The organism is Micromonospora sp. WMMD1120, assembly GCF_029626235.1.
In the GTDB taxonomy this organism is placed as follows: Bacteria; Actinomycetota; Actinomycetes; order Mycobacteriales; family Micromonosporaceae; genus Micromonospora.
Genome location: NZ_JARUBO010000005.1, coordinates 6217328 through 6274998 on the forward strand (window position 1 = coordinate 6217328; position 57671 = coordinate 6274998).

The window sequence follows — 57671 nt, forward strand, 5'->3', positions numbered from 1 at the left end:
GGCGGACGCCCGCGCGGACGCTGGTGTGGTCGGTCATCTAGAGGAAGCTCCTCCGCTTGCGGGTGAAGAACAGGAAGGCGTACACGCAGATGAAGACGACGCCACCGAGGGCGAACGAGATGGCCGACCCGTAGTTGAAGTTGGCGAGCGAGAACGCCTGCTGGTACGCGTACATGTTGGGGGTGAAGTCCGCCCCGATCGTGCCGGCGGCGAGGTAGCGCAGGATCTGCGGCTCGTTGAAGAACTGCAGGGTGCCGATGAGCGAGAAGACGAGGATCAGGATCAGCGCGGGGGCGATCAGCGGGATCTTGATCCGGGTCGCGACCTGCCAGCGTCCGGCGCCGTCCATCCGGGCGGCCTCGTAGAGGGTCGGGTCGATCCCCTGCAGGGCGGCGTACAGGATGATCATGTAATAGCCGGCCCACTGCCAGGTGACCACGTTCAGCAGACCGTAGAAGATCAGGTTACCGCCCAGGAAGTCGGGCGCTGTGGCGCCGAACAATCCGAAGATGTCGGTGAGCGGACCGAAGCCCTTGCTGTAGAGGAAGCCCCACATCACGGCCCCGATGACGGTGGGGATCGCGTACGGCAGGAAGATCATCAGGCGGGAGAAGCGGGCGAACAGCGTCGTCACCGCGTCCAGGATGAGGGCCATCGCGAGCGCGACGATGATCTGCAACGGGATGGAGACGAGCGAGAAGCGGATCACGAACCACGTCCCGGACAGGAAGCTCGGGTCGGTGAACGCCTTCACGTAGTTGTCGAAGAGGACGAAGCTGGTGCCGCCGATCAGCTTCTTCTGGAACAGGCTGAGATACAGCGCGTACCCCAGCGGCGCGATGAGAAATGCCAGGAAGACGATCCCGAATGGCCCGACGAAGAGCCACCCCATCAGGTGTTCGCGGAGGTGCACCTTGCCACGGATCGGGCGTCCCTCAGGTCGGGTACGCGGCTCGCTCTTCTCGGTCAGGACTGTCATTGTGGTCTCCGGGACGTGGACGCCGAGGGTCGAGGGGTGGGCCGGCCGTCGCCGGCACGGCCCACCCGTCCGGTCACTGAACGGTGAAGCCTTGCTCCTTGGCGTACTTCGCCACGTCCTCCTGGAGCCGGTCGGCTGCCTGGGACCCGGTGATGGAGCCCTTGATGACCTCACTGACCTGCTTGGTCATCGCGTCGAGGTAGTACTGGCCGAAGGGGGCGTACTGCACGCCCTTGTAGGCGTCCGCGGCCGGAACGTAGACCTCCTTGTTCGCCTGCTGGCCGTCGAAGAACGGCACCTTCAGGTCGATGAACGCGGGGTCCTTCAGCGCGGTCAGGTTCAGCGGGAAGATGATCTGGTTGGTCCAGCCGTCGGTGAGCGACTCCTTGTCGGCGTAGAGCCCGTAGGCGACCTTCGCCGCCAACTCCGGCTTCTTCGCCTGCTTGGTCACCGAGAAGGCCGACCCACCCCAGTTGACCTGCACCGGGTTGGCCGGGTCCCACTGCGGCAGCGGCGCCACCGCGAACTTGCCGGTGTCCTGGCCCTTGCCGACGCCCGCGCCGGTGAGGTAGCCGGGCGCCCACGCCGCCGAGATGTACGTCGCGTAGTTGCCGTTGATCACGCCGGAGATGTACTCCGGGGTGAACTGGTCCTGCGTGCCGACCAGACCCTTCTTGGCGAGGCCGCCCCAGTAGTCCAGCACGTCCTTGGACGCCTGGTCGTTGAGCTTCACGCCGATCGCCTTCGGCTGCGCCGGATCGAAGCTGAAGGGGGTGGCGCCCTTCTGGATCTGCAACGCCATCAGCACCGCCGGGACGTTCGCGCCGAGGTCACCGAAGAGCGGGCCGCCGGCGTCCTTCACCTTCTGCGCGGTCTGCTCGTACTCGGCCCAGGTCTTCGGCGGGGCGATCTGGTATTTGTCGAAGATGTCCTTCCGGTAGATCATGCCCATCGGGCCGCCGTCGACCGGGACGCCGTAGACGCCGTCGCCGACCGACACGTCCTTCCAGGCGCCCTCGCTGTAGTTGGCCTTGACCGCGTCGTAGCCGTACTTCTTGATGTCGACCAGCGCGCCCTGGATCTGGAAGGTCGGGATCCGGTCCGCCTCGATCATGATCACATCAGGCGCGCCGGTGCCCGCCGAGATCGCCGTCTGGAACTTGTCGTACTCGTCACCGCCCTGCCCGACGTTGGTCCAGCAGACCTGCACCTCGTTGTTCTGCTTGTTGAAGTTGTCGACGACGAGCTGGGTGTTGGGGTACCACCCCCACATCGTGACGACCGGCAGGTCCTTCTTGGTGATGGTGTTCGTGCAGTTGCTCGCGTCGCTACCGCCGCCGTCCGACGACGAACAGGCGGCGAGGCCGGCTCCGGCCGCGAGCATGGCCACTGTGGCGAGTATGCGTCTTCTCTTCATTGAGAGGGGTCCCTTCGGGGTCGCGGTGCACAGGAATCCATCCGCTGGCGGCGCCACCGGGGGCAGGTGTGCCTGCTCCCGGTGGCGTCGCCTGGTGGAGCGAGGTGGCTAACGCTTGAACAGTCGTGGCGCCAGATCGATGAGGTTCTTCTGCCACACGTCCCAGCCGTGCGGCCCGGGGGTGACCCCGTCGAACTCGTAGCGGATGCCGAGGTTGTCCAGGGTGGCCAGCGAGGTCATGAAGCTCGGGTACACGAAGTCGGTCTGGTCACCGACGTACAGGCGCAGCATCTTGGTGCCGTTGTTGATCGCTGCCACGTCCACGCCGGTGCCGCTGCCGAACCCGGCCGAGAAGGCCGCGACGTAGGCGAACCGGCCGGGGTACGCGCGCAGCACACCGAACGCCTGCCCGCCGCCCATCGACAGGCCGGCGAGCGCCTGCTGGGACGGGTCGCTGGAGATGTGGTAGCGGGACCGGGCCGTCGGCACGATGTTCTCCAACAGCTCCCGGTTGAAGTCCGACGAGTTGCCGTTGCCCATCACCACGACCATGGGCGTGAGGTCGCCGTCGAGGAACTGGTTGTCGAGGATCTGCTTGGCACGCCCCATCTCCACCCAGTCGGTGTGGTTCTGGCCGCCACCGTGCTGGAGGTAGAGAACGGGGTACGGCTGCGCCCGGTCCGGGTCGTACCCGGGCGGGGTCCAGACCAGCGCGGTGCGGTCCTGCCCCGCGACGGTGCTGGAATAGGTCATGCTCTCGACCTTCCCGCCCTGGCCGGCGGGAACGTCGGTGAGCAGCCGGGCCTCCGGGCCGGGGATGAGGAAGGTGCTCCACATCGGCTCGGTGGTCACCCGGGTCGGGTTCGAGACGTCCTTCACCGGCACCCGGTCGACGATCAGCCGGTAGTAGTAGAACCACGGCTTCAGCGGCCCGATCGTCGCCCGCCACCGGTCGCCGTCGCGGGTCAGCGGCACCCGCAGCCAGCTGCCGCCGGGGGCGATGTTCGCCCACACCGTGACGTGCTGGGCGGCGGTGAAGTCGGTGGTGGTCTCGAAGGTGACGAACCCGTCCTCGGTGACGAAGGGCGTGGGGGTGGTGCCGGCCGGCGGTGGCGTGAACTCGCCGGTGAGCTGCCCGTGGCCCGGGGTGGGCCCGTGGTCCGACCCGGGCCGGAACAGCCGGGGCAGGAAGTCGACGAGGTTCTCCTGCCAGGTGGTCCAGTTGCCGCCGCCGTCCGGGTTGACCCCGTCGAACGCGAACCGGACGCCGGCGGAATCCAACGCCTTCGTCAGCCGGTAGGTGGGGTTGTGCCCGGCGTCGGTGACGTTGCCGGTGTAGACCCGCAGCAGCTTGACGTCGCGGTTGATCGCCTTGGCGTCCTTGCGGTCGACGCTCGGCGTCGAGTCGCCCGAGAACCAGCCGACGTAGCCGAACCGACCCGGCTTGGCGAACGCCACCCGGACGGCCCGTGCCGCGCCGTCGGAGACACCGGCGATGGCCTGGTGCGCGGGGTCGCGATGGACCCGGTAGGTGTCGGCGACAGCACGGCGGAGGTCTGTCAACTCCCGGTCGTCGGCGCTGTCGGCGATCACCACCACCATCGGCTGGATGGCGCCGGCCGCCGAGAGGTTGTCGAGGATCTGCTTCGTGCGGCCCAGGTCGAGCCAGTCGCTGACCGCGGCGTCCGCACCCGACTCCAGGAAGAGGGTCGGGTAGCGCTTCGGCCCCCTGGCCGAGTATCCCGGTGGCGTCCAGACCAGTGCCGAGCGCTGCTCCGCACGGACCCGGTAGGTCAGGCTCGCGACGGCGCCGCCGGTGCCGGCCGGCGCGTCGCCCAGCCACCGTGCCGCGTCACCCGCGACCAGGAAGCTGCTCCAGAGCGGGTGGGACGCCACGCTCGTGCTGTTCGTCGGGTCCTTGATGGTCTTGGTGTCGTCGGCGGTGAGCTGGTAGTGGTAGAGCCCCGGCCGCAACGCGCCGAGCACACCCGACCACGCGTCACCGCGACGGGTCAGCCCGAACTCCGCCCAGCTCGCCGACGGGCCGAAGTTGCCCTCGACGACGACCTGCGACACCGTGCCCAACTGTTCCTGGACGTAGCTGGCCGGCACTGTGAACGTGGCGTAGCGGTCGTCGGAGACGGCCAGCCACGGTGTGTCCGCCGTGGCCGGTTGCGGTGCGACCAGGACCGCCGCGACCGCGATGACTCCGGCGGTGACCGCCGCCGAGAGTCGGCGTACGCCCAGACGGCGTAAGCGCCCGTGATACTGTTCGGTTGTCACGCTCCACTCCTCTCTGCGCCGGCTGCGGATGCGACCCGCTGGCCGGCTCGGTTCATCGGTGGGTCTCGCCGTTCGTGTTGCGTGCACCTCCTTCAGGCTTCGGCCACCCGGGCACCCGACCTGACCGCGCTGCCGGGCGCCCTCAGGCGGTGACGCCCGTTGCGGCCGTCACTGTCGTGCCGCGCTCGTCGGTGGCGCGGTCGAGTCGCGGATCACGATTTTGGTCGGGAGCACCAGCTGGCTCGGCTCGTCCCACTCGCCGGTCACCAGCGACTTCAACATCCGCGCGGCCTCGTAGCCGAGCTGGAACATCGACTGATCCACTGTGGTCAGGGCGGGCTCGGTCAGGGCCGACTCCGGGATGTTGTCGAACCCCACGACGGACAGGTCGGCCGGGACGGAGAGCCCCAGCTCCCTGGCGACCTCCAGGACCTTGAGGGCCATCCCGTCGCTGGCCGCGAAGATCGCCGACGGCCGGTCGGCGCGTTCCAGCAGCTCCCGCGCCAACGGGACCGCCGACTCGGGGTTGAAGTCACCTCTGCCGATCAGCGTCGGGTCGACCGGGATGCCGGCGTTGCCCAACGCCGCCCGGTAACCCTCCTCCCGGGACCAGGCCGAGGCCAGACTGTCCCGGCCGGCGATGAACCCGATGCGTCGATGACCCAGGTCGAGCAGGTGCTCGACAGCCGTGGTGGCGCCGGCGAGGTTGTCGGCCATGACCGAGGGCGCCGACGAGTCCCGCACCGGGTCGATGGCCACGACCGGCGCCCGGCTGCGCATCTCGGCCCACGGGGTGACGACGATGCACCCGTCGGTGAGGGTGCCCGACAGGCGGGCGAGGTGCCGCTGCTCCCAACCCTCCGAATAGGAGCCGTAGAGGTCACTGTTGGCGTAGATGATCAGGTCGAAGCCGGAGCGGCTCAGCGCCTTCATCACACCCTTGAGCACCTCCGCCGTGTACGACTGGAAGCTGTGCGCGACGAGGCCCAGCACGTTGGTGCGGCTGCGGCGGAGGCTGGTCGCCACCAGGCTCGACTCGTAGCCGAGCTGCTCGATGGCGGAGCGGACCTGAGCGATGGTGCGGGCGCTGACGCCGTAGTGCCCGTTGACCACCCGCGAGACGGTGGCGGTGGAAACCCCGGCGGCCCGGGCGACATCACTCATGGTTACCGGCGCATTGACGTCAATCATGCCGCTCTCTCTGGACTGCAATCGTTATCGGTTACGTTTCCAGGATGTTGCCAACGTAACCGACGACGATTACGAACACAAGGCCTCTTCGCCCTTGCGGCACCCCGGAAATGCGTGGTCCCACTGCCACTACCAGTTACTGCGACGGGACGCCGTTTCCGGCGCACACCCGATCGGCCGACAACCGGAGGGAACGCCCCGGCGACGGCTTATCACCGGGTCGGTTAACGTTCACAGTTCCCGCACTTCGACCGCGCCGGTAAAAACCTTCGCCGGCGCCGGCTGGCCCCCGTCGACAGTGATGACGAAGGTGCCGGCATGGGTGCGGTCGGTGACCGAGAGGCCCACGTACACCTCGATCTGCCCGGCCTCCACCGCGTAGCGCATGCTCCGGTCGTAGAAGCCGAGCTGACCCGTGGGCAGGTCGAAACGCACCGCCACCCGCTGGCCGGCGGCGGCCGCGACGCGGGCGAAGGCCTTCAGCTCCAGCACCGGTCGGGTGACGGTCGCCTGTGGATCGCGGATGTAGAGCTGGACGACCTCCTCCCCCGCGCGTTCTCCACGGTTGCTGACGGTGACCTCGACCCGGACGCTGTCGCCGGCCCGGACCTCGGGAGCCGCCACAGTGGCCTCGTCGACGGTGAACGGCGAGTAGCCCAGGCCGTGGCCGAACACGTACCGCGGGCTGACCGGCGAGTCGACGTAGTCACCGTGCCAGTGCGACCGGCCGCCGGACACCTTGTGGCCGTAGAAGACCGGGATCTGGCCCACGCCACGGGGGTAGGAGATCGGCAGCTTCCCGCTCGGGTTCACCTCGCCGAGGAGGACCTCGGCGATCGCCCGCGCACCGGTCTCCCCCGGCAACCAGGCCATCAGCACGGCGGCGCACCTCTCGTGCAGGAAGTCGCTGCCGACCGGCCGACCGGCGACCAGCACCGCCACCACCGGCGTGCCGGTGCCGACGACCGCCCGGACCAGCTCCTCCTGCGCGCCGGGGAGGTCCAGGCTGGACCGGTCGCGGGACTCGCCGGTGGTCGCGTCGGGGGTGAGCCCCGAACGGTCCCCCACCACCAGCACCGCGACGTCGGCCGCCGCGGCCGCCGCGACGGCCGCGGCGAACCCGTCGGTCGACGGATCGACGACGTCGCAGCCGCGCTCGTAGCGCAGCCGGTCACCCAGCCGGGTGGCGAGTTCGTCGCGTACGGTGGCGATCCCGTCGGTGCTCTGGTCGATTTCCAGATCGTCCGGGATCGTCATCATCTCGCCGAGCAGGCCCCGGCGCTCGCGCGCCGCGACCAGCGCCTCGATGTGGGCCGCGAACGAGTAGTCACCGAGCAGGTTGCGGGCGTCGTCGGCGTTCGGCCCGATGAGGGCGACCCGTGCGGCGTCCGCCACCAGCGGCAGCACGCCGTCGTTCTTGAGCAGGACGAGGCTGCGCCGGGCGATCTCGAGCGCCACGCCCCGGTGCCGCTCGGTGTTCGCCGTCGAGACGGCCGCGTCCTCGTCGACGTACGGGTTCTCGAAGAGCCCGAGCTCGAACTTGTGCCGCAGCACCCGCGCGACCGCGTCGTCGAGCAGCGCCTCGTCGACCTCACCGGCGTCCAGGGCACGGCTGAGCGCGTCCGCGTACGCGTCCGTCGCGGGCAGCTCGACGTCGACGCCCGCGGCGAGCGCCAGCCTCGCCGCCTGCTGCTGGTCCGGCGCGAAGTGGTGGTAGGCGTGCAGGTCGTTGACGGCGAAGTAGTCGGACACCACGCTGCCCGTGAAGCCCCACCGCGTGCGCAGGAGGTCGACGAGAAGCTCCTGGTTGGCGTGGCACGGGACGCCGTCCAGCTCGTGGTAGCCGGCCATCACCGACTGCAGTCCGCCCTCGCGGATCGCCGCCTCGAACGGATACAGGTACACCTCGCGCAGCAGCCGTGGTGGCAGCTGGGCCGGCGCCCAGTTCAGACCGCCCTCGGACGCGCCGTAGCCGACAAAGTGCTTCGCCGTCGCGAGCACGCCGTCGGCGCGGTCGACGCCCTGCAAACCCCGGACGAAGGCCACCCCCATCCGGCTCACCAGGTACGGATCCTCGCCGTAGGTCTCCTCGGTCCGGCCCCAACGCGGATCACGGACCACGTCCAGCACGGGCGAGAGCCCCTGATGGCTGCCCATGGCACGCATCTGGCCGCGCACGGCGTCCGCGAGCTGCCGGTTGAGGTCGGGCGCCCAGGTGCTCGCGACGCCGATCGCCTGCGGGAAGGCGGTCGCCTCGCGCGCCATCACCCCCGAGCAGACCTCCTCGTGCACGATCGCCGGGATGCCCAGCCGGGTCTCGGTCACCAGGAACCGCTGGATCGCGTTGGTCACCCGCGCCACCTGCGCCGCCCTGAGGCTGGTCGCCCCGGCGACCCGGGTCACGTGCCCCAGGCCCTGTCCGAGGATCGGCCGGGCCCGCTGCACCGCGAACCGACCGTTCTCCAGGAGGCTGAACGCCCAGGTGCTGCCCAGTTGCGCGAGCTTCTCCGCGCGGGTCATCCGGGCCAGCAGATCCGCCACCCGGGCGTTGACCGGCAGGGCCGCGTCGGCGTAGGTCCCCTCGGTCCGAGCCTCGACAGTGGTCACCCAGTCACCTCACATCCAGATCGGTCAGGGCGTCTCCGGCGGCTGTCGGGCCACGCCGTCGAGCGGCGTGGAGGCGACGCCGCGGAGGCGCGCCCCGGCGGGCAGGACACCCGGTTTCACCAGGGCCGGCGTGCGGCAAGGCCGTCGGCGGGAACATTGATCACGGGCATCGAGTCCCCTACCGTAAACGTAATCGGTAACGTTTACATAGATCGACAACGTAGGGGATGATCACCACGTTGTCCAGAGCTCGTACCGAGCCACCGCCCCTCGGTTCCGGCACCGCGACGGAGATCTCGCCGCCGGGACCTCGCACGAAGGGACCCCCACCCTGAACACGCACCGCACCACAGCGACGCAGCCCCACGCCGGCTGCGCGAGCCCACTCCCCCACCACCCCGGGCTGTCCGCCCGCCCGCAGCACCCGGCCGGGGCCGGTTCGGCCACGAACGGAGGCCGGTCGTGAACACCGCCCGCCTGCACCTGGACCCCCGGCGACGGGTGGCACCGGTGTCCCGCCGACTCTTCGGCTCGTTCGTGGAGCACCTGGGCCGCTGCGTCTACACCGGAATCTACGAACCCGGGCACCCGACGGCCGGCCCGGACGGCTTCCGGGGCGACGTCCTCGAGCTCGTCCGCGAGCTGGGCGTCACCACGGTCCGCTACCCGGGCGGCAACTTCGTCTCGTCCTACCGCTGGGAGGACGGCGTCGGTCCGGTCGACGAGCGGCCGGCACGGCTCGACCTCGCCTGGCACAGCCTGGAGCCCAACACGTTCGGGCTCGACGAGTTCATGCGCTGGGTCGGCAGGGCGGGCGTCGACCCGATCATGGCGGTCAACCTCGGCACCCGGGGCACCGCCGAGGCCATCGACCTGCTGGAGTACGCCAACCACCGGGCGGGCAGCCAGCTCGCCGACCGCCGCCGCGCCAACGGCGCCACCGATCCGTACGGGATCAAGCTGTGGTGCCTGGGCAACGAGATGGACGGCCCGTGGCAGGTCGGCGCGCGCAGCGCCACCGAGTACGGGCGTCTCGCGTCGCAGACGGCGAAGGCGATGCGCCGCTTCGATCCGGATCTGGAGCTGGTCGCCTGCGGCTCCTCGCACCTCGGCATGCCGACCTTCGGCAGCTGGGAGCGGGACGTGCTGACCGAGGCGTACGACGACGTCGACCTGATCTCGCTGCACGCGTACTACCAGCCGGTCGACGACGACCTGGCCAGCTTCCTCGCCTCCGCCGAGGACATGGACCGCTACATCGACGCGGTGACCGCCATCGCCGACTCCGTCGGCGCGATCCGCCGATCCACCAAGAAGATCATGATCGCGTTCGACGAGTGGAACGTCTGGTACCTGTCCGCCGCCCCGTCCACGCCGCCGAGCGGCGAGGACTGGCCGGTCGCCCCGCCGCTGCTGGAGGACCACTACAGCGTGGCCGACGCCGTCGTGGTCGGCGGGCTGCTCATCAGCCTGCTCCGACACAGCGACCGGGTGACGGCGGCCTGCCAGGCCCAGCTGGTCAACGTCATCGCGCCGATCATGACCGAGCCGGGCGGGCCGGCCTGGCGGCAGACCATCTTCCACCCGTTCGCCCGCACGGCCCGGCACGCCCAGGGAGCGGTGCTCGACGTGCTCCGCCAGGGCAGCACGACGACCACCGACCGCTACGGTGAGGTCGATGCCGTCGACGCGGTGTCCACCTGGGACGAGAGCACCGGCGAGATGACCGTTTTCCTGGTCAACCGCGTGCTCGACACGCCGGCCGAGGTGACCGTCGATCTCAGCGGCGCCCGGGTCACCGAGATCATCGAGTGTGTCACCATCGGCGGCGCCGACCTGGACGCGAAGAACACCGCCGACGGCCCGGACCACGCCGAGCCCCGCCCCAACGACACGGCACGGGGCGGCGACGCCAGCGTCCGGGTGACCCTCCCGCAGGCGTCCTGGACCATGCTGCGGCTGCGGGCCGAGGCGACGGCCGGGTGAACCGCTGACGCGGCGGCGCCCCGGCCGCCCGTCCCCGGCGGTGACCAGGGACGGGCGGCCGGGGTCGCGACGTCGTCGCTACCGGACGTCCACCGGGACGCTCTGGGACGCGTTGAAGAGCGCGTCACCCCGCGCTCACCGCGTTCCTGCCGAAACAGGACCATGAATTGCGTTCGCCGGTCAAGAAGACGAGCGACGCCATTCCGAAAAAGCGTTTCTCCACCGACTACGGGCACCATTCATCGGCACCAGCCCGGCTGGCGCGCGAATTCGCTTGGGGTCAGGTTTCGAGGAATTCGCGCGCCAGTCGAAGGGGCACGTCGCGAGGGTGTGGCGGAATGGTCACGTCGTCACCGGCTGCAACCTCCCGTCGATCCGGCGCGGAATGGCGGTGTACTCGTCGCGTAGCTCCTCGGGGAGCAGCCAGGCCGGCGCGTCCTGCCACGCGAGCGGACGGAGGAAACGCCGGATCGACGTGGCGCCCACCGACGTGTGCACGGCGTTCGTCGACGGCCAGGGCCCACCGTGGTGCTGGGCCCACGACACGCGCACCCCGGTGGGATAGCCGTCGAAGACGATGCGGCCGGCACGCGCGGCGAACCCGTCGACCAGACGGCGCACGGCGTCGGCGTCGTCGGCCGGACCGAGGTGCAGCGAGCCGGTCAACGAGGGCGGGACGGTGGCCAGCGCCACGTCGAGATCGGCGACGTCGTCGTAGCGCACGACCACCATCAGCGGGCCGAAGCACTCGTCGGCGATCTCGGCGGTCAGGCCCGCCAGGTCGACCTCCAGGAGGGTCGGCGCGACGGAGAAGCCGTCGCCCGCCGCCACCTCGGGGCGCGCCGACACGCGCGCGCCGGCCCGCTCGAACTCCGCGGCCCGCTGCTGGTACCCGTCGCGGATGCGCTCGTTGAGCAGGACCGCGCCACCCGTGCCGGCGACCCTGCCCCGCAGCGCGTCCAGCAGCCGGTCACCGCACGAGCCGGCCGGGACGAACGCCAGGCCGGGCTTGGTGCAGAGTTGCCCGCCCGAGTTCGTGAAGGAGCCGAACAGCCCCTCGGCGATCTGGTCCGCCCGGTCCTCGGCCGCGCCGGGCAGGATGACGATCGGGTTCACGCTGCTCAGTTCGGCGTACAGGGGAATGGGGTCGGGCCGCTCGTCGATGGCCGCCTGGATGGCGCGGGCGGCGTTGACGGAACCGGTCAGGGCGACCGCGCGGATCGCCGGGTGCCGCACCAGCGAACGGCCGGCCTGTTCCCCGTACACGGCCGTGATCACGCCCTGCGGCCCGCCGTGGTCGCGGACGGCCGCGGCGATCGCCTCGGCGGAGGCGTGCGACGTCAGCGGGTGCGACGGGTGCGCCTTCAGGACCGCCGGACACCCGGCGGCGAGCGCGGCGGCGGTGTCGCCGCCTGCGACCGAGAAGGCGAACGGGAAGTTGCTGGCCCCGAAGACCGCCACCGGCCCCAGGGGTACGAGCATCCGGCGCAGGTCCGGGCCACGTCCGAGCGGTGTGTCGGCGGCGTGGTCGATCGCCGCCTCGACGTACCCGCCGTCGCGCAGCACCTCGCCGAACATCCGGAACTGCACGGCGGAGCGGGTGAGTTCGCCCTCGAGCCGCGCGCGGCTCAGCCCGGTCTCCGCCTCGGCGGTGGCGACCAGGTCCACCCGCCGCGACTCCAGCGCCGCGGCGATCGCGTCCAGCAGCTCCGCCCTGCCGAGTCTGCCCAGGTCGGACAACCACCGCGCCGCCCCGGACGCCTCGGCGACGATCGCCTCCAGCCGCGACTCGTCGGTCTCGGTGAGTTCCGTCGGGCGGCGACGCCCGTCGCGCGGGTCCACAGTGCTGACCACGTTCACAGCAGTCCTCTCCTTACCAGATTGCCCATGAGATCGCGGACGCCGAAGTGCCAGGGCTCGCACTCCTCCGCGTGCCGGACCCGGTTGACCAGGGTGCCGAGCGCCGGGCAGCTGATCCGTACCACGTCGTCGACCTTGTGGGTGAAGCCCTCGCCGGGGCGGTCCCGGTCCTGGATCGGCGCGAACATCGTGCCGAGCATCAGGGCCGCCCCGTCGGGATAGTGGTGGTGCGGGCCGATCAACTGCCGCACCAGGTCCTCGGGGTCGCGCGACATCCGGGTCATCTCCGAGACCGCGTCCAGGTCGAACCCGTCGGTGCCGCGCACCTCCAGGCTGACCTCCAGTTGGCGGACCTGGTCCATGCCGAACCGGTCGTCGAAGAGCCGGATCAGCGGGCCGAGGGCGCAGGAGGCGTTGTTGTCCTTCGCCAACGGGAGCAGCAGCGCGGAGCGGCCCTCGATGTCCCGCAGGTTCACGTCGTTGCCGAGGGTGGCGCCGACGATCCGTCCGGTGGACTGGACGATGAGCGTCACCTCGGGCTCGGGGTTGTTCCAGGTCGACGCGGCGAGCACGCCGACCGGGACGGCGGTGCCGACGGCGGAGAGGATCTGCCCCTTGGTGAAGATCTCCGCGTCCGGGCCGATGCCCACCTCCAGGTACTGACTCCACATGCCCTCGGCGACCAGCAGGCGCTTGAGCCGGTCCGCCTCCTCCGAGCCCGCTTCCAGGTGATGCAGGTCGACACCGACGTCGGCGAGCATGCGGTGCCGGATGTCCGCCGCGAGGGCCAGATCACCACGGGCCCGCTCCTCGATGACACGTTCGATCATCGAGGCCGGGAAGGTCACCCCGGCGGCCTTGAGCGCCTGCAGGTCCACCGGGGCGAGCAGCCAGGGCCGGTCGCGATCACGGTCGGCCGCGCCCGTGTTGGCCAGCAGCTCCGCGAAGTCACCCACCGGCGTCCCGTCGAGGCCGGCCACCGTCGCGGCGGGATCGGGCAGCTCGCAGATGTCCCGTACGGTGGCGAACCGGTTACTGACGTCGACGACCTCGCCGGCGCGGACCACCACCGGCGAGGGTCCCCCGGCGACCGGGTCCCAGATCCGGCCGACGAGAACGCTGTCGGCGTCGTCCGGCAACGCCTCGGCGGCGGTGCCGACCCAGTCCGCGTCGGTGGCCACCCGGCGCGGCCGTGGCACCGTCATGAGCCGCTTCCCAGGTTGAAGAAGGACCGCTCGTCGCGCGGACGGATGTCGTACACGGCGTCGCGGAACATCCGCATCGGGTGCGGTGTGAACGGATGCCGCTCGATCGCGTCGAGGTCCAGTTCGATGCCGAGCCCGACGCCGGTAGGGACGAGGATGTCGCCCTCGTCGGTCAGCACCAACCGTTCGTTGGTGATCTCCGGACGCCACGGCACGTCGGTCGCCATGATCTCCAGGTAGCGGAAGTTCGGCAGCGTGGCCCCGAGCTGTAGCGTCGCGGCCGTGCTCAGTGGACCGCTCGGGTTGTGCGGCGCGAAGCCCACGTAGCTGGTCGCGGCGAGCGTCGAGATGAAGGCCAGCTCGGCGATCCCGCCGGCGTGCGTGACGTCGGGCTGGACGAAGTCGACAGCCTGGCGGGCCAGCGCCGGGGCGAAGCCCTGCCGGCCGAACCACCGCTCCCCGGCGGCGATCGGCACCGGTGACGCGCGGCGGATGTCGACCAGGGCGTCGAGGTTGTCCGGCGGGCAGGGCTCCTCGAACCACACCGGATCGAACGGGGCGATCTCCTTGGCGACCTTGATCGCGTGCCGGACGTCGAAGCGGCCGTGCCCCTCAATGAACAGCTCCACATCGCGGCCCACAGCGCCCCGGACGGCGTCGATCTGCGCCAGCACGCGATCCAGTTGCGCGGTGGTGATGACCATGTCGTAGTTCTCGAACGGGTCCCACTTGAGCCCGCGGAAGCCGGACTCGACAGTCCGGCGCGCGGCGTCGGCGTAGTCCTGCGGCGTGACGGCGCCGGAGAACCACCCGTTCGCGTACGCCCGGACCCGGTCCCGGGTCGCGCCACCGAGCAGGCGGGACACCGGTACGCCGAGGTCACGCGCCGAGATGTCCCACAGCGCCATATCCAGCGCGCTCAGCGCGGTCATGATGACCGGGCCACCCCGCCAGTACCAGTCCCGCGCGAGTTCGTAGACGATCTGCGAGATGCGGGTCGGGTCCAGGCCCACCACCGCCTCGGCCACCTCGGCGACGGCGCCCTGCACGGCGCGTTCCTTGCCCTCCAGGGTGGCCTCGCCGAGCCCGACGATCCCCTCGTCGGTGTGCACCCGCACGAGGACGAGGTTGGTGCGGTAGAAATCGACGACCAGCGTGTCGACGGAGACGATCTTCATCTTTCGGCTCAACCCTTCACCGCGCCGGCGGTCATGCCGGAAACCACGTACTTCTGCACCATCAGGTAGAAGGCCACGGCGGGCAACGTGAACAGGAAGGCGACCGCCATCACCGTCTGGATCGGGGTGCCCAGCTCGCCGATGAAGTTCGCGATGCCGACCGAGGCCGGCTGCAACTCCGGGTTGAAGATGAACGTCACCGCGAACACGTACTCGTTCCAGGCGTGGAAGAAGGCGATGACCGCGGTGGCCGCGATCGACGGCGCGATCAACGGGACGTTGATGCGGGTCAGCACGGTCCACGGCCGCCCGCCGTCGGCGCGGGCCGCCTCCTCCAACTCCTTCGGAATGCCGTCGATAGCGCCCTTGAGGATCAGCGCGACGATCGGCAGGACGAAGGCGGCGTTCACCAGGACCAGGCCGGCCAGCGAGTCGAGCAGCTCGAAGCGGCGGAACAGCGCGAACAGCGGCACGACCATCAGCGCCTCGGGGAGCATCTGCGTGAACAGCAGCACGACGGTCAGCACGGCCTTGCCCCGGAACGAGAACCGGGACAGCGCGTAGCCGAGCGGGATGCCCAACCCGACCGAGAGGACCATCGTGCCGACGGCGATGACCAGGCTGTTGAGCAACCAGCCGGCCGCCTTGCCCTCGGCCAGCGCGTCCACGAACACCCCGAACTGGCTGAGGTCCGGGGTGAGCCGGGGCCGCTCGGCGAACAGGTCGCCGTTGCTGGACAGCGCGGTGACCAGCATCCAGTACAGCGGGAACACCGCCACGCCCAGCACGACGAGCACGGCGACGATCCGCGCGGTGAGACCCAACCGGAAGCGCCTCATCGGGCGTCCTCCCTCTCTACGGCACGGGCGACCAGCCGGCTACCGGTGATCACGATGAGCGAGATGACGACGCCGACCATTCCGATGGCCGCCGCCGAGCCGAGTTCCTTCGAGTCGAAGGCCTGCGAGTAGAGGTCGATGACGAGCGTCTCGGTGGCGCCGACCGGACCACCCTTGGTCATCAGCCAGATCAGCTCGAAGCGGCGCAGCGACCAGATCGTCATCAGCAGCGCCAGCAGCCCCACCGTCGGTTTGATCACCGGCCAGGTGACCGCCTGGAAGGTCGCCCACCGGCCGGCGCCGTCGACGGTCGCGGCCTCGTTCAGATCCTCGGGTACGGACTGCAACGCGGAGAGCAACACCACCGAGGTGAACGGGAACAGCTGCCAGATGGTCGTCGCGAGCACCGCGGGGAGGGCGTAGCGGGGACTGTCCAGGATGGCGCCGCCCGGCACGCCGAGCCCCACCGCGTCGAGCATCCGGTTCACGATGCCGTACTGCGCGTTGAGCATCCAGGTGGCGATGAGCGCGACGGCGATGCCCGGCGCCGCCCACGGGATGGTGATCAGCGCCCGCGCCACGCCACGGCCCCGGAAGCCCTTGTTGAGCAGGAGCGCGACGCCGAGACCGGCGCCGACCGCACCGACGACGCAGACGATCACGTAGACGACGGTGATCAGCAGGGTGCGGCGGAAGTCGGGGTCGCCGAAGATCTCGCGGTAGTTGTCCAGCCCGACCCACTCACTGCGGGTGGGGTTCAGCAGCCTGGTCCTGGTGAAGCTGAGGTAGACCTCCTGGACCAGGGGCGCCGCCTGGAAGACGAGGATGAACAGGGCGGCGGGTCCGAGGAACAGGTACGGCGTCCATCTGCTGCCCAGCGGGCTGCGCCGACGGCGTCCCCCGGCTCGGCGGGTTGTCTGCGGTGCTCCGGTCTGCTCGAGCACAGTCATCGGGTTTCGATCCTTCTGGGGAAGGACGCCGCCGGCGCACGGACCGTCGCGCCGGCGGCGTCGCCGTGTCGAGCTGTCAGCGGACCAGTTCGGTCGCCTGCTGCTGGGCGCGGTCCAGCGCCGACTTGAGGTCGGCCTTGCCCTGGAGCGCCGCGACCACGTTCTGCACGACCACCTTGCGGATGTCCGGCGTCTTGGCCTCGAACCCGAGGACGATCTGCGGGAGGCTGGTCTCGGTGAGCCCGTCGAAGACGGTGAGGAACGGGGTCTCCTTGAGCTTCTCCGGACTGCGCTGCGTGGTGGTGGCCACGCTGCTCGCGCCCAGGATCTCCTGGAGCTTCACCTGGTTGTTCGGCTCCAGCGCCCACTTGATGAAGGTGGCCGCCTCCTCCTGGTGCTCGCTCGCCTCGTTGATCACGATCGGGGCGAGGATCGCGCCCTGCTTGCGAACCGGGAACGGGATGGGCGCGACGCTGAAGTTCAGCTTCGCGTTCTGGCCGCGGGTGGCCGTCACGTACCCGCCGTTGTTGAGCTCCATCCCGACCTTGCCCTCGGCGAACATCCGCCGGAACGTCGCCGCGTCCGCGCCGCGCGGGATCACGTTGGCGTCGTACAGGTCCTTGAACGCCTGCAGGCCCTTGAGGTTCTCCAGCGAGTTGATGGTCAGGTTCTTGCCGTCGGACCACGCGCCGCCGAAGCCGTACACGTAGTTGAAGATGTCCTGCCAGACGCCGGCCTCCTCGGCCTCGGTCTGGCGGAAGGCGAGGCCGAAGACGTCGCCCTTGGTGAGCGACTTCGCGGTGCTGGCGAACTGCTCGTAGCTCGACGGCGGCGTCGGGATCAGGTCCGCGTTGTAGAACATCGCGTAGTTCGACGCCTCGAAGATGACGCCGTGCCGGACCCCGTCGTGGACCATGAACTGGTCCGGCTGCTTGAGCAGGTCGTACTTGCCGGCGTCGACGAGCTTGTCCAGCGGCGCGACGAGGCCGGCATCCGAGGCGGCCTCGAACTCGGGCATGTCGAAACGGACCAGGTCGGGGCCCTTGCCGCTGCCCATCTGGGTGAGCACGGTCTGGCCGAAGGTCGGGTACGGCACGGCGGCGGCCGAGACCTGCACCTTGCTCTGGCTCTGGTTGAACTCGTCGAGCCACTTCGTCAGCAGCGGGCCACGGCCCGGGTCGCCGAAGGTCGACGCGGCGAAGGTCAGTTTGGTGACGCCGTCGCTGGATCCGCCGTCGGACCCACAACCGGTCAGGAGAGCGGCAACCAGGCCGAGGGCGGCGGCCGCCCTGGCGATGCCGAAGTGAGAGCGCTGATTACCCATCGTTACCCCACTGTTACGAGTCTGCGTCAGGAGGATGAAATTGCAACGATCGTAGCGTCATGTGCAACGCTGTCAAGTGGCGGTTGCGCATCGAGTCAAGTAGATTGCAAACTATGCAATGAAGCGACGGCAGCGTCCGTCGCCCGAGGGGAGACTCAGCCTTGGCGCAATCGATTCGTCGTGCGATCGACCTCATCCGTCGATCGGCGGAGCACCCGCTGTCTCTGACCGAGGCCGCTGACGTGCTCGGTGTCCACAAGTCCACGGCCCTGCGGATCCTGCAGACACTGGAGTCCGCGCGCTTCGTCCGTCGCACCGGCGCGGGCACCTACGTGCTCGGCAGTGGGCTGATCGAGCTGTCCGAGCTGGCGCTCGGCGCGATGGACCTGCGCCAGCCCGCCGCCGCGCACCTGCGCGCGCTGCAACGCGAGACCGGTCACACAGTGCACCTGGCGCAGCTCACCGGTGACGAGATCATCTATATCGACAAGGTCGACAGCCCGGCGTTCGACGCCGTCAAACTGCCGTCCCGGGTCGGACGCGCCGTGTCGATCTACGCGAGCGCCGTGGGTAAGACCATCCTCGCCTACCTGCCCCGGGAGGAGCGCGAGCGCCTGCTCTCCCACGTCGTGTTCGAGCGGTTCACCGACAACACCCTCGCCGACCACGACTCCCTCGACGCCGAGCTCGCCCGGATCCGGGAGCGCGGGTGGGCGACCGACAACGGCGAGCACGACGCGTACGTCATGTGCGTCGCCGCGCCGATCAGGGATTCGCGCGGGCAGGTCATCGCCGCCGCCTCGATCACCGCGATCGAGGTCATCGCCAGCCTCGACCAACTGAAGAGCAACCTGCCGTCGCTTCTCGACACCGCCAACCGGATCTCACACGAGCTCGGCTACCAGCCGCCGCGCGACGCGAGCCCGGACGACGTCGAGGTGGCGGTGCCGTAGGCCCACGCCGGCTCAGGCGTCGGCCCGCCGGCGGTGCTGGTCGGCCTCCAGGTCGATGAAGACCTGGATCATGCTCCGGTAGATCCGCTCGATCACGTCCGGATCTGCGCCGGCCTCGCTCGCCAGCACGCGAACCCGGGCGACCACCTGGGCCACCCGCTCCGGCGCCCGGACCGCCCGGTCGTCACCCTTGAGCGGGGCCGCCTGCCGGACGAGGGCCTCCCGCCGGGCGAGCAGCGCGACGAGTTCGCCGTCCAGCTCGTCGATCCGGGCGCGGATCTCGGTCAGTGCCGACGCGGTGTCCTCCACGTCGCCGATCCTCGCACGCCCGTGCCGCCCGCGAGGGGCCGCGCGGGCCGCGATCGACACGATCAGGCGACCTGCCCGTCGCCCCGCGCGGCGACCGCCCGATTCACCCTAATCTCTACACGTTCATGTCCCACTCGGACGGCGATCGTGGAGGAATGACGATGGGCGGAATGCCCCGACGTCAGTTCGTCAGGCTCTCGGGAGCCGCCGGCACCACCGGCCTGCTGGGTCTCGTCGGCGCGGACCGGGCGCTGGCCGACGCGGGACCGGCGCCCGAGCCCTCCCCGTCGGCACCGGACGGCCCGGGGGCGTCGGCCTGCCCCACGCCGTCCGCCCTGTGCGGTTACCCGAGCGACACCGGCGGCCGGTACGACCTGTGGGACCGGGTGCAGGTCTGCGAGGGCACCAGGCCCGGCCCACCGTTCCCCCAGTGCCTCCGGACGACGTCCACCTACGTGATCCTCAACGGCGGCTCGGGGTCCAACCACGACTTCCTGCTCGTGCCCAGCTGCCGGATCAGCGGCGTCGAGTGCCCGTTCATCACCACTGCCAGCGCCCCGAACTACTGGCTCGACGCCTGGGACAACGCCCAACCCGGGCAGCCGGGACACGTCGTCTACCCCCACGTCGGGCTGGGCGTCAACAGCGCCGACCCGACGATCCGCCAGCAGGATCAGCTGCACATCCACCTGGCCGGTATCCACTCCGGCATCCAGACGCAGTTGAACAACTACGACGCCCGGATCAGCAACGATCCGGCCCGCTGGCGCGACCAGATCGTGCCGATCTGGGGCCTGACCAGCGCCGGCCAGCCCGCTCCCCGCTCGTACCGGGTGCTGCACGTCGCCAACCTGAACACGAACCTCTTCCGGCTCCTGCTCGACAGCGTGGTGCGGCCGACCGGAGCGACGATGGCCGCCCAGACGATGGCCGTGACGCCGCGGCTGATCGGCGGTGGCGGGTTCTACGTGCTGAACAGCGAGCCCGGCCTGCCCGTCCCGCCCGGGCAACCCGGCGGCACGGGCACCGTCGACTTCCTGCTCGCGTACGCCTGACCGCCCGGGGCGGACGCCGGCCCTGGTTTCCGCCCGGCACGCCGAAGTGGCGGTAGAGGGTGTCCGGCGCGACCAGCGCCCCCTTCGGGCGCTCGACGCTGACCGCCACGCCGAAGTCGCTGTACCGCGGCGAGGCGTTCGGCACCCCGTCGCCCGGAGGGAGCAGGAAACTGACCAGCCGACCGTCGTCGTCCAGCATCGCCTGGAAGCCGTGGCTGCGGAAGCTGTCGGCGCGCGCCCGGCCGGTGGCCGTCCGGGCCTCGTATAGTCCCGCCGTGGACACGACGAGGGTTCAGCAGGCGTACACGTCCGTCGCGGATCTCTACATCAGTCTCTTCGGCACGACACGGCAGGTCGACCCGGACGACCTCGCGTTCATCAGCCGGCACCTGACCGGCCGACCCGGCCCGGTGCTCGATCTCGGCTGCGGCCCCGGCCACCTCACCGACTACCTCCGCTCGCTGGGCGTCGACGCGACAGGGCTCGACCTGGTGCCCGAGTTCGTCGCGCACGCCCGCGCGACCCACCCGGGCGTCGACTACCGCCTCGGGTCGATGGACCACCTCGACGCCGCCGACCACTCCGTCGGCGGCATCCTGGCCTGGTACTCGCTGATCCACCTTCCGCCACAGGAGCTCGACGGGGTGCTGGACGAGTTCCGGCGCGTGCTCGCCCCGGCCGGACGGCTGGTCCTGGGCGTCTTCGACGCCGACACCCTCGGTCCCTTCGACCACAAGGTCGTCACCGCCTACCGCTGGCCGCTCGACGAGTTCGCCGAGCGGCTCGGTCGCGCCGGTTTCCGGGAGGTCGAGCGCCTGCGCCGGCCCGGCGCCGAGACCCACCGCCCGCACGCGGCGATGGCGGCGATCGTCACGTGAGCGGGCGCCGCCTCAGGCGTTGAGCTTGCCGGCGACCGTCACGACCCGCTCGGCCATGTGGTCGAGGGCTGCGAGCTGCGCCTCGCCCAACCGCCCTCCGTTGCCACCACCGGTGACGTGCGATACGCCGTACGGGTTGCCGTCGGCGAACTTCAGCGGGTCGGTGTAGCCGGGGGCGACGACGAGGCCGCCGAAGTGGTGGATGGTGTTGTAGAGCGCGAGCAGAGTCGACTCCTGTCCACCGTGGGCGGTCGACGACGCCGTGAAGCCGGCGTACACCTTGTTGGCGAGCAACCCCTGTGCCCACTGCGGGCCGAGGGTGTCGATGAACTGCTTGAGCTGGCTAGACACGTTGCCGTAGCGGGTGGGCGTGCCGAACAGCACCGCGTCCGCCCAGACGATGTCGTCGGCGGTCGCCCTCGGCTCGTCCTTCGTGGCGTCGACGTGCCGGCTCCAGTCGGCGTTGGCGGCGATGGCCTCCGCCGGGGCGAGTTCCGTAACCTGGCGCAGCCGCACCTCGGCGCCCGCCTTCTCGCCCGCCTCGGCGAGGCGCTGGGCCATGGTGTGCACAGTGCCGGTGGACGAGTAGTAGATGACAGAGAGCGTGGTCATCGACGCATGACACCACCGGCTCCCGACCGGGGCGTGATCACGTCGAATTCATCGAAGTCGGAGTGCCGGGTCACTCTGGAGGATCGGCCGGCTGTTGTCCCGGCCAGAACGGCCACTCCTCGAACGACCGGCACCGCCCGTCGTCGGCGAAGCGCATGACCCACAGGTCGCGGTACTCCTGCTCGACCGGGTCGCCGTAACGGACTTCCTGGCGGGACACGGCGGTGTCGCCCTCCACAGCGAGGATCTCCGCGGTCATCCGGAACACCTCGTCGGGCCCCTTGCGCTGCTTCTCCCACATCTCGGCGATGTTCGCCAGACCCACCACGGGCGTCCAGTAGGGCCCCTGCTGGTACCGCGCGTCCTCGGTGAAGAGCGTGACCAGCCCGTCGGTGCCCGGCGTCCGCCACAGCCGCTCGTAGCCGGCGAGCCAGCCGGCGACCTGTTCCCTGCGCATCGTTGCCATCCGTTCGACCGGTCAGCCGCCCACGCCCCGGACCGCCTCGATGATCGTCTCGGCGACCTCGCTGGGCCGGGCCGCCGCCATTGCGTGCGAACCGCCGGCCACCTCGCGCTGCCCACGCGGGTTGGCGCGCTCGGCCATGAACCGGTGCGCGGCCACCGGGATGTTCCGGTCGGCGTCGCCGAACACGAACCAGCTCGGCAGGGACCGCCAGGCCGGCTCCCCGGAGAGCTTGTCAGACAGGGCCTGTTCGGTGATGGGACGCTGGGTCCGGGCCATCAGCGCGGCCAGGTCCGCCGACGCGTCCGCGACGAACTGCTGGTGGTACGCCGGCTGGCTGATCGCCACCTCGTTGCCGCCGGTCGACACCGGATACTGCACGAGCGTGTCGGCGAGGGTGCTGCCCGGGAACTTGCCGGACAGCTCCAGCGCCGACTCGCCGGTGTCCGGCGCGAAGGCGTTGACGTAGACGAGGGCCCGCACCGTCGGGTCGTCCGCGGCGGCCTGCGTGATCACCATGCCGCCGTAGGAGTGGCCGACGAGGACGACCGGACCGCCGATCCCCCGCATGACATCCCGGACGTACGCGGCGTCGCCCGCGACGCCGCGCAGCGGGTTGGCGGCGGCAACCGTGTCGTACGCGGCACCCATCCGCTCGATCACGCCGTTCCAACTCGCCGACTCGGCGAAGGCGCCGTGCACGAGGACGATGGTGGGCTGTGGATCAGACATGGTTCGCGCTCCCTCACTCCGTGGACCCGTTGCCGCCGGTCGCGCTGGTACGCCTGGATACCCGTTCCGCGAGAGCGAAACGCGCTGTCGACTCCGCGTGCCGCCACCCCTATAGTCAGTTCCATTATGGGACTTACTACCTTCTGGCGCTGGTGGGTCGCGGGCACCACGAGTCATCTCGGCTCGGCGGTCGGCGGCGTGGCCCTCCCCCTGACCGCGCTGACCGTGCTGGACGCGTCGGCCTTCGAGATGGGTCTGATCACGGCGGCGGGCTACCTCGCGTACCTCCTGATCAGCCTGCCGGCCGGGGTGGTCGTGCAGCGGCTGCCGCTGCGCGGCATGCAGGTCGCCCTGGACCTGCTCCGAGGGCTGGCGATCGCGTCCGTCCCGCTGGCCTGGTGGCTCGACTCCCTGACGGTGGCCCAGCTCGTCGCGGTCGCCCTGGTCGTCAGCTTCGCCAACGTGCTGTTCGACGTGGCGAACCAGACGTTCCTGCCGGAGATCGTCCCGGCCGCGCAGTTGCAGTCCCGCAACAGCCTCACCTCCGGCACCCATGCCGCCACCCAGTTGGGTGGGCCGTCGGTGGGAGGTCTCGCGGTGCAGGTGCTGGGCGCGGTGCCGACGCTGTTCGTGGACGCGGTCAGCTACCTGGTCTCCGCGATCCTGCTGCGCACCCTTCCGGAGCGGCGTGTGCGGCGGGCCGACGAGCGCCCGCCGATGGTCACCATGATCCGCGAGGGCTGGCACTTCGTGCTGCGGCATCCGATCATCGGCCCGGCCATGTGGGACGCCACCGCGACCAACTTCGTCAACGGCGCGATGCTCGCCCTCTTCCCGTTCTACCTGGTGCGCGAGTTGCACGCCTCGCCGCTGCTGGTCGGGCTGCTGCTCGCCGCCGACGGCCTCGGCACGCTGGTCGGCGCCGCGCTGACCACCCGCTTCACCGACCGGTTCGGCACCGCCCGCGGGCTGATCATCGCGGCGTTCGTCGGCGTGGCCGGCGCACTCGTCATCCCGCTGGGCACTGGTACCGCCGGTTACCTCGCCTTCGCCGTCGGGAACCTGGTCTTCGCCGGCTCCTCGGTGGTACTCAGCGTGACCACCCGGACGTACCGGATGCTCGCCAGCCCGCCGGAGCTGCTGTCCCGGGTGATCGCCACCGTCAAGTTCGTCTCCTGGGGGGCCATTCCGCTGGGCGGCCTGCTCGCCGGTGTCCTGGCCGGGCCGCTCGGCGCGCGTACCACCCTGCTGATCTTCGGGGCGTTCACCGTGCTGTCCCCGATCATCTATCTGTCCACCCCGATCCGCCGGATGTGCGACCTGCCCCTCGACGCCGCGCCGACGCCGGTGCGGACGTCGGTGTGAGCCGACGAACCGTCCGCATCGACGTCGGGGACATCGACGGAAGGTGTAGTCCGCCGTTTCCCTGGGCAAGAACACGCCCATGGACGCGACGGCAGAAGGCCAGGAGCGACCGCCCGGCCAGCGATGCGACGTATCGGACCGGGCCGGTCTGCTCCCGCCACCGGCAGCCCGCGTGCGATGCGTCTGAGGCACAGCCTGCCCGCCGTGGCGCTCGGGGCGGTGGCGTTCGGCGCCGCCCTCGGCGGCGGCCCGGCCCGGGCCGGCGCGCCGTCGCCGTCGCCGTCGGTACCGCGGTCGCTGCCGTTGCCGGCTGTCGCGGCGCCGTTGCCGCTGCCCACCGGTCTGCGATCGCTCGGCATCAGCTCCACACCGGACACGGTCCGGGTCTCGGTGCCCGCCGTGGCCGAGGTGCGGGTGACAGTGCCCCTACCGCTGCCGACGAAAACCGCGGTGCCGCTGCCCTCCGCCGTTCCGCTGCCCACCCGGTCGGTCACGCCGGCGACCCCGCTTCCCACGCGCACGCCGTCGTCGTCCCCGCCGACGGCCGCGCCCGACCGGTCCGCCCCCGCCCCCCGCACCGTCGCTCCACTGTCGCCGGGACCGGCGGACCCCGGCGCCGCACCGCTGTCCCGCGGCGGCGCAGACGGCGTCTCCGGCGGTCGCGCGCCGGAGCACTCGTGGACAGCGCGCGCGAGCATCGCACCGACGCCGCGCCCACCCGCCCGTCCCCCGGCGGGGCCACCGGCCTTCGTGCTCGCGCTCGCCGCGGCGCCGGCCGGCGCGGGCGCCGGCAGCGTCGATCCACCCGTCTCGGCGGCCGAGGTTCCGCCACCCGTCGCGCCGCTCCTTCGTGGACGCGTCGTCACCACCGTCGACCGGCACACCGCAGGCCGCGCGGTGGAGCGCGGTCCCCCACCACCACGGCAACTCCTGATCACCCAGTCGCTGAATTGACGTTGATCAGGAGATTGCCATGGAGATAGCAGTTGTCTGGGTCCCCGCCGACCTCGAACCGCCGGAGCCCGCCGTCGCGATGTGTGTGGCGCACGTTCGCCGACACGCCTACCGATCGGCGGGAGTCATCCGGGCGCCGTGGGAGACCGTCGAGCAGATGATGGTCGACGGCGAGGTGGACGTGGTCGTCATCGCCGATCGCGGCCATCTCCCACCGGACCGCTCACCCCGGATCGAGGTGGCCGGCACGCCCGATGTCGAGGCCGGCGAGGTCGCCGGCACCCCGCTCGGCTGACCCCACGAAGCGCCCCGTCCATTGTGGACGGGGCGCTTCGTCGAACAGGCGGTCGGGTCAGGCCGCCACTGCCGCCCGGACGTCGTCGCCGGCGGCGCGCAGTCGCGCGGCGGCCTCCTCGGCGGTGCAGTTGGCGAGCAGCAGCACGATGGCGGTCTTGGCGTGCCCGTGCGCCGCCGCGAGGGCCCGCGCGGCGGTGTCGAGGTCGGTGTCGGCGGCCTCGGCGACGATCCGCCGCGCCCGGTCGACGAGCTTCTCGTTCGTGGCGTTCATGTCGACCATCAGGTTGCCGTAGACCTTGCCGAGCCGGGCCATCGTCGCCGTCGAGAGCATGTTGCAGACCAGCTTCTCGGCGGTGCCGGCCTTGAGCCGGGTCGACCCGGTGAGCACCTCGGGCCCGGTGGGCACCTCGATGGCGACATCGGCGTAGCGGCTGATCACCGCGCCCTGGTTGCAGGCCACCGAGACGGTGCTGGCGCCCCGGGCACGGGCGTGCGCCAACCCGCCGACCACGTACGGCGTACGGCCGCTGGCCGCGAGGCCGACCACGGTGTCGCGCGCGGTCAGGCCGATCGCGTCGAGGTCGGCGACGGCCCGGGTGGGGTCGTCCTCGGCGCCCTCGACGGCGGCGGTGAACGCGGTGGCCCCACCGGCGAGCAGCCCCAGCACCCGATCGGGCGACGTGCCGAAGGTGGGCGGGCACTCGACGGCGTCGAGCATGCCGATCCGGCCGCTGGTGCCGGCACCCAGATAGATCAGCCGCCCGCCCTGGCGCAGCGACGCCACGACGACGTCGACAGCGGCGGCGATGTCCGGAACCGCCCGGCGTACGGCCTGGGCGACCGTCTGATCCTCGTCGTTCATCGCCAGGAGCAGCTCGGTGGGCGACATCCGGTCGAGGTCGGTGGTCTTGTCGTTTCGGGTCTCGGTGCCGAGGGTGCTGAGGTCCACGGATCCCCCATATCAGCGGGCTGGAGCCTCAGCGTAGCCACCCGGACGGGCACTGGCAAAAAGTTTCGCGTTACTCTCGGCTAACGTCACTTCTTGACAACCGCAGGTGGGGAGTACGCCGTGCGTCAACTCGATCTCGTCGTGATCGTGCTGTACCTCGTGGTGATCGCCTTCGTGGGCCTACGTCTGTCCGGCAGGCAGAAGTCGTCCAAGGACTACTTCGTGGGCGAGGGCAAGCTGCCCTGGTGGACCGTCTCGTTCTCCGTGGTGGCCACCGAGACCAGTGTGCTGACCGTGATCAGCGTGCCGGGTGGGGCGTACAGCGGTCAGGGCTTCGGCAACGTCGAGCTGGCGCTGGGCTACGTCATCGGGCGCGTCGTGGTGGCCGCGGTGCTCATCCCGCTCTACAAGCGGGGCGGCTTCGTCAGCGCCTACCAGTACCTCGGCGAGCGCTTCGGCCTGAAACTCCAGGGCCTGGCGTCGGTGACCTTCGTCTTCACCCGCCTGCTCGCCGAGGGCGTACGGCTGTTCGCCTCGGCCATCCCGATCAAGCTGCTGCTGGACGAGTTCGGGCTGAATGTCGGCTACCAGGCGATCATCATCGTGCTGACCCTGATCACCGTGGTCTACACCTACCTCGGTGGCATCAAGGCGGTCATCTGGACCGACGCCATCCAGATGGGCCTCTACCTGGGCGGGGCGATCCTGGCCATCGCGGTGCTCAGCCACGCCATCGGGTTCGACGGCTACGCGCAGGCGCTGGACGCCGGCAAGTTCCAGCTCTTCGACACCAACCTCGACCTCGCGCACGTGCTCACCAGCCCGTTCGCCCTGCCCACCGCGATCATCGGTGGCGCGATCTTCGCGATGGCCAGCCACGGCTCGGACCAGCTCATCGTGCAGCGCATCCTCTCCACCCGCACGCTGCGCGAGGGCCAGCTCGCCATGGTCTCCTCGGGCATCTTCGTGGTCATCCAGTTCGCCGCGTTCTCGCTGGTCGGGGCGCTGCTGTGGTCGTACAACAAGGGTCAGACCTTCAAGGAGCTCGGCCTGGGCAGCACCGACAACCTGTACCCGAACTTCATCCTGCACGCCCTGCCGGTGGGCATCTCCGGCCTGCTGGTGGCCGGCATCCTCGGCGCGGCGATGGGCTCGCTGTCGTCGGCCCTGAACTCGATGTCGAACTCCACAGTCGCCGACATCATCCACAGCTTCTTCAAGAAGGTCCCGTCGGACGACGTGATGCTCCGACTCGCCCGGGTGATGACGCTGGTCTGGGCGGTGCTGATGGCGGTCTTCGCCTGCGCCTTCAGCTCCAGCACCGGAAACGTGTACCTGACCGGTCTGACCATCGCCGGCTACACCTACGGCGCGCTGCTCGGCGCCTTCCTGCTCGGCCGGCTGGTCACCAGGGCCAACCAGGTCGACGCGGTGATCGCGTTCCTCGTCACGGTGGTGGTGATGACCTACATCGTCCGCTATGTGAAGATCGACGTCACGACGGCCGGGACCACCACCGCCACCGCCATCGCCGCCCAGTGGCTGGTGCCGATCGGCGTCCTGGTCACCCTGCTCGTCGGCGCGGTGTCGAGCCGGTTCCACGCCGCCCCGGCGACTCCGTACGACCACCGGCGCACCGGCGACGACGTCGACCCGGCGGCGACGCCCGCCAGCCGGGCGTGAAGGAGGACCTGATGCGCGTGATCGGCCTGATGTCCGGAACCTCCTACGACGGCATCGAAGCCGCCGCCGCCGAGTTCGCGCTGAGCGGCGACACGCTGCGGATGCGCCCCCTGGGCCGGCTCAGCCACCCGTACCCCGACGAGCTGCGCGCCCGGATCGCCGCCGCCCTGCCACCCGCGCCGACCAGCACCGAGGCGATCTGCGTGCTGGACACCGGCATCGGCCAGGCCTTCGCCGAGGCCGGGACGCGGGCGCTCGGGCAGCTCTGCGACGGCGACGCCGATCTGGTCGTCTCGCACGGCCAGACGATGCACCACTGGGTCGAGGACGGGACGGTCCGGGGCACCCTGCAACTGGGGCAGCCGGCCTGGATCGCGGAGGCCACCGGCCTTCCGGTCGTGGCCGACCTGCGCAGCCGGGACGTCGCCGCCGGGGGCCAGGGCGCCCCGCTGGTCGCGCTCCTCGACGCGCTGCTGCTGCGCGGCCTGCCCGGCGTCCCCGCCGCGCTGAACCTGGGCGGCATCGCCAACATCACCGTCGTCGCCCCGGACGCGGACCCACTCGCCTTCGACACCGGTCCGGCGAACGCGCTACTCGACGCCGCGGTGCGCCACTTCACCGGTGGTGTGGAGGAATACGACAGGGACGGTCGCGGGGCGGCCGCCGGTCAGGTGAACCCGGCGCTGCTGCGGCGGCTGCTCGACGAGCCGTACTACCGCCTGCCCGGCCCGAAGAGCACCGGCAAGGAGCTGTTCCACGGGCCGTACCTGCTCGCCGCGCTCGCCGACGCGCCCACGCCGGAGCCGGACGACGTGCTGGCCACGCTCACCCGACTGACGGCGGTCACGGTTGCCGACGCCTGCCGGGCACACGGGGTCGACCAGCTCGTCGTCTCCGGCGGCGGGGCGCACAACCCGACGCTGCTGCGCATGATCGCCGACGAGCTGCCGGGTGTCCGACTGTCGTCCAGCGACGACCTGGGCATCGCGTCGGACGCCAAGGAGGCGCTGGCCTTCGCCCTGCTGGGCTACCTGACCGTGCACGGGCTGCCGGGCACCCTGCCCTCGGGCACCGGCGCGCGGCACGCCTCGGTGCTCGGCAGCATCACCCCCGGCCGCCGGCCGCTGCGGCTGCCGGAGCCGGCCGGCACCGCCCCCGGCCGGTTGCTGATCGTCGCGTCCCCGGTGGCCGACTGACCACCCCTCCCGGGAGGACCCGCCCATGAGCACCGCCCTGCCCGTGCCGAGCGCCGCCGACGTCCGCGCCCGCCAGGTCGCCGACCTGCTGCGCGTACGCCTGGAAGACCCGAACCGGATCAGCGCCGAGCTGCCCCGCCGGCTCGCGGCGGCGCACGACGCCTCGCCGTACCTGTTCGAGCCGCAGGCGGTGGTCCGCGCGTCCTCGGCGGCCGAGGTGGGCGCGCTGATGGCCGGCGCCCGGGAGGCCGGCGTGCCGCTGACCCTGCGCGGTGGTGGCACCAGTCTCGCCGGCCAGGCCGGCGGCGCGGGCGTCCTGGTCGACGTGCGCACCGACTGGCGGCACGCCGAGGTGCTCGACGAGGGCCGACGCATCCGGCTCCAGCCGGGCCTGACGATCCGGCAGGCGAACGCCCGACTGGCCCGCTACCGACGCCGGCTCGGCCCGGACCCGGCCAGCGAGGCGGCCTGCACCGTGGGCGGCATGGTGGCCAACAACTCCAGCGGGATGACCTGCGGCACCACCGACAACGCGTACCGCACCATGGAGTCGCTGCGCTTCGTCCTCCCGTCCGGCACCGTCGTCGACTCCGGGGCGCGCGACGCCGACGAGCGGCTGCGGGCCGCCGAGCCGGAGCTGCACGCCGGGCTGCTGCGACTGCGCGACCGGGTGCGCGCCACACCGCGGTCGCGCGCCACCATCGAGCGGCTGTTCGCGATGAAGAACACCATGGGGTACGGACTCAACTCCCTGCTCGACCACGACAGCCCGGTCGAGATGCTCGCCCACCTGATGATCGGCAGCGAGGGCACCCTCGGCTTCGTGGCCGAGGCGACCTTCCGGACCGTCGCCATCCACGACCACGCCGCCACCGGCCTGCTGGTGCTGCCCCGGCTCACCGACGCCACCGACGCGCTGCCCGCCCTGCTGGCCGCCGGCGCCCGTACCGCCGAACTGCTGGACGCGGCCGCGCTGCGGGTCAGCCAGCGCGACCCGGGCGCGAGCCCCGCCCTGCGCGGCCTGGCCGTCGCCGGACACGCCGCGTTGCTGGTGGAGTTCGCCGAGGAGAGCGCGGAGCGGCTGGCCGAGACGTTGACCGACGCCCGGGGAGTGCTCGACGGGCTGCCCGCCGTCACCGGCACAGCGCTGACCCGCGACCCCCGGGAGCGGGCCGCGCTCTGGCACCTGCGCAAGGGCCTCTACACCGCCGTCGCCGGCGCCCGCACCCCCGGCACCACGGCCCTGTTGGAGGACATCGCGGTGCCCATGCCGCGCCTGACCGGCACCTGCGAGGGCCTGATCGACCTGTTCGACAGGCACGGCTACAGCGACGCGGTGATCTTCGGGCACGCCCGCGACGGCAACCTGCACTTCATGCTCACCCAGTCCTTCGACACGTCGGCCGAGATCGACCGCTACGCGCGGTTCACCGACGACATGGTCGACCTCGTGCTCGCCGAGGGCGGGACGCTCAAGGCGGAGCACGGCACCGGCCGGGCGATGGCCCCCTTCGTCCGCCGCCAGTACGGCGACGAGCTGTACGACGTGATGCGCGACCTCAAGCGGTTGTGCGACCCGACCGGCCTGCTCAACCCCGGGGTGCTGCTCAACGACGACACCACCGTGCACCTGCGGCAGCTCAAGGCCGTCCCCACCGTCGACCCCGAGCTGGACGCCTGCGTCGAGTGCGGCTACTGCGAGCCGGTCTGCCCCACCGCCGACGTCACCACCACCCCTCGGCAGCGCATCGTGCTGCAACGACAGATCGCCCTGGCCACCGCCGCCGGAGACGACGCGCGCCGCCGGGAGTTGACCACCGACTACGCGTACGCGGCGGTGGACAGCTGCGCGGCGGACAGCCTCTGTGTCACCGCCTGCCCGGTCGGGATCGACACCGGGGCGGCGATGAAACGGCTGCGCGCCGAGCGACACGGCCCGCGCGCCCAGCGTGCCGCCGTCGGCGTCGCCCGGCACTGGAGGGCAGCCGTGACCGGGGTCCGGGCGGGTCTGAACGTCGCGCACGTCGCGCCGACGCCGCTCACCCGCGCCGCCACCGGGGCGATCCGCGCGCTCGGCGCCACCGACCTCGTACCGCGGTGGAGCGACGACATGCCCCGCGGTGGCGCTCCCCGCCCCGCGCCGCGCCACCCGGCGGACGCCCGCGCGGTGTTCTTCGCCGCCTGCATCGGCAGCGTCTTCGCGGCGGAGGACGGCTCGTCCGGTGGCGCGGCGGCGGCCTTCCTGCGCCTGTGCGACCTGGCCGGGGTCCCGGTGGTCGTCCCGGACGCCACGGCTGGCCTGTGCTGCGGGACGCCCTGGCAGTCCAAGGGTTACCCCGCCGGTCACCGCGAGATGGCCGAGCGGACGTTGGCCGCGCTCTGGGCCGCCAGCGACCAGGGTCGGCTGCCCGTCGTCTGCGACGCGTCGTCCTGCACGCATGGGCTGACCCAGCTGAGCGCCGCGTTGAGCCCGGAGGACCAGGCCCGCTACCGGGCGCTGCGCGTCGTCGACAGCGTGACCTTCACCGCCGAGCACCTGCTGCCGGCGCTGCCGCGACCCCGCCGGCTGGGCTCGCTCGCCCTGCACCCCACCTGCTCCACTGTGCACCTGGGCGGCGTCGACGACCTGCGCGCCGTGGCCCAGGCGGTCGCCGACACCGTGACCGTGCCGGAGAGCTGGGGCTGCTGCGCCTTCGCCGGCGACCGGGGGCTGCTGCACCCCGAGGTCACCGCCGCCGCCACCGCCGCCCAGGCCACCGAGGTCAACCAGCGCGACCACGACGCGTACGCCTCGTGTAACCGCACCTGCGAGATGGGTCTGAGCCGGGCCACCGGGCAGCCGTACCGGCACGTGCTGGAGCTGCTCGTCGAGGCGGTCGAGCCGACGGCGTAGCCGGGCCAGGGTCCGGGCTTCGGCCACCGGGCTGGGTGAGCGGTATACCTCACAGGTATGGATATGACTCTGAGGTATACCGCCTACTACGGCGTCCGCCCCGACAGAGGTGACGGAGGGTAACCGCTGGCCGGACGCGGTGAACGCCTTCGACGCCGGGATCGCCGTACCGTTGCCGTCGCGCAGGTTCCGCAGCCCGACGACGTAACGGGGACTGTGGTGCTGTTCTTCCTACGCTCGTGCAGGAATCTCAGCAAGCGACGTCGAGTCGTCGCCGCTCCGGCTCCGCACCTCGCGGAGCCGGGAGAAGAACGCCGCGAGCAGGAGAACCAGGAAGATCGCCAGGTTGAGGATCCACCGGGGGTCGTCGACGTGCAGCGCCGCGGCGAACTGGTCCTTCTCCGTCGCGTCGAGCGGCGTCGTGGACCGCTCCGCCGCGGCGAAGTCCAGACGGTCGGGGGCGAACACGAGGTAGGTCCAGATCCGGTGGACGAAGTAGAGCGCCGCCGCGCTGACGAGGAGGACGCGGCGCGCGCCGGGACGCCAGCCGAGGACCAGCAGGACCGGGAGGACGACAAGTTCGGTGGGGACGTTCGCCGCGATGGCGATCGGGATGCTGGGCAGGAACATCGTCACCATCGTCTCCCCGGTGATCGAGGAGCTGTCCAGCGCCGTACCCAGCATCAGCAGGCCGATTCCGCCGCCGAAGGCGAACAGCGCCATCGTCACGCAGCCGAGCGCGACGAGGCCGTCCTCCGTCCACGCGCTCAGCGTCGGCCTGCGACTGATCCGGCGGGCGACGGTCCCGACGAGGACCGCCCAGCCGGCGCCGATCAGCAGCGCGATCGGCAGTGGCAGGAACTCCATCAGGGACAGCCCCTGCACCACCACTGTGAACACCGTGACGAGGGCGAGCGGGGCGATCTGGTCAACGCGTCTGGTCATGCCCCGGACGCTAGGAAGCGGCAGCACCGAGGGCATCTGCCGAACGGCCTAGACCTGGTTCAAAACGGGGCTCAGTCGAGCAGACCCACCTGCCGGGCGTGTGCGACGGCCTGGAGCCGGCTCGCCGCGTCGAGCTTTCGGAAGATGTGGTTCAGGTGCGCCTTCACCGTGCCGGGCGCCACGTAGAGCGCCTTCGCGATCTCCGCGTTGGTGCGGCCGGCGGCGAGATGGTGGAGCACCTCCAGCTCACGCGAGCTGAGTCTCTCCACCGGTTCGCGCCGGCTGACGACGAGCGGCGCGGGTGTCGCGGGCAGCCGGCGGACGGCCAGCACCGCGATCGACAGCACGAACGCGCCGAAGACCGGCATCACCCACCACTGCTCCCCGCCGTGCTCGGCCATCGCGAACGACAACCCCACGACGACCATCGCCCAGACGAAGCAGCCGGCCAGCACGGCGGCGACGAGCAGCCGTCGGCGGTTGGCGGGTGACCGGAGCCAGGCGTTGGCGCGCATCGACATCTCCTCGCGGATCGGGTGCCGGCGACGAGCCTAGCAACGAGCCGAACGCCTTGACAGTCATCGATGTTAACGCCAACACTAAGACCGCTACCGGGCCGCAACACCACCGTCACACACCCCACCCGCCACTCCCCCGGCGCAAACGTGACCACGAACCGGATCGTCCCGAGCCACACGGAGGACAGATGTCGCTGCCGAACCCCCGGTCCGTCGTGGCGGCCGTGCTCGTGGTCCTCGCCGTGGCCGCCGGGCTGCCGACGGCCGGGCCGGCGCAGGCCGCGCCGGCGGTCAGCTACACCAACCCGCTGGTGAACCAGCGGGCCGACCCGCACATCGTGCGGCACACCGACGGCTACTACTACCTGACCGCGACAGTGCCGCAGTACGACCGGATCGTGCTACGCCGGGCGACCACCCTGCAGGGGCTGGCGACGGCGCAAGAGACGACCATCTGGACCCGGCACACCAGCGGGGAGATGGGTGCCCACATCTGGGCACCGGAGATCCACTTCATAAACAACAGGTGGTACGTCTACTTCGCCGCCGGCCGCACCGACGACGTGTGGCGGATCCGGATGTACGTGCTGGAGAACGCCAACGCCAACCCGCTGACCGGGTCGTGGACCGAACGCGGTCGGATCACCACTCCCTGGGACACCTTCAGCCTGGACGCCTCGACCTTCGTCGCCAACGGCGTGCGCTACCTGACCTGGGCGCAGCAGGAGCCGGGCATCTCCACCAACTCCAACGTCTACCTCGCCCGGATGGGCGCCAACCCCTGGCAGATCACCGGCACGGTGACCCGCCTGGTCGTGCCGACGTACGACTGGGAGACCCGCGGTTACCGGGTGGCCGAGGGACCGACGGTGATCCAACGCAACGGCCGCATCTTCCTGACCTACTCGGCGAGCGCCACCGACGCCAACTACTGCCTCGGCATGCTGAGCGCCTCGACCACCGCGAACCTGCTCGACGCCGCCTCGTGGAGCAAGAGCCCGAACCCGGTGTTCGCGAGCAACGCCAACACCGGCCAGTACGGCCCCGGGCACAACTCGTTCACCGTCTCCGAGGACGGGCAGAGCGACATCCTCGTCTACCACGACCGCAACTACCGCGACATCAGCGGTGACCCGCTCAACGACCCGAACCGGCGGACCCGGCTGCAGAAGGTGTACTGGAACGCCGACGGCAGCCCCAACTTCGGCATTCCGGTGCCCGACGGGGCCACCCCGGTCCGGCTGCGGTCACACGACCAGACCAGCAGCTACATCCGGCACTACGACTACCGGGCCCGGTTGGAGCCAAACGTGACCAACCTGGCCGACTCGCAGTTCCGGATCGTCGGCGGACTGGCCGGCGGCGGAACGGTGTCGCTGGAGTCGACGAACTTCCCGGGCTACTACCTGCGGCACCGCGGCTACGCCCTGTACGTCGAGCGTACCGACGGCTCGTCGCTCTTCAACGCCGACGCGAGCTTCCACCGCCGCTCCGGCCTGGCCGCCAGCGCCGGGCTCTCGCTGGAGGCGCAGAACTTCCCGGGCCGCTACGTGCGCCACCGCGACGGACTGCTCTACCTGGACGCGCTGACGTCGAGCGCCGAGCACCCCTCCGCCACCTTCCACCTGGAATAGAGGACCGATGCCCTCCACCACCATCACCAGACCGGTCAGCGACGGCGCCTCCCGCCCGCGTCGGCGTACCCCGGTGGTCCTGGCACTGATCACCATGCTGGTCGGCGCGGTCGCGGTCGGCGCGCCACCGGCGACGGCGGCGACGATCGACACCAGCGCCTACTACGTGCTGGTCAACCGGAACAGCGGCAAGGTGCTCGACGTGCGGGACACCTCCACCGCCGACGGCGCGGTGATCCAGCAGTGGTCCCGCAACGACGGCCAGTGGCAGCAGTTCCAGTTCGTCTCCTCCGGCGGCGGTTACTACCGGCTCAAGGCCCGGCACAGCGGCAAGGTCGTCGACCTCTGGGAGTGGAACACCGCCGACGGCGCGGAGTTCCGGCAGTGGCCCGACACCAACGGCGTCAACCAGCAGTTCCAGGTCCTCGACTCGGACGGCGGCCACGTCCGGCTGATCAACCGGCACTCGGCCAAGGCGCTCGAGGTGTGGGAGCGGTCCACCGCCGACGGCGGACGCGTCAGCCAGTACACCGACCTCAACGGCACCAACCAGCAGTGGCAACTGGTCGCGGTCGGTGGCGGCAGCACGCCACCTCCCAGCACCGGCTGTGGCAGCGGGGCCACGAACGCCGAGGCCGTCCTGAACGGCGGCACCTGGACCTCCCGCAACGGGTCGTCGACCGTCTACTCCGGATCGGACATGTTGTCGGCGATGCAGGCGGCGGTCAACTCGCTGTCGCCGGGGCGAACGTCGAAGCAACGCGTCGTCGTGCGCGGCTCCGGCTCGGTCAACGCCGGGTCCCGGTTGTCGCTGCCGTCGTACACCACCCTCGCGGTGTGCGGCACGATCAACGTGACCGGGTCGGGCTCGGGCGACCAGGCGCCGGTGTACTCGCGCGGCACCACCGACGTCGAGGTGCAGAACCTGACGCTCACCGGCTCGCCGCTGTACGGCATCTTCATGCGCAACGTGAACAACCTGACACTCGGACAGATCGACATGCGCCTGTCGGCGGGTCTGGGCATCCGCATCGACAACCACGGCGGGGACCGGGCGGTGAAGGTCCGCAACATCCGGATCGACACCGTCTACGTGTCCGGAACCGGCACCCACGGGGTGGAGACGTACGGTGTGGACGGTCTGACCATCGGCACCGTCACGGCGCGCAACACCCGGGACTCCGGCCTGCTGCTCAACGACACCATCAACGCCACTGTCGGCACCGTCGACGCGCAGAACGCCGGGACCGGCACCGGGTACGCCGCGTTCCGGATGGCCAACCGCAACGGCCGGGTCGGCAGCTCGTACCCGACGAACATCCGGGTCGGGAACGTGATCGCGTCCGGGGGTGGCCGGGGCATCTTCTGCGTGTCCGAGTCCGGTGGCGCGGTCATCGACCGGGTGACGATCTCGAACACCGGGAACAACTCGATCCTCGTGGAGAACTGCTACAACGTCGTCATCGCCGGGGTGTCCGGCACCGTCACCGGCGGCGGCGAGGTGCGGATCGCGGCCCGGACCGAGTTTCCGATCTCCTCCGGCATCCGGTTCCAGAACCTCACCGTCAGCGGCACCAACATCACCCAGAGCCCGTGCGGTGGGGCGAACAACACGATCAGCAACGTCACGCGGATCAACTCGACACTGACCTGGTGTTGAGCGGCGCGTCGGACCCGTCGGGTTCGGCGCACACCGCGCACGGGCGGCGGTGGCGCAGCCGGTAGGCCACCGCCGCCGTGGCCAGCGCGGCTCCCCAGACCGGCCACAGCACCGCCGGGCCCATCGCGGCCCAGTTGCCCATGCTCGGATCGAGGTACAGGGCCCGCGCGAACATCAGCCCGGCCGAGGTGACGAGCAGGGCCACGGTCAGCGCGGGCACCATTACCAGCGCCACCGGCACCCGACGCCCGGCCAGCACCGGGACCCAGCGCGGAAAGACCTCTCCCCACGGCCGGATCAGGCCGACGGTCAGCACCGAACCGACCAGGCCCATGCTCCCCATCGCCGCGCCGACCCACCAGATGCCCGGCATCTCGCGGTCCATCTGGCGCAGGTCGGCGGCGCTGAAGCCGAAGGGGACCCCGAGCGCCCACGCCCACCGGCTGGCCGCGTACAGCACCGGTACGCCGGCCGCGATCCACACGGCCACGGTGCCCCAGCGGACGGGGTCACGATCACGGCCGTCGCGTCCGCACGCGGCGCAGGCACCGGTCCGCGCCCTGCGGTGCGCGAGCGCGCCGGCCGCGAAGAGCGCCCCGCCGATCATGCAGATGAGCTGGTTGACCACCGGCCACGGCAGTTGCGACGCGAACGTCACGCCCTCCGGCCAGCCGAACGGCCTGCCGACCAGGAAGACCGGAAGGTGGCCGACGGCGACCAGGGGCCGGTAGTCGGGCAGGAGGACGCCCAGCGCGAGCGCGACCGCCCAGGCCATCGCCTCGAACAGCGCGCCGGGCAGTCCGGGCCAGGTTCGTACCGCGAGGAGGCCGGCCACCACCGCCGCGGACAGGGCCCCGACCGCGATCCACGGCGCCGCGCTCGCCTGGTGCACACCGCCGAGGATCGACATCCCCTTCTCGATCCCCGGGTCCGGGTCGGCGACGCCGAACGGGAAGCCGGGGCCGCCCACGGACCAGAAGAGGGCGAGCAGCCCGTACGCCAGCGCCCACAGGGCCGCTGCCACCGACCAGATCCTGATTCGTGAGGTCATACGACGACGATCGTCGCGGCCGGTGGGTCGGCACCATCTCCCGATCGGGAGGTCGCCCGGCCCCGGCGGCCCGCGCACTCTGCCATCCGGCGGACTGCCCCGCCGCCTGAGCGGCGCCTACGCTGGACCGGTGGGCAACCCGAGCATCCGCGTCGTCATCGTGGACGACCAGGAGAACGTCCGCATCGGCTTCCGGCTCGTCCTCGACAGCCAACCCGACATGACCGTGGTGGGCGAGGCCGCGAACGGCGCCGCCGGGCTGGAACTCGCCCGCCACCTGCGGCCCGACGTGGTGCTCGCGGACATCCGGATGCCCGGGATCGACGGCCTGGAACTGACCCGCCGGCTGGCCGGCACCGGACCGCGCGTGGTCGTCGTGACGACGTTCGACCTGGACGACTACGTGGCCACGGCGCTGCGCGACGGCGCCTGCGGGTTCCTCCTCAAACGGTCCGGACCGGCGCTGCTGGTCGAGGCCGTCCGGGCCGCGATGGCCGGTGACACCCTCATCAGCCCCCAGCTGACCGTCCGGTTGCTGCGCCGACTGCCCACCGCGCCGCCGACACCCCCCGCCCGCGAGGCCCTCAGCAGCCGCGAACGGGAGGTCGCCCGGTGGGTGGCCCGGGGCAACACCAACGCCGAGATCGCCGCGGAGCTGGCGATCTCGGCCGGCACGGTGAAGACACACGTCGCCAACATCCAGGCGAAGCTCGGTGCCCGCAACCGCGTGGGCATCGCGGCCTGGGCCTGGTCGACCGGCCTCGCCGGATGAGGCGGCAGCGCCCGCCCGTCAGTCGGTGATCACCGGCCAGGCGTAGGCGAGCAGCGCGCAGGCGGCGCCCAGCAGCGCGAGCGAGATGCCACGGGTACGCAGCGGCAGGGCGGCGAGGACCAGCAGGATGACGGCGACGATGTAGAGAAATGCCTGGACCGACACGGAGTTCTCCTCGATCGTGGTGCGCGGTGTCCGCGCCCGGGGGTGACGACGGGGGCGGAACGACCCCGCCGGGGCCCTGGGATACCCCGAACGACAGGTGTCCACTCCCGTACGAATCTTTGATCGTGGAACTTCCACGGACGCCCATCGACGGCGGCAACCGGTATCGTCAGCAACACCTCGCCCGGCGCGTCGACGGCCGCGCGCGAGCCGGAATCCGTTCTGTCCCAACGGTTTCACCGTCGCGACCGCAGCGGCGGCCTCGGTGTCGCAGCGCTGGCGGACGAGCGCCGGGCACCGCTGCTGGCACCGTGACACCACAGAGATCGGAGAACACATGCGACGGCTCCTCGCCGCCCTGCTGACGACCGCGACGGCAGTCATCCTGGTCCCCGGCACGGCGTCCGCGTCCCCCCGGGCCACCACGACGCAGCCCTGCGGCGCGATGCAGCTCACCGGCAACCTCCCGGCGCCGCGGCCCGGCACGGCGGTCCGGCAGTCGATCTCGATCGGTGCGGACTGTCAGGTCGTCACCGGCCCGGCCCAGGTCGTCGCCACGCCGAACAGCAGGGCACGACTCGCCGCGGCCTACCACACCTACTCCGAGATGTACGACTGCTGCGGCATCGTCATGTCGGCGCTCTACACCGACAGCACCAGCAGCACCGCTGGTGGCGCGGTGACCTCCTCGTCGACCTCGTTCTCCACCCACGTCAACCGCGAACCCTGGAACGCCGGTTGGTCGGTGCGGACGGCCACGAGCACCGGTGGCTGCGTCACCGCCTGCCCGTCGGCCACCTACGACCACCACGCCGAGTTCTCCTACCAGGGGATCTTCGACGCCACCGGCGAGTGGTACTACAACATCCACGACTCCCGCGTCGTGCTCAACGGGGACGAAACGGCCACCTGCCAGCAGACCGTCAACCTGCGACACACCTTCATCGGTTGGAACTGGGTGCACGGCTGCGGCTGAGCGTCGACAGTCAGGAGGCCGCCCCCGGAGGCGGCGTACCGCTGACGTCGACGTCATCGCGGCGGCGAGCCCCGGCCCCCGGCACCACCCCGGCGGCCGGGGCATCGGTGCGGGGCGGATCGCCGAGAGGCGCCTCCTGCGCCAAGATCTGGTCCAGCAGGGTCTGCGCGGCTGCGCGGCCCGCCTCCTGACCGTTGCGCTCGCACACGGCGATCGCCTCGCGGCAGGTCCGTTCGGCCTCCTCGACCGCGCCCTCGGCCAGCTGGATCGCGGCGAGGCACCGGAGCACCATGCCCTGGTGCAGCCCGAACCGACGCCGCCGCACAAGGGCGTCGGCCTCCGCGACGTGGCCCCGGGCCGAGGCCAGCTCGCCCAGATCCCGTTCGGCGGCGGCCAGTTGGAGCAACGCCTCGATCTCACCGTTGAGGTAGTCGATCTCGACGGCGAGCGTCCGGGCCTGGAGGCAACAGCGCCGTGCGCCCTGCGGGTCCTGCTGCGCGCGCAGGCACGCGGCGAGGGCGTTGAGCGCCTCCGCCTCCGTACGACGGTGGTTGATCGTGCGGGCCACCTGGAGCGCCTCCTCGGCGAACCGTCGGGCCAGCTCGAAGTTGCCGAGGTCGAAGTGGGTGCCGGAGACGACCACCGCCGTCCGGCCCTCGCCCAGGCGGGAGCCGAGCGTCCGGAACTGGGCGAGCGCGCCCAGCAACTGCTCCAGCGCCTTCGCCGCGCGGCCCTGCTCGCGGTAGGTGCAGCCGAGATCCAGACGGACGTTGACGATGGAGTATTCCCGACTGAGCCTCGTCCCGGCCTCGGCCGCCTCGGCGAGCAACTGCGCGCTGCGGGACAGGTCACCCTGGTAGCGGTGGGCGATCCCGAGGCCGTGCCCGGCGACGACCTCGTAGAAGGGAGAGACCGGGGAGTGGTTCAGCTCGCGGATCTGCTCGAAGCTGCGCACCGCGACGTCGAGGTGGCCGATCCACAGCGCGGCCATGCCCAGCGCGTTCACGCACACCACCTGGTACTGCCGGTCACCGAGGCGCTCGTACAGCTCGGCGGCGCGACTGAGATGGTCGACGCCGAGTTGCTGCCGGCCGGCGGTGATGTACGCGTGCCCCAGGCTGAGCCGCATGATGGCCTCGCCCTGTTCGTTGCCCGCACGCAGGGCCGCTTTCAGGCCGAGTCGGGTGACGGCGATCCACTCGGTGTACCGCTCGGTCAGCGCCAGTGGCGAGGTCAACGCGTCGCCGAGATGCCAGGCGGACTCCAGCGGCCCGTACGACGCCGCGTACGCCACCGCGGCGTGGAGGTTGTCCCGTTCGTCGTCGATCCAGGAGATCGCCTCGTCGCGGTCGCCGAACTCCGGCGGCGGCACCGAGGACGAGTTGGACGGCAGTCGGGGCGGCGGCCGGTGCGGCTCGATGACGCGCGAGGCGACGCTCGTGGTGTGCGCGTAGAAGTCGAGGTCCCGACGGATCACAGTGGCCTGCTCGGGCTCGCTCTCCTCGGCGCGGACGAGCTGGACGGCGTAGACCCGGAGCAGGTCGTGCATCCGGTAGCGGCCGCCGTCACCGTCGACCAGGTTGGCGGCGGCGAGACTGCCGAGCATGGCGCCCGCCTCGGTCAGCGTCGCGTCCAGCAGCGCGGCGGCGGTGTACACCGTGACGGTGGGGCCGGGATGGAGGGCGAGCAGGCGGAACCAGCGTCGTTGCTCCGCCGACAACGCCCGGTAGGAGTGCTCGAACGTCGCGCGTACCGCGCTGTGCCGGTCACCCTCGAGGGAGAAGGCCGACAGCCGGTCGTCGCCGTCGAGTTGGGCCACGAAGGAGGCGATGGACTCGTGTGGGCGGGCTGCCACCATCGCCCCGGCGATCCGCAGGGCGAGCGGCAGGAAACCGCAGCGGTCGGCCAGTCGCCGCACCGCCGCCGGCTCCGCGACCGCCCGCTCCGCCCCGATCATGCTGGTCAGCAGCTCCTCGGCGGCGCGTTCGCGAAGAGGATCGAGGTTGAAACGCCGGGCGCCCTGCATGGCGATCAGACCCTGCATGTGCGCGCGGCTGGTGACGAGAACCGCGCATCCGCTGGTGGCCGGTAGCAGGGGCCGGATCTGCTCGGGATTGCGCGCGTTGTCCAGCACGATGAGGACCCGCTTGTCGGCGAGCAACGAGCGGTACAGCATGATCTGCTCGTCGAGGTCGATCGGGATGGTGTCCGGGGCCGCCCCGAGGCCCCGCAGCAGGCGCGGCAGCAGCTCGCCCGGGTTCATCGCCGGACCAACCCCGAAGCCGTGCAGGTCGGCGAAGAGCTGCCCGTCCGGGAAGTGTTCGCGCACCGCGTGGCCGACGTGCACCGCCAGGGCGGACTTGCCGACCGCCGGCATTCCGGACAGCACCACGATCGGTGGCGCGGCGACGTCGTGATCCGGCACGAGGATGCCGGCCACCGTGGTCACCAGGTGCCGACGACCGACGAAGTCGCTGACGTCGGGCGGCAACTGGGACGGCGCCACCGAGGTGCGGGCGGTCACCGCCGGTGGGGCCGCCACCGGCTCCGCGAGGAGCGGGTCCCGGTTCAGGACCCGCTGGTACAACCGCTGGAGCTCCTCGCCGGGATCGATGCCGGTCTCCGCGGCGAGAACGCCGCGCGCCTCGTGGTAGGCCGCCAGCGCGTCGGCGTTGCGACCGTCCCGGTACAGCGCCAGGATCAGCTGCGACCAGAACCCCTCGTGCAACGGATGCTCGCCGGTGAGCCGGCGCAACCTGCTGATCACCTCGGCGTGCGCGCCGCGCTGCAGATCGGCGTCGATCCGACGTTCGACGGCGGCCAGCCGCTCCTCCGCGAGACCGCCGAGCTCGTAGCGTTGCAGGTAGTCGGAGGGGACGTCGAGCAGCGGCGCTCCCCGCCAGAGCGTCAGCGCCTCGCGCAGCACTTCGGACTTCGTCACCGGATCGTCGGCGTGCTCGGGGCGTTCCGCCTCGGCGACCAGCGCCCGGAACCGGTGCAGGTCCACGTGTTCTCGGTCGACCGCCAGCCGGTAGCCGTTGGCCGTCGTCGCGATGGCTTCCTCCCCGAGAAGCCGCCGCAATCGGCGGACGTAATTGTGCACTGCGGCCTTCGGATCCACCGGAAGATCCTCGTCCCACAGCGCCGCGTACAACTCGCCCAGCGACACGGCGCTGCCCGCCCGCAGAGCTAGGAGGGCAATGAGCGCACGCTGCTTCGAAGCCCGGACGACAATCGGTTCGCCCCCGTCGCGGATCTCGAGCGGCCCCAAGACCCCGAATCGCAGATCCATATTCCCCCGCCGTTGATGTCGTCTAACGCTGTGGATGGACGACGACACGATCTTAGCCACTACCGATGAGCGTCGGGTACCCGCGTTGATCATGGTTGATGACGGGTCGAACCGCCACCGGGGCACTGAACCCCGGATCGAATGCTCGAAACCCCCCTGGACAATCGATCAGCGGACAGTTCCCCTCATATGTGTGACGTTCCGCCGCGTATTTCTCGCCGACAGCTCGCGCACCCGCGCGATGCCGCCGGCGGAACTGCGGCGAATCATCGCGGACGAGGCGCCGCAGCTCAGGCAACTCGACGAGCGCCCGGTGGCCGTCGGGACGAAGACGCAGGTGCATCGGGCGGTCTGGCCGGACGGTCGTGCGGTGGCGGTCAAGGTACAGCTCCCTGATGCCGACACCGTGCTGCGCGACGAGCTCGAACGCGCGCGGCTCGGCTTCCGCGCCCTGCGCCTCGCCCTCCCCGGTCACCCGGTGGCGCCACTGTGGGAGGAGTTCCGCGAGCACGCGGCGACCGAACTGGACCGCGCCGCGGAGGCCACGCACCAACGGGCCTTCGCCCTGGCGTACCGCGACGACCCGGACATCCTCGTCCCGGACGTCCGTCTCGCCGGGCCGCGACTCTTGGTGACGGACTGGGTGGCGGGCGAGCCGGTCACCGAGGTCATCGCCGCCGGCGTCCGGCAGCGGTGTGACCAGGTGGCGGGCCTGGTGACGGCCTTCCAGCTGAGCGCCCCCGCCCGAGCCGGCCTCGTGCACGCGAACCCGGCCAGCGACACCTTCCGGGTCACCCCGGACGGCAGGCTGGCGGTGCTCGACTTCGGCGCCGTCGCCGCGTACCCCGACGGGCTTCCCCGGGAGTTCGGCCGCCTGCTGCGGGCGATCCTGGACCGCGACGCGGATGGCCTGGACGCGGCCCTGCGCGAGCTGGACGCGGTGGGCCCGCGGGGCAGTCGCGCGCCGCGCCGGCTGCTCGCCCTCGCCGAGACCGTGGTGCTGCCGGTTCTCGCGCCCGACTTCCGGCTCGACCGGCACTGGCTGCGCCGGCAGGCCGGAACCCTGACGCTCAGCGCGGGCGTGGCCGTCGCCCTCGGGGTACGCCTACCGCCGGGACACCTGCCGTTGCTCCGCACCGTCGTCGGGACGGTGCACCTGTTCTGTCGACTCAACGCGCAGGTGGACTACGCCACGGCGCTGGCCACCTGGCTGCCCGGTTTCGCGCGAGGGTGACCTGGTCCGGGGGTCGCGGCGAGGGGGCGGGCGCACGGCGATAGCGGCGCGATAGCGATCGGATCACCACCGTGGCAGAAGCTCGACACGCGAGGCGGTCAGCACAACCAGGTGGACAGCCCGCACTCACACAACCGGGGGATGATCCAATGCACGAGCGTGAGCTGAGAGCATTCGTCGCCATCGTCGAGGCCGGCCGAATGGACTACGCCGCCACCTCACTCGGCTACTCACAACCGGCAATCAGCTATCAAATCAAGTGCCTTGAGCAACAATTGGGCGCTCGGCTCTTTTTCCGCCACCCGGACGGTGCCCAACTGACTCCCGAGGGCGCCATGGTGCTGCCGTCCGCGCGGGCGGTCCTGGCGTTGCTGGACGGGATCAAGGAGGTGACCGGCCGGCAGACCCGGACCGCCACCGTGGAAGAGCTCCGGGTCGCCGGATGACGTACACACCCGTCCTGCCCGCTGCCGGCCGTGCCGGCAGCGGGTCGGCGAGGCGCACGGACATCCGCGCCTGCGTCGACTCCTTCGACGCTCCCCTGGCCTCGATGGTCCACACGACGATGGCCGAGGTCGAGGCGGAACTGCGCCGGCGGGTCGTCGCGCCCGGCGACGCCTGGTTGAGCGAGGCGGCCGGACACCTGATCCGGGCCGGCGGCAAGCGTCTGCGGCCCCTGCTGGTCATCCTCTCCGCGCAGACCAGCCGACCCAATCCGGCGCACGTGCTCCGGGCCGCGATCGCCGTCGAACTGATGCACGTGGCCACGCTGCACCACGACGACGTGATGGACAACGCGACGCTGCGGCACGGCGTGCCGAGCGCGAACGCACGGTGGGGAAACCGCCTGGCCGTCCTGGTCGGCGACCACCTCATGGCGGTCGCCTGCATGACAGCGCTCGAGGTCGACACGAAGCTGGTCCGCCGGCAGGGATGGACGCTGACCAGGTTGGTGCGCGGCCAGGCCGCCGAGGGGTCGGCGCTGCGCACCGACCAGGACGCGGTCGAGCACTATCTGCAGGTGGCGTCGGACAAGTCGGCGTCCCTCTTCGCGCTGTGCGGGTGGGCCGGAGCGGCCTGCGGCGGCGCGGACGAGGCGGTGGCGGAGGCGCTCGCCGAGTACGGCGAGGCCCTCGGCATCGCCTTCCAGATCTCGGACGACCTGCTGGACATCGTGGCCGACTCGGCGGCCTCCGGGAAGACGCGGGGCATCGACCTGCAGAAGGGGGTACGCACGCTGCCGATCCTGCACGCGCTCGACGTGGGGGATCACCGCGCCGAACGGCTCGGCGAGATCCTGGCCCACGGCGCGGTCGACGACCCCGCGCTGCGCCACGAGGCGCTTGAGCTGTTGCGGACATCGCCCGGGCTGGAGCGGTGCTACGACGATCTGCGGCGGCATGCCGCCGTGGCGGAGAACAGCCTGGCTCGCGTCCCGGACGGTCCCGCCAGAGATGCCCTGCTGACGGTGGCCGATTTCGTGGTCAAACGGACCTACTGAGTGGAGCACCCGACGACCGTCCGACGAAGTGACCTAGATCACACGATGCCGAATGATCGCTTTCGCGACTCATGTCCAGCCTGTCACGCCGGATAAGAATTCTGAATAACGGCAGCCCGGCGCGCGTTCGCCGGCGGGCATTGGCGTGACGCGTGGCTGCTCAGGCCGCCCGGTTACCCGGGCGGCCTGGAATGCGTGGCAGGTTGTTGCGGACCCCTCGCCAACCAATTAACCTTCGTGAGGATCGATCGATCGATCCTCATGGCTGGGTCAACCAGCCCAACGAAACCGGGGGGATTCCGAGGATGCTTCGTCCGCCACCAACAGCGATTCGGCATGCGCCACCATCGATCCGGTCGCCACGTGCCGGCGACCCTCGGCGTCACTGAGTTCCCAAGCCCGGCCCGGGGTTAGCCCTCGGCAAGCCGCTGGAGGAATTCGTTCGGCACACCCCGGCTGTCCGTCTGTCGACATGCCGTTCCACCGCAGTCCCGCTGGCACTCTCAGCCTGCCCGACGCATCCACCCGCCGATGGCCGTCGCGATAAGCGGAGCTCGCACCACATGAGACCAACGAAGACCTATCACGTCCGGGCCCAGTTGTCGGCCGACTACGAGGTCGTCCGCACCGACAATATTCTTGACCTGGCCAGCGAAGAACTGGTCAACCAGGGGCGGCAGCCCGGGAACCACGCACAACGTCGATTTATTGTGCTGGACCAAGCAGTTGACGCCATCTACGGAAAAAGCATACGCGCCTATTTCGACCACCACCGGGTCGAGTGCCGGTTTCTGGTGCTGCCCGGGGGCGAACACCGCAAGGTGATGGATTCGGTGGTGGCGGTCGCCACCGCGCTCGACAGCTTCGGCATCGACCGCCGTCGCGAGCCGGTCATCTCCATCGGTGGTGGGGTCCTGCTGGACCTGGTCGGCGTGGCCACCGCCCTCTACCGACGGGGCGTACCGCACCTGCGGGTGCCGACCACCCTGATCGGTCTCGTGGACGCGTCCATCGGTGTCAAGACCGGGATCAACCACGGCGACCACAAGAACCGTCTCGGCACCTTCCAGCCGCCCACAGCGGTGCTGCTGGACCGTCGGTTCCTCGCCTCACTGCCGGAGCGACACCTCCGCAACGGCGTGGCCGAAATGATCAAGCTGGCGATCGTCCGCGACGAGCGGCTGTTCGAACTGCTCGAAGAGGACGGCGACCGATTGGTCGAGGAGAGGTTCCAGGGCCGGTCACCGGCCGGCGAACGGGTCGCCTCGGAGGTGCTGCACCGTTCGGTGGAGGGGATGCTCGCCGAACTGGAGCCGAACCTGTGGGAACGCCACCTCGACCGCCTCGTCGACTTCGGCCATTCGGTCGGACCGACCATCGAGATGCTCGCCGGCGGGGACCTGCTGCACGGCGAGTCCGTGGCGATCGACATGGCGATGTTCACCACCGTCGCGGCACGCCGCGGACTGCTCCACGACAAGGACGCCCGCCGCATCCTCGAGTTGCTGCACCGGTTCGCGCTGCCCGTCGACCACGCCCTGCTCGACGACGACGTGGTGCGACGGGCGATGGCGGACACGGTCCGACACCGCGACGGCCGTCAACGGCTGCCCGTACCGGTGGGCATCGGTAGGGCTGTGGTGCTCAACGACGTGACGCAGGACGAGCTTCGGTCCGCGTTGCGGCACAACCGGGCGGAGGGCGTCCGTTGATGATCGTCGCCGACACGTCGGCGCCCGCGGAGGTCCACGGCGTGCACGGCGCCGATGGCACCTCCTGGTGGAAGTGTTTCGTCCGGGGCGCCGAGCTGGCCGGGGCCTGGGAGGCGGTCGAGTGGGCGCGCCTGCCACCGGGTGGCCTCAGCGGTGAGCACCTGCACACCCGCACGGAAGAGGTCTACATCCTGCTCGCCGGCACCGGCGAGATCATCCTCGACGGCCGCCCGACAGCCGTCCGGGCCGGCGACGTCGTGCTCACCGGCATCGGCACCCGACACGGGCTGCTCAACACCGGCCCGGATCGGCTCAGTTGGCTGGTGGTCGAGCTGCTGGGGCCGGACACCGCAGCCGTGTTCGGGCGCGGACCGGCCGGTCGCGTGCCCGCCGCACCCTCGGGAAGGAACGCGACAATGCCCGCTGCCCAGGTCCTCCACCTTCAGGAGCCCGGCGAGATCGACCCGACCGGCGTCCTCACCGGCCCACTGAAGCGGATCGCACGCCAGCGGCTGGCCGCGCACCAGCAGGACACGGTACGGGCGGCGGGCCGCGAGTTCACGCTCTTCGTGGTCGCCGGCTCCGGCGCGATCACGTCCGGCCAGGCGTCGGCGGCGCTCGGACCGGAGGTGTCCGTGACGCTGCCGCTGGGTAGCGCCGCGACGCTGACCGCCGGAGCGGACGGCCTGGACCTGTTCGTCCTGGAGTTGCTGGTCCCGGACGGGGCCCCGGCGTGATCGTCTCCAACGGGCCCGCGCCCGCCCGACGCGCCGACGGCAGCGGGCCGGAGCGTCACCTCCGCTGCCTGGCCCGCCGCGGGATGCTGCACAGCGAGTGCCAGGCGGTCGACCACCTCCGGCTGGCGACCGGTGACCACCTCGACCTGACCGAGGCCGCCGGCCACGAGACCGCCTGGGTGATCTGTCGGGGGCGGGCGCGGGTGAGCGGGGCGTCGGGCGACCTCGCCGCCGGCGACGTGGTCCTGGTGCCGGACGGCGCACGGCCGCGCCTGACCGTCGTCAGCGGTCCACTGGAGGTGCTGCGGGTCGCCGTGCTCGCCGGCGAGACGGCCCGTCTCTTGCCGCCGAGGAGGCCGGTCGCATGATCGGCACGCACCGACCCAGCACCCGACCGGCGCCGGCGACCTGGCCGGACGGCACGATGAGCGCGATCGCGCTGGTGGGCCCGCACGCCGTCGCGGAGATCACCCTTCCGATCCCCGCCCCGGCGGCCGGGACGGTCCTCATCCGCCCGCGCCACGTCGGGCTCTGCGGAACGGATCTCGAGCTGTTCCACGGTGACTCCGGCTACCTGCGCTCCGGGCGTGCCCACCATCCGCACACCTTCGGCCACGAGTGGTGGGGGGAGGTCGTCGCGGTCGCCGACGATGTCCGCGACCTCGATCCGGGCGACCCCGTCATCGGGCAGACCATGATTCCCTGCGGCGGTTGCGGCAGTTGCCGGCGCGGGCATCGTCAGCAGTGCCGCCGGATGACCGAGGTCGGCCTGTACGGGCAGCAGGGCGCCAGCGCCGACTTCATCCGGCTGCCCGCGCACACCGTGCACCGGCTCCCGCCCCGGCTGGCCGAACCCTGGGCGGTGCTGGTCGAACCAGCGGTCACAGTGGTGGAAGCCCTGCGGCGGGCCGGTGCCCGGGCGACCGACCGGGTGGCCGTCCTCGGCACCGGCACCATCGGACTCCTCGCGGTCCAGCTGGCCCTGCGGGTGACCGCCTCGGTGACGGCGCTGGGGGTGCAGCAGTCCGGCCTCGCCGCCGCGGCACGCTACGGCGCGGTGACGCACCTGGTCGACGACGCGCCCGACACCGGCTTCTCCCTGGTGATCGAAGCCTCCGGCGCCGCGGAGGCGTTCCCCCTCGCGCTCGACCTCACCGAGCGCGGTGGGCGGGTCGCGGTCATCGGCGTCGCGTACGACACGGCGACCGTCACCCCGGGTGACCTGGCGCTGCGCGGGCTCTCCGTGCTCGGCATCCAGCACGGCATCGACCACTACCCGGACGTGATCGGGCTGTTCGACGACGGGGCGTTCGACGGCGCGGGGCTGCTCGCGCCCCCGGTGCCGCGCGACCGGGCGGCGGACGCCTTCGCGCTGCTCGCCGCCGACCGGGGCGGTCGTCCCAAGGTTGTCCTCGACCTCGCCCGACAGCGGGAGGCGACGGCGTGAACGTGCTGACGCGCACCGGCGGCGACACACGTCTGGACGGGCGGCACGGGTCCGTGGAGGTCACCGACCTGGCGCCCGGGCAGGCGCTGCCCGCCGGCGCTGCGGACACCGAAACCGGCGTGTTCCTGCTGTCCGGGACGCTGTCCGACCTCGACCCGGGCGCCGCGCTGTTCCTGCCCGTTGGTGAGCCGGGCGACCTCGTGGCGGGGCCGGAGGGCGCACGTGTGCTGCTCGTCCGGGCCCGGGGCGCCCAGCGGCCACCGGCGGTGGCGCGGCGACCGCCGGAGGTCGACCACGTCTCGTCGGCGGTGCTCGCCGCCGGCGGCGGCTTCACCGACATGCGGGTGCGGTGGCTCGTCTGTCGCGCCGACGCCGGCAGCACCCGCCTGGTCGTGGCGACGTCGACGTTCGCCCCCGACGGCCACCACGAACTGCACCGGCACCCGAACGCCGAGGAGTTCTTCATGGTGCTCGACGGCGGCGGCGAGCACCTCACCGAGACCGGCGCGATCCGGCTCGGCCCGGGTGACGTCGTGCTGGTCGCGGCCGGTGAGTGGCACGGCTACCGGACCGACCCCGAGGTCACCACGACAACTGTCTACGGCTATCTCGGGGCGGCGAGCCTCGACGAGGCGGGATACGAGGTGCGCGCGTGAACAACCCGGCAGCGATCGTGACCGGCGCCAGTTCCGGGATCGGCAGGGCGACGGCGCTGTGTCTGGCCGAACGGGGTTTCGACGTCGGCGTCGGATACCGCAGCGGGCGGGCGGCCGCCGAGGACGTCGCGGCGACGATCCGCGCGACCGGGCGACGGGCGGTCCCCTTCGGGCTCGACCACAGTGATCCCGCCGCGGCGGCGGCTGCCGTGCGGAGGGCCGCCGACGAGTTGGGCGGGCTCGACGGGTTCGTCAACAACGCCGCTGTCAACCGGCGGTCGGGTTTCCTGGAGGAGACCGTCGACGAGTGGAACGAGCTGCTGACCGTCGACCTCACCGGACCGTTCGCCTGCGCGCAGGCCGCCGCTCGGGTGCTCGTGGCGCAGGGTCGGGGCGGGCGGATCGTCAACGTCAGCTCGGTGCACGACTCGGTTCCCATCCGCGGCGGTTCGGCGTACTGCGCCGCCAAGGGCGGGCTCCTGATGCTGACCCGCGTGATGGCGCTGGAGCTGGCCGAGCACGGCATCAGCGTCACCGCCGTCAGCCCCGGCGAGACGGCGACACCGATGAACGGCGTACCCGACGACGTGGACGCCGCCGAGATCAGCCGTCCCGCCATCCCGGCGGGTCGGCCGGGGCGCGCCCGGGAGGTCGCGTCGCTGGTGGCGTACCTGCTCCAGCCGGACGCGGGCTACGTGACCGGAACGACGATCACCGTCGACGGCGGACTGACCCTGATGAGCGCCATCCCCAACCAGGAGTACGCACATGGCAGCTGACGAACGTCACCCGATCGGCATCCCGGGCGCCCGTGCGGTGCACCACGTCGCCTATACCGTGCCCGACCTCGCGCAGGCCGTTGAGTTCTTCGTCGAGGTCATCGGCGCCGAGCTGATCTACCAGCTCGACCGGGTGGCCGACCCGGACGGCGACTGGATGACGCGCAAGCTCGGCGTGCACCCGGCCGCCGTGGCCCGGATCGCGATGCTGCGGCTCGGACCGGTCACCAACCTGGAGCTGTTCGAGTACGACTCCCCCGACCAACGGCGCGCGCTGCCGAGCAACAGCGACTGGGGTGGGCACCACCTGGCGATCCACGTCGACGACGTCGACCGCGCGGTGGCCTACCTCCGACAACACCCCGGGGTACGCGTCCTCGGCGAGCCGGAGACCATCGAGGACGGCCCGATCGCCGGGGACCGGTGGGTCTACTTCACCACGCCCTGGGGCATGCACCTGGAGCTGATCAACCTGCCGGCCGGGGCGCCCTTCGAGCAGCAGACCGACGCCCGTCCCTACCGGCCGGAGCAGCAGTGGACCAATCGGTGAGCCGAGCCGCCGCTCGGTCCCTGGTCGGCGACATCGCGCTGCTGGTCCGGCTGGGCCGGCCGAAGTTCCTCCTGGAAAGCGTGCTGATGGTGACCTGCGGCGTGGCCGTGACGGTCTACCTGGGTCACCCGTTCCTGATCGGTCCGTGGCTGGCCGCCCAGGCGTTCGTCACCACCACGCACCTGATGACGCAGTACTGCAACGAGTACTTCGACCTGGAGGCGGACAGCGCGCACACCGGGCCCACCGCGTGGACCGGAGGCAGTCAGGTGCTCGCCCAGGGCCTGCTGCCCGCGTCCGCCAGTCTGTCCGCCGCGTTCGTGCTGCTGTTCCTGTCCGTCGTCCAGATCGCGCTCATGCCCACGGTGGCCGCTCGGCTCCTGTGCGTGCTCATCGTGACGCTGGCGTGGTTCTACACGGCGCCGCCGATCCGGTTGAACTACCGAGCGCTCGGCGAGGTGACGACCGGGGCGGTGCTGATCCTGCTCTGCCCCGCCCTGGCGTGTCTGCTCCAGATCGGCACGCTGCCCCCACTGCTGTTCGCCGTCACCATTCCCCTGTTCCTGGTCATGACGGCACGGATGATCGTGATGAACTACTGCGACCGGGACTCGGACCGGTCGGTCGGCAAGCTGACCCTGCCGAACACGCTCGGCCCGCGGCGGGCCGCGTGGCTGTTCACCGCGTTGCAGGCGACCGCGTACGCCGTCCTGGTCGCGGTCACGGCGACCGGGACGTTGCCCCTCGCGGTGGGCGTAGCGCTGCTGGCGACAGTGCCGTGGGCCGTCATGCTCTGCCGACGGTTGCTCCTCGCGCCCCCGGCGGCCGGTGACGCGGTGCGCGGCAACCAGCTCGCGCGCGCCGCGACGGTGCACGCCGCCGCCACCGGCTACCTGGCGCCGGCCGCTCTGCTCGCCGCCGCCGTGGCCCGGCACGGGCTGACCGACGCGGTGCTCGGGGCCGGCGGGCCGTTGCTGGTCTACACCGTGTTGTTCGCTGCCCAGTGGTTCGGCGAGCGCCGCGCCGCGTCTCCCCAACCGATCACGGAGGTGTCCCGCGCGTGAACTCGTCGGTCCTGGCAGCGCTGCCCCCGGTCATGGATCCCCGCCAGCACGCTGACGCGCTGGTGCCCACGATCGCCTTCGGCGTGGTGGGCGTCTGCACGTTCGCGGTCTACATCATGATGCTGCGCCGGCAGCTCATCGAGAAGGTGCCGGCGATCCCCGTGCTGGCGTTGTGCGCCAACATCTCCTGGGAGATCACCTACGCCTTCATCTACCCGATCTACCCGCAGATGCGGGTCACCCTCTACTTCTGGATTCCCCTCAACCTGGTGATCCTCTTCCTGGCCGTCCGCTACGGACGACGCGACTTCCCGTCGCTGTCCCGCCGCGCCTACGGGTGGCTGATCGCCGGATGGGCGCTGTTCGCCCTGACGTTCATGCCGCTGGCCACCCGCGAGTTCGACGACAGGCTGGGTGTCTACACGACGGTGTTCGTGGTCGTGTTCATGGACGCCGCGTTCGTCGTCATGCTCTGGAACCGTCGGTCCACGATCGGTCAGACGATGTACATCGCCATCCTCAAGATGGTGGTCGACGTCTCCGGCGCGGTGGGCCTGATCGTCTGGTTCCCGGACCGGTGGTTGCTGCACCAGATGATCGCCGCCGAGGTGGTCCTCGACGCTCTCTACATCGTGCTGCTGTATCAGCGTTTCCGAGCGGAAGGCGTGTCGCCGTGGCGCAAGATCTGACCAACCGAGAGCACACCCGCTGGCGGGTCCGCACGATCGCGTCGCTGACCGCCGCGGCCGCGATCCTGACCGGGTGCACCGGGCCGGGCGGATCGGGCGGCGGCGACAGCGCCACCCCACGCGCCGGCGGCACCCTCACCTTCGCCACCGACGCCGACCCCGGCTGCCTGGACCCGCACCAGTCGCCGGCGGCGGCGGCCCTGCTCACCGGCCGCGGCGTGGTCGACTCCCTGGTGGCACAGGACCCCCGCAGCGGCGACATCGTCCCCTGGCTCGCCGAGTCCTGGACCGCCGACGACCGGGCGACGACGTACACGTTCACGCTCCGCACGGACGCCACCTTCAGCGACGGGTCGCCGGTCGACGCGGCGGCGGTCAAGGCGAACTTCGACCGCATCGTCGCCCCCGCCACCAAGTCCCTGCTGGCCGCGGGACTCCTCGCCGGCTACACGGGTGCGACGGTGACCGGCGAGCGCACGCTCGAGGTGCGGTTCAGCCAGCCGAACGCCGGCTTCCTCCAGGCCGCGAGCACCGCGTTCCTCGGCATCCAGGCACCCGGCTCGTTCGCCGCCGGGCCACCCGCCACCTGCCGCAAGGTTGTGGGCAGCGGTCCATTCACCGTCTCGGAGTACGTCCCCCAGCAGCGCGTGACGCTGGCCCGCCGGGACGGCTACCGGTGGGCGCCACGCACGGCCGCCCACCAGGGCGACGCGTTCCTGGAGAAGGTCACCCTCTCGATCGCGCCGGACAACGGCGTCCGCAGCGGCAGCCTGCGCAGCGGCCAGGTCGACGCGGTCGGCAACGTGACCCCGCGGGACGCGGTGAGCCTGGAGAAGGCCGGGTTCGACGTGCACCGGCGGGAGCAGGCCGGCATCGCGTACAGCCTCTTCGTGAACAGCGCCAAGGAGCCCTGGACCGACGCGCGGCTGCGCCGGGCGGTCGCGTCGGCCGTCGACAGCGCCGAGATCGTCAAGACGCTCTACCTGGACCAGTACTCCCGGGCCGGCAGCGTGCTCACGCCGACCACGCCGGGTTACCGGGCGAGCGAGCCGACCACGTCGGCCGCCGAGGCGGGCGCGCTGTTGGACGCCGCGGGTTGGACGGCCGGGCCGGACGGCATCCGCAGCAAGGACGGTCAGCGGCTGTCGCTGCGCTGGACGTACGTGTCGCCCGCCCGGGAACAACGCGACCTGCTGGCGCAGCTGGTGCAGCAGCAACTCCGCAGGGTCGGGGTGGAGGTGCGGCTCGATCCGGCGCCGATCGGCGACGTCATCCGCCGGCAGACCACCGGTGACTGGCAGCTCAACGACATCAGCTTCCTGCGTGCCGACGCCGACGTGTTGCGCACGGCCCTGCAGTCGTCGGCCGGCGGTCGGCCACCGATCGTTCCCGATCCCGTCCTCGCCGCCGCGCTGGCCGACGGCGCCGGCACCCTCAAGCCGGACGCCCGCCGGGCGAGCTACGAGCGTGCCCAGCAACGGATCGCCGAGGAGGCGCTGGCCATCCCCATCTACAACCCGACGTACCTGATGGGGACGAGCGACCGCGTGCGGGCGGCGACCTTCGACGCCCAGGGGCTCCCCCAGTTCTACGACACCTGGCTGGACCGCTGAGTGAGCTGGACCCGCAGCGGCGGCCGGTCGGGCATCCGCGGCACGATGGTACGGCGGAGGCTGCTCTCCGCCGTGACCGTGCTGATCGGCGTGGTGACCGTCGCCTTCGCCGTGGTCCACCTGATGCCGGGCGACCCGGTCCAGACCATGCTGGGCACCGGCGGCGCCTTCGTCGATCCGGCCCAGGAGGCGGCGCTCCGCCACGAGCTCCGCCTGGACCGCTCGCTGCCCGAGCAGTACTTCGCGTTCCTCGCGTCGGCCGCCCGTGGTGACTTCGGCACCTCCTTCCAGACGGGTGAGCCCGTCACCCGCCTGATCGCCGAGGCCGCGCCGGCGAGCCTGTCCCTGGCCGGGTCGGCCCTGCTGCTCGGCGCGCTGATCGGCACGACCATCGCCGTCCTCTCGCGACTGACGCGGTCACGCATCCTGGAGTCGGTCCTGTCGGTGCTGCCGGTGCTGGCGATGTCGCTGCCGGCGTACTGGGTCGCGGCGCTGCTGTTGCAGTTCTTCTCGTTCCGGCTCGGCCTGGTTCCGGCCCTGGGCGACACCGGCATCCGCGGGCTCATCCTGCCCGCGTTGACGATGTCCCTCCCGACGGCCGGAGTGGTCGCGCAGGTGCTCGCCTCCGGGCTGCGCGCGGCGGAACGCGAGTCGTACGTGCTGATGGTGCGCGCCAAGGGCGCCACCCGGTCCACCGTCGTGTTGCGACACATGCTCCGCAACAGCGCGCTGCCGGCCGTCACCCTCACCGGAACGACGGTGGGCAGCCTGCTGGGCGCCGCCGTCGTCGTCGAGACGATCTTCGGGCGGCCCGGTCTGGGTCGACTCATCATCACCTCGCTCAACGCCCACGACTATCCGGTGATCCAGGGCGTGGCGGCTGTCCTCGGCGCCACCATGATCGTGATCAGCCTGCTGGTCGACCTCCTGTTCACGTACCTCGATCCGCGTGTGGTGTCGACGGCGGTCTGGCGATGACGCTGCTCGCGGCGCTCCAGCGCCGGGCCGGCCGGCCCGGCCGGCGCGTGCCCCCGGTCGGGGTGACCGCGGCGGCGCTGGTCCTGCTCGCCGGGCTGACCTGCGTCGTCGTCCCCGACCTCCTGGCCCCGCACCCACCCGACGCGGTGGCGCCCGCGGCGGCGCTGCTGCCGCCCGGGTGGGGTCACCCGCTCGGCACCGACGAGCTGGGCCGCGACCTGCTCAGTCGCGTCATCCACGGCGCCCGGCTCTCGCTGCTGGTCGGGGCGGCGGCGACGCTGCTCGCCCTGCTGGGCGGCGGTGCCATCGGCCTGGTCGCCGGCCTCTTCGGCGGCGTCGTCGACTCCTTCCTGATGCGGGTGGTCGACGTCATGCTCTCCTTTCCGGCGCTGCTGCTGGCCCTCGGCGCGATCTCGGTGCTGGGCAGCTCCCCGACCCGGCTCGCGATCGCCGTGGGAGTCTCCAACGTGGCCACGTTCGCCCGGCTGATCCGGGGTGACGTGCTACGGGTGCGCGGGCTGGCGTACGTGACGGCGGCCACCGTCAACGGGGTACGGCCGGCCGGGCTGCTCCTGCGGTACGTGGTGCCGAACGTCTCCGGCCCCGCGCTCTCCCTGGCGGTGTTGGGGTTCGGCGTCGCCATGCTGGAGTCGTCGTCGTTGAGTTTCCTGGGATTCGGGCCGCAGCCTCCGGAGGCCGACTGGGGGATGTTGGCCGCGGCCGGCCGCGCCAACCTCGCGGACGGCTGGTGGTTGAGCACCTTTCCCGGGGTCGCCGTGGCCCTCACCGTCCTCGCTGCCACTATCATCGGGAGGGCGGTCCAGGACCGACGGGGGGTGCAGTGAGTTCGGAGCCCCTGCTGCGGATCCGCGGCCTCACCGTGTCCTACCCGGGCGTCGAGCGGGAGATCCTGACCGGCGTCGACCTCGACGCGCCCGCCGGCGCGACGGTGGCCGTCCTCGGCCCCTCCGGTGCGGGCAAGAGCACCCTCGTGGTGGCGATCTCCGGCCTCCTACCGGACGGCGCGCGGGTCGGCGGCGAGATCTGGTTCGACGGCGTCGCCCTGCACCGACTCGACGACGGCGCGCGACGCCGGTTGCGTGGCCGGCACATCGCCACCATCCCGCAGGACCCGGCGGTCGCCCTCGATCCGGTCCTGCCCATCGGCGTCCAGGTCGCCGAGGCGCTGCTCATCCACCGCATGGCCGGTCGCGCCGAGGCCGCCCGTCGGGCGGTGCACCTGCTGCGGTCCGCCGGGCTGCCGGACCCGGAGGCGGTGGCGGTCCGTTACCCGCACAACCTGTCCGGCGGGATGCGCCAGCGTGCCCTGGTCGCCTGCGCGCTCGCCGCCGAGCCCCGACTCGTCCTGGCCGACGAACCGACGAGCGCCGTCGACGCGGTCTCCCAGGCCGGGGTGCTCGACGACCTGGCCAGCGTCACCACCGGCACCGGGCGCACCCTGATCCTGGTCACCCACGACATCGGTCTGGCCATCGAGCGCGCGGACTGGGGCGTCGTGCTCGACCGGGGCCGTACGGTC

Annotated in this window: 52 protein-coding genes (2 of these 52 running past the window's edge); 30 read left to right on the top strand and 22 right to left on the bottom strand. The window is 71.3% G+C overall.

Going from position 1 to position 57671, the window contains the following annotated elements; genetic code table 11:
- The 6 genes from O7634_RS28615 to O7634_RS28640 form a co-directional block, all read right to left on the bottom strand.
- On the bottom strand, positions 1–37 hold the beginning of the coding sequence (locus O7634_RS28615; RefSeq protein WP_278153237.1) for a carbohydrate ABC transporter permease. It extends 848 nt beyond the left edge of the window; 37 of the gene's 885 nt are visible here — the first part of the coding sequence; the start codon lies at positions 35–37; its stop codon lies beyond the left edge, outside the window.
- Positions 38–979, bottom strand: coding sequence for a sugar ABC transporter permease (locus tag O7634_RS28620; RefSeq protein ID WP_278153238.1), 942 nt, complete (start codon positions 977–979; stop codon positions 38–40).
- Between the two features lie 73 nt (positions 980–1052).
- Positions 1053–2396, bottom strand: coding sequence for an extracellular solute-binding protein (locus O7634_RS28625; protein WP_278153239.1), 1344 nt, complete (start codon positions 2394–2396; stop codon positions 1053–1055).
- A 108-nt stretch (positions 2397–2504) separates the two neighbouring features.
- Positions 2505–4679, bottom strand: coding sequence for an alpha/beta hydrolase-fold protein (locus O7634_RS28630; protein ID WP_278153240.1), 2175 nt, complete (start codon positions 4677–4679; stop codon positions 2505–2507).
- 168 nt (positions 4680–4847) lie between these two features.
- The gene (locus O7634_RS28635; protein WP_278153241.1) at positions 4848–5870 is read right to left on the bottom strand and encodes a LacI family DNA-binding transcriptional regulator; all 1023 of its coding nucleotides are present in this window, start codon (positions 5868–5870) and stop codon (positions 4848–4850) included.
- A gap of 231 nt (positions 5871–6101) precedes the next feature.
- The gene (locus O7634_RS28640) at positions 6102–8477 is read right to left on the bottom strand and encodes a glycoside hydrolase family 3 N-terminal domain-containing protein (RefSeq protein WP_278153242.1); all 2376 of its coding nucleotides are present in this window, start codon (positions 8475–8477) and stop codon (positions 6102–6104) included.
- Positions 8478–8939: 462 nt separating this feature from the next.
- Here O7634_RS28640 and O7634_RS28645 point away from each other — a divergent pair, with 462 nt between their 5' ends.
- Positions 8940–10463, top strand: coding sequence for an alpha-N-arabinofuranosidase (locus O7634_RS28645; RefSeq protein ID WP_278153243.1), 1524 nt, complete (start codon positions 8940–8942; stop codon positions 10461–10463).
- A gap of 342 nt (positions 10464–10805) precedes the next feature.
- Here the strand turns inward: O7634_RS28645 and O7634_RS28650 are convergent, their stop codons facing one another.
- From O7634_RS28650 to O7634_RS28675, 6 genes are all read right to left on the bottom strand, one after another.
- Complete coding sequence (locus O7634_RS28650) at positions 10806–12323, bottom strand: aldehyde dehydrogenase family protein (RefSeq protein WP_278153244.1); 1518 nt, start codon at positions 12321–12323, stop codon at positions 10806–10808.
- Entirely contained in the window at positions 12320–13528 is a 1209-nt protein-coding gene (locus tag O7634_RS28655; RefSeq protein WP_278153245.1) for a fumarylacetoacetate hydrolase family protein, read from the bottom strand. The genes O7634_RS28650 and O7634_RS28655 overlap by 4 nt, the downstream gene beginning before the upstream one ends.
- Positions 13525–14706 (bottom strand): mandelate racemase/muconate lactonizing enzyme family protein, encoded by a 1182-nt coding sequence (locus tag O7634_RS28660; protein WP_278153246.1) that lies wholly within the window; start codon positions 14704–14706, stop codon positions 13525–13527. Before O7634_RS28660 ends, O7634_RS28655 begins: the two co-directional genes overlap by 4 nt.
- An 8-nt stretch (positions 14707–14714) precedes the next feature.
- A complete protein-coding gene (locus tag O7634_RS28665) occupies positions 14715–15545 on the bottom strand; it encodes a carbohydrate ABC transporter permease (RefSeq protein WP_278153247.1) in 831 nt (276 codons plus the stop codon).
- Complete coding sequence (locus O7634_RS28670; protein WP_278153248.1) at positions 15542–16495, bottom strand: sugar ABC transporter permease; 954 nt, start codon at positions 16493–16495, stop codon at positions 15542–15544. Before O7634_RS28670 ends, O7634_RS28665 begins: the two co-directional genes overlap by 4 nt.
- Before the next feature lie 76 nt (positions 16496–16571).
- Entirely contained in the window at positions 16572–17819 is a 1248-nt protein-coding gene (locus tag O7634_RS28675) for a sugar ABC transporter substrate-binding protein (protein WP_278153249.1), read from the bottom strand.
- Positions 17820–17980: 161 nt separating this feature from the next.
- Between O7634_RS28675 and O7634_RS28680 the strand changes: the two genes are divergently transcribed.
- The gene (locus O7634_RS28680) at positions 17981–18772 is read left to right on the top strand and encodes an IclR family transcriptional regulator (RefSeq protein ID WP_278153250.1); all 792 of its coding nucleotides are present in this window, start codon (positions 17981–17983) and stop codon (positions 18770–18772) included.
- Between the two features lie 12 nt (positions 18773–18784).
- Here the strand turns inward: O7634_RS28680 and O7634_RS28685 are convergent, their stop codons facing one another.
- Positions 18785–19081, bottom strand: a complete 297-nt coding sequence (locus O7634_RS28685) for a chorismate mutase (protein WP_278153251.1) — start codon at positions 19079–19081, stop codon at positions 18785–18787.
- Between the two features lie 170 nt (positions 19082–19251).
- On the opposite strand from O7634_RS28685, the gene O7634_RS28690 reads away from it, so the two are divergent.
- Entirely contained in the window at positions 19252–20136 is an 885-nt protein-coding gene (locus O7634_RS28690) for a CDP-diacylglycerol diphosphatase (protein ID WP_278153252.1), read from the top strand.
- Between the two features lie 275 nt (positions 20137–20411).
- The gene (locus O7634_RS28695; protein ID WP_278154103.1) at positions 20412–21014 is read left to right on the top strand and encodes a class I SAM-dependent methyltransferase; all 603 of its coding nucleotides are present in this window, start codon (positions 20412–20414) and stop codon (positions 21012–21014) included.
- A 12-nt stretch (positions 21015–21026) separates the two neighbouring features.
- On the opposite strand, the gene wrbA is transcribed toward O7634_RS28695, so the two are convergent.
- From wrbA to O7634_RS28710, 3 genes are all read right to left on the bottom strand, one after another.
- On the bottom strand, positions 21027–21626 hold the full coding sequence (gene wrbA, locus O7634_RS28700) for an NAD(P)H:quinone oxidoreductase (protein WP_278153253.1): 600 nt from the start codon (positions 21624–21626) through the stop codon (positions 21027–21029).
- Positions 21627–21696: 70 nt separating this feature from the next.
- The gene (locus O7634_RS28705; RefSeq protein WP_278153254.1) at positions 21697–22083 is read right to left on the bottom strand and encodes a nuclear transport factor 2 family protein; all 387 of its coding nucleotides are present in this window, start codon (positions 22081–22083) and stop codon (positions 21697–21699) included.
- Positions 22084–22104: 21 nt separating this feature from the next.
- Complete coding sequence (locus O7634_RS28710; protein WP_278153255.1) at positions 22105–22821, bottom strand: alpha/beta hydrolase; 717 nt, start codon at positions 22819–22821, stop codon at positions 22105–22107.
- A 126-nt stretch (positions 22822–22947) separates the two neighbouring features.
- Between O7634_RS28710 and O7634_RS28715 the strand changes: the two genes are divergently transcribed.
- The 3 genes from O7634_RS28715 (at position 22948) to O7634_RS28725 (ending at position 25435) form a co-directional block, all read left to right on the top strand.
- Complete coding sequence (locus O7634_RS28715) at positions 22948–24186, top strand: MFS transporter (protein ID WP_278153256.1); 1239 nt, start codon at positions 22948–22950, stop codon at positions 24184–24186.
- Between the two features lie 177 nt (positions 24187–24363).
- Positions 24364–25140: a hypothetical protein gene (locus O7634_RS28720; RefSeq protein WP_278153257.1), complete on the top strand. Its 777-nt coding sequence runs from the start codon at positions 24364–24366 to the stop codon at positions 25138–25140.
- A 19-nt stretch (positions 25141–25159) separates the two neighbouring features.
- A complete protein-coding gene (locus tag O7634_RS28725) occupies positions 25160–25435 on the top strand; it encodes a hypothetical protein (protein WP_278153258.1) in 276 nt (91 codons plus the stop codon).
- A gap of 57 nt (positions 25436–25492) precedes the next feature.
- Here O7634_RS28725 and murQ read toward each other — a convergent pair whose 3' ends face one another.
- On the bottom strand, positions 25493–26386 hold the full coding sequence (murQ, locus tag O7634_RS28730; RefSeq protein ID WP_278153259.1) for an N-acetylmuramic acid 6-phosphate etherase: 894 nt from the start codon (positions 26384–26386) through the stop codon (positions 25493–25495).
- A 93-nt stretch (positions 26387–26479) separates the two neighbouring features.
- Here murQ and O7634_RS28735 point away from each other — a divergent pair, with 93 nt between their 5' ends.
- The 3 genes from O7634_RS28735 to O7634_RS28745 are packed head-to-tail and all read left to right on the top strand — an operon-like array spanning position 26480 to position 32158.
- The gene (locus O7634_RS28735) at positions 26480–28069 is read left to right on the top strand and encodes a sodium:solute symporter (RefSeq protein ID WP_278153260.1); all 1590 of its coding nucleotides are present in this window, start codon (positions 26480–26482) and stop codon (positions 28067–28069) included.
- Between the two features lie 11 nt (positions 28070–28080).
- Positions 28081–29265 (top strand): anhydro-N-acetylmuramic acid kinase, encoded by a 1185-nt coding sequence (locus tag O7634_RS28740; protein WP_278153261.1) that lies wholly within the window; start codon positions 28081–28083, stop codon positions 29263–29265.
- Between the two features lie 25 nt (positions 29266–29290).
- On the top strand, positions 29291–32158 hold the full coding sequence (locus tag O7634_RS28745) for an FAD-binding and (Fe-S)-binding domain-containing protein (protein WP_278153262.1): 2868 nt from the start codon (positions 29291–29293) through the stop codon (positions 32156–32158).
- Between the two features lie 231 nt (positions 32159–32389).
- Here the strand turns inward: O7634_RS28745 and O7634_RS28750 are convergent, their stop codons facing one another.
- Together O7634_RS28750 and O7634_RS28755 are read right to left on the bottom strand one after the other, a co-directional pair.
- A complete protein-coding gene (locus O7634_RS28750) occupies positions 32390–33103 on the bottom strand; it encodes a hypothetical protein (RefSeq protein WP_278153263.1) in 714 nt (237 codons plus the stop codon).
- A 71-nt stretch (positions 33104–33174) separates the two neighbouring features.
- Positions 33175–33618 (bottom strand): LuxR C-terminal-related transcriptional regulator, encoded by a 444-nt coding sequence (locus tag O7634_RS28755; RefSeq protein WP_278153264.1) that lies wholly within the window; start codon positions 33616–33618, stop codon positions 33175–33177.
- A gap of 191 nt (positions 33619–33809) precedes the next feature.
- Between O7634_RS28755 and O7634_RS28760 the strand changes: the two genes are divergently transcribed.
- The gene (locus O7634_RS28760; protein ID WP_278153265.1) at positions 33810–35255 is read left to right on the top strand and encodes a family 43 glycosylhydrolase; all 1446 of its coding nucleotides are present in this window, start codon (positions 33810–33812) and stop codon (positions 35253–35255) included.
- Between the two features lie 94 nt (positions 35256–35349).
- Complete coding sequence (locus O7634_RS28765; RefSeq protein ID WP_278154104.1) at positions 35350–36915, top strand: RICIN domain-containing protein; 1566 nt, start codon at positions 35350–35352, stop codon at positions 36913–36915.
- Here O7634_RS28765 and O7634_RS28770 read toward each other — a convergent pair.
- Positions 36890–37966: a hypothetical protein gene (locus O7634_RS28770; RefSeq protein WP_278153266.1), complete on the bottom strand. Its 1077-nt coding sequence runs from the start codon at positions 37964–37966 to the stop codon at positions 36890–36892. The genes O7634_RS28765 and O7634_RS28770 overlap by 26 nt on opposite strands.
- A gap of 130 nt (positions 37967–38096) precedes the next feature.
- Between O7634_RS28770 and O7634_RS28775 the strand changes: the two genes are divergently transcribed.
- A complete protein-coding gene (locus tag O7634_RS28775) occupies positions 38097–38738 on the top strand; it encodes a response regulator transcription factor (RefSeq protein WP_278153267.1) in 642 nt (213 codons plus the stop codon).
- Between the two features lie 18 nt (positions 38739–38756).
- Here the strand turns inward: O7634_RS28775 and O7634_RS28780 are convergent, their stop codons facing one another.
- Positions 38757–38903 carry a hypothetical protein gene (locus O7634_RS28780; RefSeq protein WP_278153268.1) on the bottom strand — a complete coding sequence of 49 codons (147 nt, stop codon included), beginning with the start codon at positions 38901–38903 and terminating at the stop codon, positions 38757–38759.
- A gap of 337 nt (positions 38904–39240) precedes the next feature.
- On the opposite strand from O7634_RS28780, the gene O7634_RS28785 reads away from it, so the two are divergent.
- Complete coding sequence (locus tag O7634_RS28785; protein WP_278153269.1) at positions 39241–39879, top strand: hypothetical protein; 639 nt, start codon at positions 39241–39243, stop codon at positions 39877–39879.
- A 10-nt stretch (positions 39880–39889) separates the two neighbouring features.
- Here O7634_RS28785 and O7634_RS28790 read toward each other — a convergent pair whose 3' ends face one another.
- The gene (locus O7634_RS28790) at positions 39890–43264 is read right to left on the bottom strand and encodes a BTAD domain-containing putative transcriptional regulator (protein WP_347404295.1); all 3375 of its coding nucleotides are present in this window, start codon (positions 43262–43264) and stop codon (positions 39890–39892) included.
- Positions 43265–43364: 100 nt separating this feature from the next.
- Here O7634_RS28790 and O7634_RS28795 point away from each other — a divergent pair, with 100 nt between their 5' ends.
- The 16 genes from O7634_RS28795 to O7634_RS28870 form a co-directional block, all read left to right on the top strand.
- On the top strand, positions 43365–44405 hold the full coding sequence (locus tag O7634_RS28795) for an AarF/UbiB family protein (RefSeq protein ID WP_278153271.1): 1041 nt from the start codon (positions 43365–43367) through the stop codon (positions 44403–44405).
- 149 nt (positions 44406–44554) lie between these two features.
- A complete protein-coding gene (locus O7634_RS28800) occupies positions 44555–44851 on the top strand; it encodes a LysR family transcriptional regulator (protein ID WP_278153272.1) in 297 nt (98 codons plus the stop codon).
- Positions 44848–45906 carry a polyprenyl synthetase family protein gene (locus O7634_RS28805; protein WP_278153273.1) on the top strand — a complete coding sequence of 353 codons (1059 nt, stop codon included), beginning with the start codon at positions 44848–44850 and terminating at the stop codon, positions 45904–45906. The genes O7634_RS28800 and O7634_RS28805 overlap by 4 nt, the downstream gene beginning before the upstream one ends.
- Positions 45907–46469: 563 nt before the next feature.
- Positions 46470–47618 carry a sedoheptulose 7-phosphate cyclase gene (locus O7634_RS28810; RefSeq protein WP_278153274.1) on the top strand — a complete coding sequence of 383 codons (1149 nt, stop codon included), beginning with the start codon at positions 46470–46472 and terminating at the stop codon, positions 47616–47618.
- A complete protein-coding gene (locus O7634_RS28815; RefSeq protein ID WP_278153275.1) occupies positions 47618–48355 on the top strand; it encodes a cupin domain-containing protein in 738 nt (245 codons plus the stop codon). Before O7634_RS28810 ends, O7634_RS28815 begins: the two co-directional genes overlap by 1 nt.
- On the top strand, positions 48352–48723 hold the full coding sequence (locus tag O7634_RS28820; protein WP_278153276.1) for a hypothetical protein: 372 nt from the start codon (positions 48352–48354) through the stop codon (positions 48721–48723). The genes O7634_RS28815 and O7634_RS28820 overlap by 4 nt, the downstream gene beginning before the upstream one ends.
- On the top strand, positions 48720–49802 hold the full coding sequence (locus O7634_RS28825; RefSeq protein ID WP_278153277.1) for an alcohol dehydrogenase catalytic domain-containing protein: 1083 nt from the start codon (positions 48720–48722) through the stop codon (positions 49800–49802). The genes O7634_RS28820 and O7634_RS28825 overlap by 4 nt, the downstream gene beginning before the upstream one ends.
- The gene (locus tag O7634_RS28830) at positions 49799–50458 is read left to right on the top strand and encodes a cupin domain-containing protein (RefSeq protein ID WP_278153278.1); all 660 of its coding nucleotides are present in this window, start codon (positions 49799–49801) and stop codon (positions 50456–50458) included. The genes O7634_RS28825 and O7634_RS28830 overlap by 4 nt, the downstream gene beginning before the upstream one ends.
- A complete protein-coding gene (locus O7634_RS28835; RefSeq protein WP_278153279.1) occupies positions 50455–51237 on the top strand; it encodes an SDR family oxidoreductase in 783 nt (260 codons plus the stop codon). The genes O7634_RS28830 and O7634_RS28835 overlap by 4 nt, the downstream gene beginning before the upstream one ends.
- Complete coding sequence (locus tag O7634_RS28840) at positions 51227–51787, top strand: VOC family protein (RefSeq protein WP_278153280.1); 561 nt, start codon at positions 51227–51229, stop codon at positions 51785–51787. The genes O7634_RS28835 and O7634_RS28840 overlap by 11 nt, the downstream gene beginning before the upstream one ends.
- A complete protein-coding gene (locus tag O7634_RS28845; RefSeq protein WP_278153281.1) occupies positions 51784–52851 on the top strand; it encodes a prenyltransferase in 1068 nt (355 codons plus the stop codon). The genes O7634_RS28840 and O7634_RS28845 overlap by 4 nt, the downstream gene beginning before the upstream one ends.
- A complete protein-coding gene (locus O7634_RS28850; RefSeq protein ID WP_278153282.1) occupies positions 52848–53540 on the top strand; it encodes a hypothetical protein in 693 nt (230 codons plus the stop codon). Before O7634_RS28845 ends, O7634_RS28850 begins: the two co-directional genes overlap by 4 nt.
- The gene (locus O7634_RS28855) at positions 53525–55153 is read left to right on the top strand and encodes an ABC transporter substrate-binding protein (RefSeq protein ID WP_278153283.1); all 1629 of its coding nucleotides are present in this window, start codon (positions 53525–53527) and stop codon (positions 55151–55153) included. The genes O7634_RS28850 and O7634_RS28855 overlap by 16 nt, the downstream gene beginning before the upstream one ends.
- A complete protein-coding gene (locus tag O7634_RS28860; protein ID WP_278153284.1) occupies positions 55154–56131 on the top strand; it encodes an ABC transporter permease in 978 nt (325 codons plus the stop codon).
- Complete coding sequence (locus O7634_RS28865; RefSeq protein ID WP_278153285.1) at positions 56128–56976, top strand: ABC transporter permease; 849 nt, start codon at positions 56128–56130, stop codon at positions 56974–56976. Before O7634_RS28860 ends, O7634_RS28865 begins: the two co-directional genes overlap by 4 nt.
- Positions 56973–57671 carry the 5' portion of an ABC transporter ATP-binding protein gene (locus O7634_RS28870; protein ID WP_278153286.1) on the top strand. Its footprint extends 972 nt past the window's final position, so the window shows 699 of its 1671 coding nt (coding positions 1–699); its start codon is at positions 56973–56975; its stop codon lies beyond the right edge, outside the window. The genes O7634_RS28865 and O7634_RS28870 overlap by 4 nt, the downstream gene beginning before the upstream one ends.

Coding starts and splice junctions, on each gene's coding strand:
- O7634_RS28635 (WP_278153241.1), bottom strand. CDS start 5,870: ATGATTGACGTCAATGCGCCGGTAACCATGAGTGATGTCGCCCGGGCC.
- O7634_RS28825 (WP_278153277.1), top strand. CDS start 48,720: ATGATCGGCACGCACCGACCCAGCACCCGACCGGCGCCGGCGACCTGG.
- O7634_RS28670 (WP_278153248.1), bottom strand. CDS start 16,495: ATGACTGTGCTCGAGCAGACCGGAGCACCGCAGACAACCCGCCGAGCC.
- O7634_RS28710 (WP_278153255.1), bottom strand. CDS start 22,821: ATGTCTGATCCACAGCCCACCATCGTCCTCGTGCACGGCGCCTTCGCC.
- wrbA (WP_278153253.1), bottom strand. CDS start 21,626: ATGACCACGCTCTCTGTCATCTACTACTCGTCCACCGGCACTGTGCAC.
- O7634_RS28865 (WP_278153285.1), top strand. CDS start 56,128: ATGACGCTGCTCGCGGCGCTCCAGCGCCGGGCCGGCCGGCCCGGCCGG.
- O7634_RS28665 (WP_278153247.1), bottom strand. CDS start 15,545: ATGAGGCGCTTCCGGTTGGGTCTCACCGCGCGGATCGTCGCCGTGCTC.
- O7634_RS28790 (WP_347404295.1), bottom strand. CDS start 43,264: ATGATCAACGCGGGTACCCGACGCTCATCGGTAGTGGCTAAGATCGTG.
- O7634_RS28785 (WP_278153269.1), top strand. CDS start 39,241: ATGCGACGGCTCCTCGCCGCCCTGCTGACGACCGCGACGGCAGTCATC.
- O7634_RS28760 (WP_278153265.1), top strand. CDS start 33,810: ATGTCGCTGCCGAACCCCCGGTCCGTCGTGGCGGCCGTGCTCGTGGTC.
- O7634_RS28740 (WP_278153261.1), top strand. CDS start 28,081: ATGCGCGTGATCGGCCTGATGTCCGGAACCTCCTACGACGGCATCGAA.
- O7634_RS28745 (WP_278153262.1), top strand. CDS start 29,291: ATGAGCACCGCCCTGCCCGTGCCGAGCGCCGCCGACGTCCGCGCCCGC.
- O7634_RS28720 (WP_278153257.1), top strand. CDS start 24,364: ATGCGTCTGAGGCACAGCCTGCCCGCCGTGGCGCTCGGGGCGGTGGCG.
- O7634_RS28765 (WP_278154104.1), top strand. CDS start 35,350: ATGCTGGTCGGCGCGGTCGCGGTCGGCGCGCCACCGGCGACGGCGGCG.
- O7634_RS28725 (WP_278153258.1), top strand. CDS start 25,160: ATGGAGATAGCAGTTGTCTGGGTCCCCGCCGACCTCGAACCGCCGGAG.
- O7634_RS28660 (WP_278153246.1), bottom strand. CDS start 14,706: ATGAAGATCGTCTCCGTCGACACGCTGGTCGTCGATTTCTACCGCACC.
- O7634_RS28770 (WP_278153266.1), bottom strand. CDS start 37,966: ATGACCTCACGAATCAGGATCTGGTCGGTGGCAGCGGCCCTGTGGGCG.
- O7634_RS28715 (WP_278153256.1), top strand. CDS start 22,948: ATGGGACTTACTACCTTCTGGCGCTGGTGGGTCGCGGGCACCACGAGT.
- O7634_RS28815 (WP_278153275.1), top strand. CDS start 47,618: ATGATCGTCGCCGACACGTCGGCGCCCGCGGAGGTCCACGGCGTGCAC.
- O7634_RS28705 (WP_278153254.1), bottom strand. CDS start 22,083: ATGCGCAGGGAACAGGTCGCCGGCTGGCTCGCCGGCTACGAGCGGCTG.
- O7634_RS28655 (WP_278153245.1), bottom strand. CDS start 13,528: ATGACGGTGCCACGGCCGCGCCGGGTGGCCACCGACGCGGACTGGGTC.
- O7634_RS28800 (WP_278153272.1), top strand. CDS start 44,555: ATGCACGAGCGTGAGCTGAGAGCATTCGTCGCCATCGTCGAGGCCGGC.
- O7634_RS28840 (WP_278153280.1), top strand. CDS start 51,227: ATGGCAGCTGACGAACGTCACCCGATCGGCATCCCGGGCGCCCGTGCG.
- O7634_RS28755 (WP_278153264.1), bottom strand. CDS start 33,618: ATGCGCGCCAACGCCTGGCTCCGGTCACCCGCCAACCGCCGACGGCTG.
- O7634_RS28805 (WP_278153273.1), top strand. CDS start 44,848: ATGACGTACACACCCGTCCTGCCCGCTGCCGGCCGTGCCGGCAGCGGG.
- O7634_RS28625 (WP_278153239.1), bottom strand. CDS start 2,396: ATGAAGAGAAGACGCATACTCGCCACAGTGGCCATGCTCGCGGCCGGA.
- O7634_RS28750 (WP_278153263.1), bottom strand. CDS start 33,103: ATGACCAGACGCGTTGACCAGATCGCCCCGCTCGCCCTCGTCACGGTG.
- O7634_RS28690 (WP_278153252.1), top strand. CDS start 19,252: ATGCCCCGACGTCAGTTCGTCAGGCTCTCGGGAGCCGCCGGCACCACC.
- O7634_RS28620 (WP_278153238.1), bottom strand. CDS start 979: ATGACAGTCCTGACCGAGAAGAGCGAGCCGCGTACCCGACCTGAGGGA.
- O7634_RS28675 (WP_278153249.1), bottom strand. CDS start 17,819: ATGGGTAATCAGCGCTCTCACTTCGGCATCGCCAGGGCGGCCGCCGCC.
- O7634_RS28810 (WP_278153274.1), top strand. CDS start 46,470: ATGAGACCAACGAAGACCTATCACGTCCGGGCCCAGTTGTCGGCCGAC.